Genomic DNA, 57,671 nt, shown 5'->3' with positions numbered 1-57,671 from the left:
GATGCGTGCATCAGCGCCAGCGCCAGCCAGCGCCCGGCGGGCGTGCGCGGCGTCACATCGCCATAGCCGGTCGAGGTCGCGGTCGTGCCCGCCCAGTAAAGGCTGGTCTGGAAATCATGCCCCTCGATCATCATGAAGGCGAGCGCGCCAAGGCCGAGCAGCAGCAGGTAGAGCGCGGCCAGTTCCTTGAGCGTGTCGGTCATTGCCTGGATGCGTGTCATCTGCCCCTCCCGCTCCGGGTTTCTGTTGTGGCGCGTTGTCCGGGCAGCCTGGCAAGCTCACCTGACAGAAAACCGCTCTAGCCGCTGATGATGTGCGGCACGAACCGGGCCGTATTGCCGGTGATCAGCCCGTCCTCGCGAATGCCCATGCCCGCCGCCTCGCCGCCCACGACCCAGCAGCCGAGCACCGGATAGCCGCGACCGAAATCGCGCAGCCGGTAAAGCTGCTGGTAGATGCACGGCCCGTCATAGCCGCCGCCCGCCTGCGCGCGGAGGCGGCCGCCCTCGACCAGCGCGATGTTCGCCCCCTCGCGCGCGAGGCAGGGTTTGATCACATGGTCCGGCCCGGCATCGGCGGCAGTAAAGCCGGCGGGCAGCAGATTGGGATGGCCGGGAAACATCTCCCACAGCACCGGCAGGATCGCCTTGTTGCTCCAGATCATCTTCCAGATCGGCTCGATCCACAAAGTGTCGGGCAGATGGCGGACGATGTCGCGCCCGAACGGTTCGGCGACGATCCATTCCCAGGGATAAAGCTTGAAGATCGCGCTGATCAGCCGGTCATCGCCATCGACGATCCGCCCGGCGGCATCGAGGCCGATATCGTCGATCACCACACCCAGCGTCTCGATCCCCGCCGTCTCGGCCAGTTCGCGCAGATAGGTTGTGGTGATCGTGTCCTCATGCGCCTCGTCGGCGACATGGCCGAACCACAGCCGCCCGCCCGGCAGAGCGCCGGCCACCCGCCGCCACGCGTCGATCAGCCTTTCGTGCAGGCTGTTGAACTGGTCATGGCCGGGAAACACATCCTCTTTCCAGTTCCACTGGATCACCGCCGTTTCCAGCAGGGCGGTCGGCGTGTCGCAGTTGAACTCGAACAGCGCCGGGGCGCTGATGCCGTCATAGCCGAAATCGAACCGGCCATGGTCGAGCGCGGGCGGCCTGTCGTGCCAGGACGCGGCGACCGCATCCATGCACCAGTCGGGAATGCCGAAGCGCGCCATCAGCGCGCGGTCGCCCGCGATCCGCTCCCCCGCCGCCAGAAACAGGCGGTAGACATCCTCGGTCGCCGCCTCGATCATCTCGATCTCGGCCAGGGTGAAGCGATAACAGCCGCTTTCGTCCCAATAGGGGCGGTCCGCCTCGCTGTGCCAGATCAGCCCCTGATCCGCGACCGTTTGCGGCCAGCCGGGGCGCGGAGCGATGGCGATCCGGTCCACCGGGTCAGCCGCGGCCGCTGCCGAAGCGGCGGCTGCTGAGGCCGAGGCCGCCGCGCCTGATCGCCTGGCTGCGGGTGATCCGCGTCTCGACCGGTGCCTCGGCATAGCGCGTGCCGGCCATCGGCACGAAGCTGCCCGCGACCGCGCGGCGGCGGTCATGGATGCTGTCGCCATAATAGGGAATGGCCGACCGGCGGCCGAGATAATACCAGAGGAAGCCGGAGTTGGAGTTGCCGTAGAAGCGCGCCCCGCCGGTGCGGCCATTGGCGCACAGATCGTCATCCACCCGTTCGCCCGCTTCGTTGACGCAGATCGCCGTGTCGCGGTCGGCCACCATCGGTTCGCCCCAGTCGTCGCGCGGCGAGCAGGCGGGCAGGGCGGCGATGGCGGCGGCCATGGCGGCGGTCATCGGCAGCTGTTTCTTCATCGCCGGGCGCTCAGGGGATCATGCACGCGGCCTGGAGGATGCCGATCCCCAGCCCGATCCCGCCGACGAAAATGCCCGAGGCCGTGCAGCCTTCGGCGATGCGCGCGGAAATGCCGGCAAACACCAGCCGCGCGATGACGAGGAAGACGAGCAGCTGCACCATGGCCGCCACCGCGCCCCACAGCATCATGTCGGGGATGCTGACCGAATGGGCGATGACGGTCGCGACCGGGATCGCAAAGCCCAGAAACGTGCCGCTCAGCTGGGTCGCCGCCGCGCTGTTGCCGTCGCGGATCAGCGCCAGCTCGCGGTGCGGGGTCAGCCGCACATAGACGAACAGGAACAGCGCCGCGAGCGTGACCGCGGCCGCGAAATAGGCGAGGAAATCCGGCAGCGCGCCGATGAAATATCCGAACATGGTCCCCCTTCCGGCAACCGGGTGCGATCCGGCCGCCGCATTCTCATGCGCGCCGGTCTATCAGCGCGCGCACGTGGCTGGAAGGGCGCACCGGTGCCGCCCCTCAGCCGGCGATCAGCGCCTGATAAAAGGCGATGGCGCGCATATACTGGTCCACGGCCAGCCGCTCGTCATTGCCGTGAAACCGGGCAAGGTCGCCCGGCGTCATGACGATCGGCATGAACCGCAGCACGCTGCGCGCCAGCCCCTCATAGGCGCGGCCGTCGGTCGCGCCCAGCACCAGCCCCGGGGCGACCACGGCGTTGGGGAAATGGACGCGCACCAGCCCTTTCAGCCGGGCGAAATCGGGACCGGCGGGGTCGGCCGGGCGGCTCGGCTCATGGCCGCCGGGCAACGCGCGCAGCCGCACGCCCGGATCATCGGCCATTGCCCGGTCATGCGCCAGCACCCCGGCGCGGCTGTCACCGGGCAGGATGCGGTGGTTGATCACCGCCCGCGCGGTCTGGGGCAGGACATTGTCCTTGGTGCCGGCGGCAAGGATGGTCGGGGCCGTCGTCGTGCGCAGCAGCGCCGCCGTGTCGGGCCGGGCGAGAAAGGCGCGGCGAATGAGCGGGGCGGTCAGCCAGCGATTGGCGAGCACCGCGCGCATCGGCCAGTCGGCATAAGGCGCGACATGATCGATCAGCGCGCCCGCGGGGCCGTCCAGCCGCGCCGGCAGCTGATCGTCGAAGATATGCGCCACCGCGCGCGACAGGCGGGCAGCGGCATTGTCGCCGCCGGGCATCGAGCTGTGGCCGCCGGTGCCGCGCGCGATCAGCTCGACCGACACATAGCCTTTTTCCGCCGTGCCGATCACCGCGACCGGCGCGCGCACGAATGACAGCACGCCGTCGAGCACCGCATAGCCTTCGTCGAGCGCCAGGCCGATCCGCGCCCCACGCTGCCTGAGCAGCGCCGCGACCGCGCGTGCGCCGCTGCCGCCGCGTTCCTCGTCATGCCCGAAGGCGAGATAGACGGTCTGGCGCGGGCGCACGCCGCGCGCCGCCAGCCGCTCCGCCGCCTCGAGGATCGCCATCAGCGATGCCTTGTCGTCAATCGCCCCGCGGCCCCAGACATGGCCGTCGGCGACCGTCCCGGCAAAAGGCGGGTGCGTCCAGCGTTCGGCGCTGCCGGGGTCGATCGGCACCACGTCCTGATGCGCGGCGAGCAGCAGCGCGGGTGCCGCCGGATCGCGCCCCGGCCAGGTGTAGAGAAGCGTGCCGCCGGCCAGCACCTCGCGCCTGAGCGTCTGGTGCACGCGGGGAAAGCTCGCCTCCAGATGGGCGTGAAAGGCCGCGAGCATCGGCGCGGGCGGCGGCGCGCCCGCAGTCGAGACGGTCGGGATGCGGAGCGCTTCCGCCAGCCGCGCGACGGCGGCCCGGTCGACCGGCGGGGCGGGGGGCAGGGCGGCGGCGAGCGGTTCGGGGCGCAGGCGCCAGGCGTTGACGGCCATCGCCGCCGCCAGCCCGGCGATCAGCAGGCCGGTGAGCGCCAGCATGGTGCGCCATTTGCGGCCCCGTCGCGGCTGTTCCCATCCCGGCGGTGCGCGCCTTGCCATTCGGCCATCCCCCTTATTCTGCCCCCGGCACTGGACCGGAAGCGGGGCGGGCGGTCAAGCCGCAGGCGGACTCAGAAATCGACCTTGTCGTAATGCGGCGGCGGGGTGATCACCTCCATGCGTTCCGACAAAAGCGGGCGGAAGCTCGGCCGGCTTTTGAGCGCCGCATACCAGCGCTGCGTCTGGGCATGGCCGCGCCAGTCGATGCCGCCCAGATAATCGGCGACCGAGATGTGCGCGGCCGCGGTCAGATCGGCAAGGCTCATCGTCGCGCCGCCCAGCCAGTTGCGATGGTCGAGCAGATAATCGACATAATCGAGATGATTGACCGCGAGCTTCATCGCGTCGCGCAGCACCCGCGCATCGGGGCTGGCGCGGTCGATCAGCCGCTTTTTCATGCGTTCGTGCATCAGCGGGGCCACGACATCGGCATGAAATTGCTCGTCGAACCACGCCACCAGCCGGCGGATCTCGGCCCGGTTGACCGAGGTGCCGTTGATCATCGGTGCCTGTTCGACGGTTTCCTCGAAATATTCGCAGATCGCCCAGCTGTCGATCAGCGTCAGGCCCTTGGCCGCCTCGACCATCACCGGGGTGCGCCCGGCGGGGTTCATGTCCAGAAACTCGTCGCGCCGCTCCCAGGGGGATTCGCGCACCAGATCATAGCCGATGCCCTTTTCACCCAGCAGCAGGCGGACCTTGCGCGAAAAGGGGCAGAGCGGGAACTGATAAAGCTGCCACATGGACCCGGCTGTTAGGCCGTTCGGCGCGGCGGCGAAAGATGCCATGACGGCAAAATGCCGCCCGGATCATCTCCGGCTCCCGATCACTCCATTCCGGGATAACGGGCATGGACGGGCAGGGCGTCGATCCCGGTCATCCAGCCCAGCCGCTCGGCAATCTGGATCTGATCGGTCGGCGGCACCGCGCCGGGATCGTCGAGCGTGGCCGACTGGACGTCGATCAGCCCGGGCAGCATCGTGTCGTTGGTGTAGAACAGCCCGGTCCCGCAGGCGGCGCAGAAATGGCGGCGGGCATGTTCCGACGAGGCATAGATTTGCGGGCTGCCCTGCAGCAGCGCGACACCCTCGCGCGCCATCATGATCCAGCCGACCATCGGCGCGCCGGACGCGCGGCGGCAGTCGCTGCAATGGCAAAGCGTGTGGTTGGCGAAATCGCCCGCCAGCCGGTAGCGGATCGCGCCGCAGTGACAGCCGCCGTCCATGATCCTTCTCCCATGCCCATGTTCCGCCTTTGTTCTATCGCCGGGCGATGGGCGGTGCAAGAGGAGCGCCGCCCTTATTCGGCGGCCACCGCCTCGGGCGCGTCGTCGAGCGGGTGGGGCAGGCGGCTGAGCATTTCGCGGGGCACGACCTGCCAGATCATGTCGCGCGTCCGGTCCCAGTCCTCGATCAGGCCGCGCGCCCATTTGCTGTCGGTCGACTGCGCATGTTCGGCGATCAGGCCGCGCACATGCTCTTCCCAGTGCGCCGCGCCCAGCCGCCGCCAGATGATCGATTCGGGATTGGCGCGTTCGGCAAAGCGCCCGTCCGTGTCGAGCACGAACGCCATGCCCCCGGTCATGCCCGCCCCGAAGTTCGCGCCGACCGCACCCAGGATCACCGCCGTGCCGCCGGTCATATATTCGCAGCCATTGGCACCGCAGCCCTCGACCACCACGGTCGCGCCCGAGTTGCGCACCGCGAACCGTTCGCCCGCGCGCCCGGCGGCGAACAGCCGGCCCGAGGTTGCGCCATAGAGCACGGTGTTGCCGACGATCACATTGTCCTGGCTCATCAGCGGGGAGCTGACCATCGGCCGGACGATGATGATGCCGCCCGACAGCCCCTTGCCGACATAGTCGTTGGCGTCGCCGAACACCTCAAGCGTGATGCCCTTGCACAGGAACGCGCCCAATGACTGGCCCGCCGATCCGCGCAGCCGCACCTGGACATGATGGTCGGCCAGCGCCGACATGCCGAAACGCTGCGTGACCTCCGCCGACAGCCGCGTCCCGACCGCGCGGTGGGTGTTGCGGACATTGTAGGTCAGCTGCATCCGCTCGCCCCGGTCGAACACGGCGCGCGCATCGGCGATCATCTGCGCATCAAGGCTTGGCGGCACTTCGTTGCGGAAGGTGGGCAGGCTGAAACGGCGCTCATGGTCCGCCGCATCGACCTTGGCGAGGATCGGATTGAGATCGAGATCGTCCAGATGCTCGGCGCCGCGGCTGACCTGGCGCAGCAGCTCGGTGCGCCCGATCACCTCGTCGAGCGACCGGCAGCCCAGCCGGCTCAATATCTCGCGCACCTCTTCGGCGATGAAGGTCATCAGGTTGATGACCTTTTCCGGGCTGCCGGTGAAGCGGGCGCGCAGCTTTTCGTCTTGCGTGCACACGCCGACCGGGCAGGTGTTGGAATGGCATTGCCTGACCATGATGCAGCCCATCGCAACCAGGCTGAGCGTGCCGATGCCATATTCCTCCGCGCCCAGGATCGCGGCGATGACGATGTCGCGCCCGGTCTTCAGCCCGCCATCGGTCCGAAGCTTCACCCGGCCGCGCAGGCCGTTCAGCGTCAGCGTCTGGTTGACTTCCGACAGGCCCATTTCCCACGGGGTGCCGGCATATTTGATGCTGGTGTGCGGGCTGGCGCCGGTGCCGCCATTATGGCCCGAGACGAGAATGACGTCGGCATGCGCCTTGGCCACGCCCGCCGCGACCGTGCCGATGCCCGCCGACGAGACAAGCTTCACGCACACCCGCGCGCGCGGGTTGATCATCTTCAGATCATAGATCAGCTGCGCCAGATCCTCGATCGAATAGATGTCGTGATGGGGCGGGGGGCTGATCAGCGTGACGCCCGGCGTCGAATGGCGCAGCCGGGCGATCATGTCGGTGACCTTGAAGCCCGGCAGCTGGCCGCCCTCGCCGGGCTTGGCCCCCTGCGCGACCTTGATCTCGATCTCCTCGCACGCGCCCAGATATTCGGCGGTGACGCCGAACCGGCCCGAGGCGATCTGCTTGATGACCGAGTTGGCATTGTCGCCATTGGCATAGGGGGCAAAGCGCGCCGGATCCTCGCCGCCTTCGCCCGACACCGCCTTGGCACCGATGCGGTTCATCGCGATCGCCAGCGTCTCATGCGCCTCGGGCGACAGCGCGCCCAGGCTCATGCCCGGCGTGACGAAGCGCTTGCGGATCTCGGTGATCGCCTCGACCTGGTCGAGCGGCACCGCCTCGCGCGCATGGTTGAACTCCAGCAGGTCGCGCAGATAGACGGGCGGCAGATCGCGCACCCCGCGCGAAAAGGCGAGATAGGTCGAATAGCTGTCGGTCGCGACCGCCGTCTGCAGCAGATGCATCAGCTGCGCCGAATAGGCATGGACCTCGCCGTCATGGCGCTGGCGGTAGAAGCCGCCGATCGGCAGCCGCGCCACCCCCGCATCCCATGCCGCCTCGTGGCGCAGCCGGGCGTTCAGATGGATCGAGGCATAGCCTTCGCCCGAAATCTTGGCCGGCATGCCGGGGAACAGGTCGTTGACCAGCGCCCGGCTGAGGCCCACCGCCTCGAAGTTGTAGCCGCCGCGATAGCTGGAGATCACCGAGATCCCCATTTTCGACATGATCTTGAGCAGCCCGTCGCCGATCGCCCGGCGATAATTGTCGATCGCCTGGTCAAGCGTCATGGTGCCGAACAGGCCCCGCGCATGGCGGTCGGCGATCGAGGCTTCGGCCAGCCAGGCGTTGACGGTGGTGGCGCCCACGCCGATCAGCACGGCGAAATAATGGGTGTCGAGACATTCCGACGCGCGGACGTTGATCGAGGCATAGCTGCGCAGGCCCTGACGGACGAGATGGGTGTGGACGGCGGCCGCCGCCAGCACCATCTGCACGGCCATGCGCGCCTCGCCGACGCCCTCGTCGGTCAGGAACAGTTCGGTCCGGCCTTCGCGCACCGCGCGTTCGGCCTCGATGCGGATGCGGGCGATGGCGGCGCGCAGCCGCTCCGGTCCGCCATCGGCCACATAGGTGCAGTCGATTTCCGCCGCCTGATCGCCGAACGAGGCCTTGAGCCGCGTCCAGTCGGCACAGCTGAGCACCGGCGTGTCGAGCACGAGGACGTTCGAGCTTTGCGCCTCGACGTCGAGGATGTTGGCCAGATTGCCGAACCGCGTCTTCAGCGACATCACATGACGTTCGCGCAGCGAATCGATCGGCGGGTTGGTGACCTGGCTGAAATTCTGGCGGAAAAACTGGGCGATGTTGCGCGGCTTGTCGGAAATCACGGCAAGCGGCGTGTCGTCGCCCATCGAGCCCACCGCTTCCTTGCCGTCCTCCGCCATCGGCGACAGGATCAGTTCCATGTCCTCAAGCGTCAGCCCGGCCGCCACCTGCCGCCGGGTCAGCGCCGCGCGGTCAAGCGCGGGCATGGTTTCACCTGCGGCCGGGGGCAGGTCCGCCAAAGTGCGGAAACCGCCGACCATCGCCTCATAGGGATGCTCGCCCGCCAGCCGCGCCTTGATCTCGGCATCGAACAGCAGCCCGCCCTGATCCAGATCGACGGCGATCATCTCGCCGGGGCCGAGCCGCCCCTTGGCGGTCACCATCGTCTCGGGTACCACCACCATGCCCGTTTCCGATCCGACGATCAGCAGCCCGTCGCCGGTCAGCGTGTAGCGCAGCGGGCGCAGCGCATTGCGGTCCATGCCCGCGACCGCCCAGCGCCCGTCGGTCATCGCCAGCGCCGCCGGGCCGTCCCATGGCTCCATCACGCTCGCCAGATATTCGTACATGGCGCGCTTGGCTGGATCCATGCCTGGCTCGTTCTGCCAGGCTTCGGGGACCAGCATCAGCTTGGCGGTCGGCGCATCGCGGCCCGAGCGGCAGATCGCCTCGAACACCGCATCGAGCGCCGCCGTGTCCGACGCGCCGGCGGGGATCAGCGGCTTGATGTCCTCGCTATGCTCGCCAAAGGCGAGGCTTGCCATCTTGATCTCATGGCTTTTCATCCAGTTCTTGTTGCCGCGGATCGTGTTGATCTCGCCATTGTGCGCAAGACACCGGAAGGGCTGGGCCAGCCACCATTGCGGGAAGGTGTTGGTCGAATAACGCTGGTGAAAGATCGCCAGCCGGCTTTCGAACCGTTCGTCCTGAAGGTCGGGATAAAAGAGGCTGAGCGATTCCGCGAGGAACAGCCCCTTGTAGATGATCGACTGGCAGCTGAGCGAGCAGATGTAGAAGCCCGCGATCTGCGCGGCGATCACCTTCTTCTCGATCCGGCGGCGGACGAGATAGAGATTCTTCTCGAACTCCGCCGCCGACTGTTCGTCGGGCAGCGGCCCGGCGATCATGATCTGCTCGATCTCCGGCCGGGTTTCCTGCGCCTTGCGCCCGATCACCGACACATCGACCGGCACCTGCCGCCAGCCATAGATGGTGTAGCCGGCATCGATCACTTCGGATTCGACGATCGTTCGGCACGTTTCCTGCGCGGCCAGATCGGTGCGCGGCAGGAAGATCATGCCGACCGCCAGCCGGTTGGGCAGCGGCCGGTGGCCGCTGTCGGCGATCGCATCGTCGAAGAAACGCGCCGGCAGATCGACATGCAGCCCCGCCCCGTCGCCGGTCATGCCATCGGCATCGACCGCGCCGCGATGCCACACCGCCTTCAGCGCATCGATCGCCGCCGCGACCACGCGGCGCGACGCCCGCCCGTCGGTGGCCGCGACCAGCCCGACGCCACAGGCATCGCTCTCGAACTCGGGGCGATACATGCCCTCCCGGGCAAGGCGTTCGCGTTGGGCGGTGCTGTCGATCATGGTGTCAGGCCTTGTCGGGGGCGGTGCGAACTCACTCGCCACTTGTTTTCTTCATCCGGGTCAGGAACTCGATCAACATGTCGAGCCCGAGATCGTTCAGTCTCTCGACCAGCGCCTGGTCGACCGCGGGCTGGCGTGCCGCGAGCGTCCTCCCGACCTCGGTTGAGTAAAAGGATGTGAGCTGCTCGAGTTCGACCGTTGAAAATTGGGATGCATAGGCTTCGGCGACCGCCTCCAACTGCTTTCGCCGCATCTCGGGAGCAAGCGAAGCAAGAACCGGCTCAGCTTGGCGCTCGAACTGCAAGCTGTCGGCGATGCAGTCGCGCCTTTCTCGCTCTGGCAACTTCGGGTCGTCATTCCGCGCCGCGCACGCGTCCACCATGCGGCTCGTTACGCGCGATAGAGATGTGGCAGTCAGATCGGGCAGCCGGGCTCCATAATCCATGGCAGAGACGAGCGACCGGGCAGCAGCCATTCTGGCCGCGTCCGTCGCGGGTTCGCTGGCCACCAGCAGGAGCCCGGCGAGTAACACCCCGCTCACGTCGCCACCTTTTCGCTCGTCATTGCCTTCACTTGCGCCTTGCCCTTCAGCCAGACGTGCATCCTGTCGACGACGTCGCGACCGTCGCGGATCGCCCACACGACCAGGCTCGCGCCGCGCACGATGTCGCCGGCTGCGATCGAGGCACCGCGATGCCACACCGCCTTCAGCGCATCGATCGCCGCCGCGACCAGCCCGACGCCACAGGCATCGCTCTCGAACTCGGGGCGATACATGCCCTCCCGGGCAAGGCGTTCGCGTTGGGCGGAGCGGTCTCTCGCACCCGGCAGCGGGGCGTCCGGCATCATCATTTCACTCCCAGATGCTGGCGCGTGGCGGCCTGCAACCGCTCCATCAGGCGCGGCAGGCTGGCTTCGATCGCCTTGTTGGTGTCGGCCATGATGACGGGGCCAAGCTCGTTCTGCAGAGCGGCAATCTTCGGCGTCGCGCTGTTCCGGGCCATGGCCGCCAGCAACGGAACGTCTTCCGGCCTGACCGCCTGCATCGCGGCGGCGAGGGCCGCATTGTTGACCGCGCTGACGTCGCTGGCATCTATCCGGGTCCGCTTCTCCGCCATCGCCTGCGCGACCGCCTCGCCGCCCTTGGCCATGCCGGCCTGCCGTGTCTGTTCGATCAGGCGCTGGCCGGTCGGCGACCGGTAGAAGCTGAGCAGATCGTCCATCTCCTTCGCCGTCAGCCGGGACTCGATGGCCCCCACATAGCGGTCACGCATCTTCACCAGCAGCCCGGCCATGACGGTCTGCAGCTCCGCATCGACGGCCTTGGCCACCGCGTCGAACAGCCCCGGGCGCTGTTTGTCCAGGCTGACCGCATTGGGGTCGCTGCGCAGCATGGACATCAGCTGGTCGAGCGACTGTTTGCGGGTCGCCGCCAGTGTCTTCTCGGGCTCTATCATGATCTCGACCAGCTGCGCGGCGGCCGACGGCGTCGCTGCCGTGGCCAGCGGTGCCGGGGATGCAGGCTGCGCGACCGCCATCGCCGATGGGGCGATGGCCGCCGCGATCACCATCGCTGCCGCCAGCCGGGATGCCTTGAAATGTCCGTCGAAAATGCTCACGCCGCCACCTGTTCCTTGTTTTCCGTTCTGGCCTTCGCCTTGCCCTTCAGCCAGGCATGCATCCTGTCGGCGACGTCGCGGCCGTCGCGGATCGCCCATACGACCAGGCTCGCGCCGCGCACGATGTCGCCGGCGGCGAACACGCCGTCCAGGCTGGTCATCATCGTCTTGTGGTCGATCCGCACGGTGCCCCAGCGGGTCACGCCCAGTTCGGGGGTGGCGAACAGGCGCGGCAGCTCTTCCGCCTCGAACCCCAGCGCCTTGATCACCAGATCCGCCTCCAGCCGGAACTGCGCGTCGGGATCGGGTTCGGGTGCGCGGCGGCCGCTGGCGTCCGGCGCGCCCAGCCGCATGCCGGTCGCGCGCACCGCCGTCACCCGGCCTTCGCCGTCAGCCTCAAAGGCCTCGGGCGCGGACAGCCAGACAAACTCGACGCCTTCCTCCTCGGCATTGGCGACTTCGCGCTGCGATCCGGGCATGTTCGCGCGGTCGCGGCGATACAGGCATTTGACCGACGCCGCGCCCTGACGGACAGCGGTGCGGACACAGTCCATCGCCGTGTCGCCGCCGCCGATCACCACGACATGGCGGCCGGCGGCGTTGAGCGCGCCGCTGTCGAACGCGGGCACCGCATCGCCAAACCCCTTGCGGTTGGACGCGATCAGATAATCGAGCGCATCGACGATCCCGTCACTGCCGACCCCCGGTGCCTTGATCGCGCGCGGGCGATAGACGCCGGTCGCGATCAGCACCGCATCGTGTCGCGCGCGCAGCTCGGCAAAGGGCAGGGCGCCGCCCACATCGGCCCCTGATGAAACACGATGCCGCCATCCTCCAGCCGGGCGATGCGGCGCATCACCACATGCTTTTCAAGCTTGAAGCCCGGAATGCCATAGGTCAGCAGCCCGCCCGCCCGGTCATGCCGGTCATAGACATGGACGTCATAGCCCAGCCCGCGCAGATATTCGGCCGCGCTCAGCCCCGCCGGCCCCGCGCCGATCACGCCGACCGACTGGCCGCGCGCCGGGCCGGGCACCAGTGGCTCGACCCAGCCCTGATCCCAGGCGGTGTCGGTGATGAACTTTTCGACCGAGCCGATGGTGACCGCGCCATGGCCGGAAAACTCGATCACGCAATTGCCCTCGCACAGCCGGTCCTGCGGGCAGATACGGCCGCAAATCTCCGGCATGGTCGAGGTCGCGTTCGACAGCTCATAGGCCTCGCGCAGCCGCCCTTCGGCGGTCAGGCGCAGCCAGTCGGGGATGTGGTTGTGCAGCGGGCAGTGCACCGAACAATAAGGCACGCCGCATTGCGAGCAGCGCCCGGCCTGCGCCTCGGCATCGGGCGCGGCATAGCGGTCGGCAATCTCGCGGAAATCCTCCGCGCGGAGCGGTGCCGTGCGCTTGGCCGGATAGGCCTGCTCCCGGTCGACGAATTTCAGCATTGGTGTATCGGCCATGGCCGCGCTCCTTTTCGCGACCATATTGCAAAGCTGCGCGGCCAAGTCACGCAATGAATCGAATGAAGGTCAGTTAGCCTGACCTGATATTTTCATGCCATCCGGCAAGTCCGTGTTTTTCAATCTCCGGGCGGGAAGAAAAAGACCGGATCGGACCTATCTTGCCAGCAGCCAGACCAGGGCGATGCTGCCCGCGACGATCCGGTACCAGGCAAAGGGGGCAAAGCCGCGCCGCGACACCAGCCCGACAAACCATTTGATGACGACCAGCGCGACGATGAACGACACGACAAAGCCGATCCCGATCAGCCCCCAATCGACATTGGCCGCCGCCAGATCGTCGCCATGCTTGATCAGCGACAGGGTGGTCGCGCCCAGCATCGTCGGCACGGCGAGAAAAAAGCTGAACTCGGCTGCGGTGCGCCGTTCGACGCCCATCGCCAGCGCGCCCATGATCGTCGCGCCCGACCGGCTGACGCCCGGAACCATCGCCAGACACTGGATCAGCCCGACACCCAGCGCGCGGCCATAGGGCAGGGACGCAATGCCCGGCGGCAGTGTCGACCCGCGCGCCAGCGCCTCGATCACCAGAATCGCGATGCCGCCCAGCACCAGCGCGATGGCGACGACGATGGCATTGCCAAGCAGCCCTTCGATCGCATCGATGAACAGCAGGCCGAGCACGACCGAGGGCGCAAAGGCGATCAGCAGGTTGAGCGCGAATCGCCACGACGTCCCATCGCGCCCGAACAGGCCCAGCGCCACCGCCCAGAAGGTGCGCCAATAGAGCACGATCACCGCCAGGATCGCGCCCAGCTGGATGACCACGTTGAACGTCGCCCATTGCTCCGCCCGGTAGCCGAGCAGTTCGGAGGCGAGAATCAGATGCCCGGTCGACGACACGGGCAGAAACTCGGTCAGTCCCTCGACAATGCCGAGCAGGATGGCGGTGAGGATCAAAGGCATGGCGCAGGTCCCGGCCGGTAAAGCCGGCCCCGGCGCGGCGGGCCGGGGCGGGCGGATGAACAGGCCGCCCATCGGGGGAGGGGCGGGAAAGCCGTCAGGGATCGGGCGCGGCGGCTGCGCCCGTTCCGGCTCAGGGGCGGTCGGTCTTCACCCCGTCGAACCGGCCCTGGCGGCGATACTGGACCAGCCAGGACGGCGCGACCGCGGCGAGCGGCGTCGGCTGGATGCCAAATGCCTCCAGCCCGGCTACGCCCGGGGCCACGACATTGTCGGTTTGCAGCATCAGCCACTGGTCCCAGGTGATCGGCGCGCCCGGCGCCCAGCCGACGAGGCGGGCGAGCGCCGCGGTCGCGGCATCGGGCAGATCGATGAACAGCGGGCTGCGCCCCGTCCATTCGGCCAGATTGCGCATCAGCTCTGCCATCGACACCGTTTCCGGCCCGCCAATGTCATAGGTGCGCCCGCCATGCAGATCGGGCCGGGCGACCGATTCGGCGATCGCGCGCGCCAGATCGGCGACGAACACCGGCTGGAACCGGGTCGCGCCGCGCACGACGGGGACGACCGGCAGCATGCGGATCAGCTGGGCGAAGCGGTTGGTGAACCCGTCCTCGCGCCCGAACACGATTGACGGACGCAGGATGGTCGCGCCCGGAAACGCGGCGCGCACCGCCGCCTCGCCTTCGCCCTTGGACCGGCCATAGCGCGATGCCGAGGCCGGATCGGCGCCGATCGCCGAGACATGGACAAGGCTGCGCACGCCCGCCTTCGCCGCCGCTTCGGCGACGTTGCGCGCGCCCGCGACATGGAAGGCGTCGAAATCCCCGGCCAGCACGCCGACAAGGTTCACGACCGCATCGGCACCTTCCACCGCGCGCGCCACGCTGTCGGGGCGGCGAATATCGGCGGCTGCGAACTGGGTCTGCCCCAGCCCGCCCATCGGGCGCAGGAACCAGGCCGATTTGGGATCGCGCTGGGCGATGCGCACCCGGTCCCCCCGGCCGCTGTCGAGCAGATCCTGCACCACATAGCGTCCGATGAACCCGCCGCCGCCAAAGACCGTCACCACGCTTGTCTTCATGAAAATGCGCTCCTTGCCTTGGCTCGCGCCTTTGGCCCGCCAAGAACGTGTTGACAAGGCCATAGAACCGCCGCTAAGCGCGCCGCCTACCCCGTGCCCAGATGGCGGAATTGGTAGACGCACCAGCTTCAGGTGCTGGCGATCGCAAGGTCGTGGAGGTTCGAGTCCTCTTCTGGGCACCATTTTCCTGACAATCGTTGGAAACCTCCGCGCCGGGCACTGCCCGGCGCGTCGGGGCTTGCCGCAACCGCCGCTCCGGCCCAGCATCGTGTTCTTTCGGGGAGGCGAGCGGCGCGTGATGGGCGGTGCGGGAGAAAATGATCTCGGAATCGGCGAAGCGTCTGATCGCGCGGGTGATTCGGGCGCGTCGGCGACAGGCGGGTTGCGCCGGGCCGGGGCGGCGGACTGGCGGACGCTCGGGCGGCTGGTTGGTCAGGCCTTTGCCGACGATCCGGTATCGCGCTGGACGCTGGGGCCGCCAGAGACGATCGAGGCGGTGTTCACCGCGCTTGGCCGCCATGTCTATCTGCCGCGCGGCATCTGCATGATCGCCGATCAGGGCGGCGGGACGATGTGGCTCGGCCCCGGCGGATCAAAGGCGATGCCGATCCTGCCCCAGCTGGCGCTGGTCGCCCGGCTGATCGGCGCGGGCGGGCCGGGGGCGGTCGGGCGGGCGCTGGCCGTCGACCGGGCGATGCGCCGCCGCCGGCCGGCCGAACCGCATTTCTATCTGTTCGCAGTCGGCGTGGCGGCGGAGGCGCGCGGCGCGGGGCTGGGCCGGCGGCTGATCGCCGCGACGCTCGAACAGGCCGACCGTGCGGGGCTGCCGGCCTGGCTTGAAAACAGCAATCCGCGCAATGAGAGCCTGTATCGCGGCCTTGGCTTTGTGCCGGTTGAAACCTTCGCGCCCGCGCCCGGCGCGCCGCCGCTGACGACGATGCAGCGGCCTGTGCCCCGGCCGGTTGTCCCCCACCGGTGATTGCGTGTCCCGCCCGGGCCGGTTAGGCGATCCGGGTACCGCGTCCGGCCGCGCGCCGGCGCCAATGACAGATTGAACCACCGCAAAGGGGAGAAGCAGATGCGCCGATTGATCCTTGCCACCCTGCTCGGCACCGCCGCCAGCGCGGCCATGGCCGAGGAAGGCATGTGGCTGCCCGGCCAGACGCCGGCGATTGCCGAGCAGCTGAAACAGGCGGGCCTCGCGCTCGATGCGCGGACGCTTGGCGATCTCAACCGCCCGCCGCTCACCGCCATCGCCTCGCTTGGCGGCTGTTCGGCCGCGTTCCTGTCGCCCCAGGGGCTGGTCGCGACCAACCATCACTGCGTCTATGGTTCGATCCAGTATAACTCCAAGCCCGGCCAGGATTATCTGACCGACGGCTTTCTGGCCAAGACGCTGGGCGACGAGCTGCCGGCGGCGCCGGGCAGCCGCATCTATGTGATCGAGGATCTGCGCGACGTCACCGCCGCGATGGTCAAGGGGGCTGAAAAGCTGACGGGCCGGGCGCGCTATGACCGGCTGGAGGCCAATCGCAAGGCGCTGATTGCGGCATGCGAGCAGCAGCCGTCGCGCCGCTGCGACGTTCGCCCCTATTTTGGCGGCCAGACCTATTTCCTCCAGCAGCAGCTGGAGATCCAGGACGTCCGCCTCGTCTATGCCCCGGCGGGCGGCGTCGGCAATTTCGGTGGCGAGACCGACAATTGGATGTGGCCGCGTCACACCGGCGATTTCGGCTTCTATCGCGCCTATGTCGCGCCGAACGGCGCGTCCGCGCCCTATGCCAAGGAAAATGTGCCCTTCCGGCCCAAGGCGTTCCTGAAGATCGCCGACAAGGGGGTCGAGGAAGGCGATTTCGTGATGGTCGCGGGCTTTCCGGGCGTCACCTTCCGCCACCGCACCGCGGCTGAGGCGCGGTTCGCGTTCGAAACGCTGACCCCGCTGCAGCAGCGGCTGCTCAACGATTATTCCGACCGCATCCAGAGCGCGGTTGCCGGCAATCAGGCGGCGACGATCAAATATGCGTCGATCCTGAAGGGCGCCGACAACTACAAGAAAAAATATATCGGCGAGCTGGCCGGGGCCGAGGCGATGGGCCTTGTCGCCAAGAAGGAAGCCGATGAAGCGGCGTTCCGCGCCTGGGTGAAGGCCGATCCGAAGCGCGACGCGGCCTTTGGCGCGGCGATCGCCGATATGGACCGGCTGGTTGCCGAGCAGAATGCCGCCGAGCTGGCTGATGCGCGGCGCGGCCTGCTCAACCGTGCGCAGCTGTTCGGGGCCGCGCGGCTTGCCTATCGCTGGGCCAAGGAGCGCGAAAAGCCCGACGCCGCGCGTGAACCGGGCTTTCAGGACCGCGACCGTGCCTTCACCGTGCAGCGGCTGACCGCGATCGAGCGCCGCTATGATGCCGGTGTCGACCGGGCGATCCTCGACCATGCGCTTGCCGAATATCGCAAGCTGCCGGCGGAGGAGCGCCACAAGAGCTTCGACGCCGCCTATCCGGCGGTCGCCGACAGGCTCTATGCCGAGACCGGCCTTGCCGACACCAAGACCCGGCTCGGCTGGCTCGACCAGCCGGCCTCGGCGTTTGAGGCGTCGAACGATCCGTTCATCCGCCTTGCGGTGGCGACCTATGCCGAAGACCGTGCGGGCGAGGACAAGGCCAAGGCCCGCGCCGGCGACATGCAGAAGGCGCGCGCGACCTATATGGCCGGGCGGCTTGCCTATGCCGCTGCCCAAGGGCGGACGCTTTATCCCGACGCCAATGGCTCGCTGCGCTTCACCTATGGCAAGGTGAGCGGCAAGGCGCGCGACGGGCTGGCCTGGACGGCCTTCACCACCGCCGAGGGGCTGGCCGCCAAGCACACCGGCAAGGGCGAGTTCGACGCCCCCGACCGGATGCTGGAGCTGATCCGCGCCAAGGATTATGGCCGCTATGCCGCCCCGTCGCTCGGCACGCTGCCGGTCGATTACCTGTCGACCGTGGACATCACCAACGGCAATTCGGGGTCCTCGACGCTCAATGCGCGGGGCGAGTTTGTCGGCCTGGCGTTTGACGGCACGCTCGACGGCGTGGTGGCGGACTGGATGTTCAACCCGGTGGTCAACCGCACCATCCATGTCGACAGCCGCTTCATGCTGTGGACGATGGACAAGGTCGATGGCGCGACCCGCCTGCTCGACGAAATGGGCGTGGCGCGCTGATCCGGTCGGGAACGGGCTGACGGAAACAGGGGGGGCATCCGCCGGGTGCCCCCTTTTTTCATGTGGCCGCGCGGTCAGGCGCGCCGGCGGCCCTTCCACCACGCATAGCCGGCACCCGCCGCCGCGCCGAACAGCGGCCCGACGAACGGCACCGGGATCGCGATCACCGCGCCGATCGCGGCGGCGACCGCCATCTTGCGGCCCAGCGCCTTGTCGTCATCGGTCATGATCGCTCTCCTCATCTTTTGCCCGCCAGCCGCTGCAGCCGGGGGCGGATGCGCAGAAATGCGCGGTATGCGGCCTCGAGCAGCGCCAGCACCAGCCGGTTGCGCGCGGCAAGGCCAAGCGGGCGCAGCAGCGGGATCGCCCGCCACATCGCAGCGAACGCTGCCGCGCCAGAAAGGATGCGGCCATTTTCGGCGGCGTGGAACCGCGCGAGCAGATCTGCCCGGTCGATCGGGCAGCCGGGATCGGCATCCGCCGCGACATCGATGAAGCTGATCGCCCCGCGCCGGTCCAGCCGCCGCATCGCCGCGATCTCGCGCTGGCACAGCGGACAGGCCCCGTCGAACCAGACGGTGACTGCTGTGGCGGGCGCGGAAGGGGCGGGGTGCAGCGGCGTCATGCTCACAGGCTCCTGAGCGCGCGGGCCGGGCGCACCGACATCAGCGGCAGCGAGCCGGCAAGGCCGATGCCGAGCGTGAGGACCGCCCCGCCCATCAGCGTGGCGAGCACGACCGTCCAGTCGGGGACGAAGCTGAAATCGAACACCCGGGTCATGACATACCAGCCCGCCCCCAGCCCGAGCGCCAGCGCCAGCGCCGCCAGCAGCAGCGCGAGCAGCCCATATTCCGCCGCCTGCGCGGCAAGGATCTGGCCGCGCGTGCCGCCCAGCGTCTTCAGGATGACGGCATCATAGCTGCGCGCCTGACGGGCGGCGGCGATCGCCCCGACCAGCACGGCGATCCCGGCCATGATCGTCACGCTCGCTGCAATCAGGATCGCGGTCGCCATCTGGTCGAGCAGGGTGCGCACCTGGCCGATCACCTCGCCGGTTTCGATCACCGAGGCGGAGGGAAAGGCATCCAGCACCGCGCGCGTCACCCGCGCAGTCGCGTCGGGCGCGGCGCGGGCGCGGTCGATCTCGACGGTCGCGGTCAGGCTGTGCGGCGCGGCGGCGAGCGTATTGGGTGAAAACACCATGATATAGTTGAAGCCGAGCGTGTCCCAGTTGACCTTGCGCAGCGAGGCGATGCGCGCCGGGATCTCGCGGCCGAGCACGCTGACCGTCAGCGTGTCGCCGACCTTGAGGCCAAGGATCCGCGCCGCCTCCGCATCGAGCGAGACGAGCGGCGGCCCGGCATAGCCCGCCGGCCACCAGCGCCCGGCCACCAGGTCGGACCCTTCGGGCAAGGCGGCGCTGTAGGTGACGCCGCGTTCGCCGCGCAGGAACCACGCCCCGTCGGGCAGCGATTTGAGGTTCGCGACCCGGGTTTGGCCATAGCCGGTGATCGTGCCGCGCAGCGCCGGCACGATGTTCAGCTCTGCCCCCGGCGCGGCGGCGGTCGCCGCGGCGCGGAAGCGTGCGGCCTCGCCCGATGGAATGTCGAGCACGAACAGCGCGGGCGCGCGCGCCGGCACCGTGCGGCGGATCTCCGCATCAAGGCTGGTCTGGATCGCGGCCAGCGTCACGAACAGGGTGAGCGCAAGGCCGAGGGCGACGACCAGAGCCGCCGTCTGCGCGCCGGGGCGGTGCAGATTGGCGACTGCCAGCCGCCACAGCGGCCGGCGCGGCCGGGGCAGCGCGCGGGCGGTGCGCCGGATCGCCACCCCCAGCCCGGCGAGCAGCAGCAGCACGGCGGCGACCGCGCCCAGCACGATCCCGGCGAACAGCGGGTCGCGCGCCTGGACAAGCGCGATCAGCAGCACCAGCAGTGCCGCCCCCGCGACCAGCAGCAGCGTGCGCCGGTCGATCCGGCCCGGCGCGCCGACCAGCGCGCGGAACAGGGCGGCGGCAGGCAGGCTGCGCGCGCGGGCGAGCGGCGGCAGCGCAAAGGCAAGCGCGATCAGCAGCCCGTAAGCGGCGGCGGTCGCCAGCGGAGCCCAGTAAAGGCGAAAGCCCGGCGCGACCGGCAGCACATCGCCCGCCAGCTGCACGATCAGCGGCGGCAGCAGCGCGCCCAGCACCAGCCCGGCGGCAATCGCGCCCAGCGCCACCATGCCGATCTGCATCAGATAGATGCGCGCAATATCGACCGAGCTTGCGCCCAGCACCTTCAGCGTCGCGATCCCGGCGCGCTTCGACGCCAGATAGGATCCGACGCCGTTGCTGACCCCGATGCCCGCGATGACCAGCGCGGCAAGGCCGATCAGCGACAGGAACTGGCCCATGCGCGCGATGAACCGGTTGGCCCCGGGAGCGGCATTGTCGCGGTCCTTGAGCGTCCAGCTGGCGGCGGGGAATTGCGCCTGCAGCCGCTTGACGACGGGGGCCGGGGCGCCGCCTGCCATGCGCACCCGGTATTTGGCGGTGTAGAGCGCACCCGGCTGCAACAGGCCGGTGCGGTCGATCCCGGCCAGCGAGGCGAGGGCGACCGGGCCGAGGGTGAAGCCTTCGCCGACCCGGTCCGGTTCCTCGGTCATGACCGCGCGGATGCGGAAATCAGCGGTGCCGTAGCGGACGACATCGCCCGGCCCGACCCCCAGCCGCCCGGCAAAGGCGCGGTCGACGACCAGCTCGTCCGCCGCCAGCCCGGCAAGCGTGGCGCCCGTCACCCGGCCGTAAAGCGGATAGGCGCTGTCCACGCCCTTGAGCTCGGTCAGCACCGCCCGGTCGCCGCGCCGCGCCATCGCGCGGGTGCGCACCGTTTCGCTGACCCGGCCGGTCGCGGCGATGGCCGCGCGTTCGGCGGCGGTCGCGCGCCGCTGGCTGATCGCGACTTCGTAATCGCCGCCCAGGATCGTCTGGCCGCGCGCCGCCAGTTCGCCGGTGATCGCGGCGGTCAGGCTGCCGATCGCCGCCAGCGTCGTGACGCCGAGGACCAGGCAGATGGCGAGCAGCCTGAGGCCGCGCAGCCGGCCGAGCAGATCGCGCCGCGCGAGCGCGAGTAGCGTGCGCCAGCCGGCCCCGCCCGGCGGGATCGCCGTCCCCGTCATGCCGCCGGCCGCCGTTCGGCGGGCCGGTCGCTCGCGATCAGCCCGTCGCGCATCTCGACGACGCGGTCGCAGCGCTCGGCCAGCGCGCGGTCATGGGTGATCATCACCAATGTCGCCCCGGCCGCGCGGCGGCGGGTGAACAGCAGATCGACGATCGCATCGCTGGTGCGGCCATCCAGATTGCCGGTCGGTTCGTCGGCGAACAGGATGCGCGGGCCGGGGGCCACGGCGCGCGCAATGGCGACGCGCTGCTGCTCGCCGCCCGACAGCTGGGCCGGATAATGGTCGATCCGGTGACCCAGCCCCACCGCCTCCAGCTCCTCGGCCGCGCGGGCAAAGGCGTCGGCGCGGCCCGCCAGTTCCAGCGGGGTCGCGACATTTTCCAGTGCGGTCATCGTCGGCAGCAGGTGAAAGCTCTGCAGCACGATGCCGATCCGCCCGCGCCGCGCCCGTGCCAGCCCGTCTTCATCGAGCGCGGAGAAATCGACGCCCGCCACGCGCACCTCGCCCGAACTCGCGCGCTCCAGCCCCGACAGGATCGCCATCAGCGAGGATTTGCCCGATCCCGACGGGCCGAGGATCGCCAGGCTCTGCCCGTCGGGCACATCAAGGGTGACGCCGCGCAGGATCTCCGTCCGGCCAAGGGTGAGGGTGACATTGCGCGCGGTGATTGCGATATGTTCGGTCATGAAGGCTTCCCGTCTCGCGCGATGCACGCGCCTGTCCCTTAATGGGGGTTCGCTGGCGATCCTCCAATGGCTCGCCGCCTGTTCGGCTGCACCGGGTGACGGCGCGCAGCCTGGCAATGCGGCTGTTGCCGCCGAAGCGCCCGCGCCGCAGGCGGGGGCGGGGGGCGCGGTCGCGCCGGTGGCCGCCGATGCCCGGCTGGTCGTCGCGTTCGGCGACAGCCTTTATGCCGGTTACGGCGTCACCCAGACCGAAAGCTTCCCCGCCCGGCTGCAGGCGGCGCTGGCCGAGGCCGGGGTCAAGGCCGTGGTCCACAATGCCGGGGTGTCGGGCGACACCAGCGCCGCCGGGCGGCAGCGGCTGGGCTTTGTGCTCGACGGGCTGCCGCGCCGGCCCGATCTGGTCATTGTCGGGCTGGGCGGCAACGACATGTTGCGCGGCCTCAGCCCCGATGAGACGCGCGCCAACCTGACCGCGATCCTTGACGAACTGAAGCAGCGGGGCATTCCCGCGATGCTGACCGGTATGGTCGCCGCCCCCAATATGGGGCCGGATTATGTCGCGGCGTTCAACCCCATCTATCCGCAGCTGGCCCGCCAATATGGCGTGCCGCTCTATCCGTTTTTTCTGGACGGCGTCGTGACCGACGAAAAGCTGATGCAGGCGGACCGCATCCATCCGACCGCCGCCGGCATCGACCGGGTCACCGCGCGCATCGCCCCGCTGGTCAGGCAGGCGCTCGCCCGCTGATCGCGCTTTGGTGCGGTCAGTGCGATGCATAGCCATACCAGATGATCAGCAGGATCAGCCGCGGGGCGAAGGCTGAACGGCTGATCATCGCCATCCCGGTCGCGGCCACCGCCATGGCCGCCGCCAGCGCGACGCCGATGATCAGCCGGGCAGGGTCGGCGGCGGCCAGCGCAGCCGGGGCGAGCACCGCCGCCATCAGCGCGCCGGAAGCCGCCACCAGCGCGATCCGCCGCGCCCAGCGCCCGGCCGGGGCGGTGACGATCAGCGGCGCAAGGCCGCGCGCCTCCATCCGCCCGGCCTGGGCCGAAACGCCGAAGATCAGCAGCAGCAGCGCCGCCCGTTCGGCAAGCGGGGCCATGCCGGTCAGCAGCCCGCCGACCGCGATGGCCAGGGCGAGCGGCGCGAAGACGGGCGCGGCGGCGATCAGCCGGGTCTCGCTGAAAATGTGCGCCAGCGGCATCATGCGCGCCGGGGAGGCTGGCCGTTCGGGCAGGGCGGCCGGCAGCGGCCGGGTGCCGATCCGCGCCGCAATGCGCGTGCCAAGGCCGGGGCGGCGGGCGCGGCCGGGCCGTTCGACCAGTCCCGCAAGCAGCGCGACGAGCAGCGCGATGCCCGCCCATGCGCCGCGCGCGGCGGCATAGCCGGGGACATCAGCCCGGCCACAGCATCGACCGGGCGGCGGCCCGGCTCGACCGTTGCGGCACCGATCTGAAGATCGATGCGGCCGGGGTCGGTGCCGTGCAGCAACGGGCGGGTAAAGCCCGGAAAGTCATAGATGGCGGCGGCAAAACCGCGCTTGTCGCTCGCCGCGACCGGCAGCACGAGGCTTGCCATCCACAGGATGAAAAAGGCGATATCCCCGCCTGCGCCGCGCAGCACCGGCACCGCCGCCCAGAGCGCGCGGATCGCCGCCAGGCCAGCGAGCGCGGGGGCGACGATCAGCCACAGGGCAAGGCTCAGTTGTGCGGCCCCCGCCAGACCACCCCCCGCCAGCCCGCCCAGCCCGCCGGGCAGAATGATCTGCGCCAGGAACAGCCCCGCGGCATTGAGCACCGCGAGCAGCAGCGCCAGCACGGCAAGGTCCGCGCCGAACCGGCCGAGCGTCCGCGCGACCCGCGATCCCGGCGTCACGTCCAGAAGCTGCCAGGGCTGGCGGCGATTGGTGTTGGACCGCAGATAGATATAGGCCAGCGGCAGCAGCAGCGTCGACACGGTGATGCCCAGGCACACGCCGATCACCGGCGCGGTCAGCACCGGCAACTGCTTGCCGATGGCGATGGTGATGCTGCTGGGATCGCCGGTCGGGATCATGAAGCGCGCGCCGATGGGCGCGATCAGCATCAGGATCCACAGCCCGGGGCTGCGGGCATAGCGGGCAAGCGCTGCACTACAGGCGGCCCATGCCGCCTGCGCGCGCGGATGGGTGGCCGGGCCCGCCGGGGCCATCGCGGCGGGGGACGCAGCGCGGGGCGGATCCTTGGCGAGGGTGCCGGGGGCGATCATGCGGCCATCACGCGGGCCGGGGTCACGGCGCCGCCCTCGACGCGCAGCGTGGCGGCGGCATCGGCGGCCAGTTCGGCGGCCAGATGGGTGGTCATGATGATGGTCGCGTGCGCGGCCCGTTCGCGGATCAGCGCGGCGACGCGCCCGGCGCTGTCCGCGTCCAGCTCCGCCGTCGGTTCATCGAGCGCGATCACGCGCGGCGCGCCGAGCAGTGCCTGCACGAACACCAGCCGCCGGCGCATCCCGCCCGAATAGGTGGCGATCAGCCGGCCGGCATCGGCATGGAGCCCGACCGCATCGGCGAGCGCGAGGAACTGCGCGTCCGCAGCGCGCCGGTCGAGCCCCTTTTGCGCGGCGATGAAGCCGATAAAGGCGCGCGCGGTCAGGTCTTCGGGCAGGTCGACCGCCTGCGGCGCATAGCCAAGCGTGCCGCGATAGTCGCGCAGCGCCGTTCGCGGCAGAATGCCGCCCCCAAGCCGTGCGCCCTGCCAGCTGACCTGCCCCGGCTGGGGCGTTCGGCGGTGGCGATCAGCCGCAACAGCGTCGATTTGCCCGCGCCGCTCGGCCCGGTCAGCAGCGTCAGGCCCGGCGCGAAACGGTGGCTCACACCGTCAAGAACGACACGCCGGCCATAGCTTTTGCCGAGTTCGTGCAGCGCCAGCCCCATCTCCGGTGCGGTCATCCCTGCGTCCTTTTGAAAATCGTCTTTTGATTGTCGTGCTATATTCGGTTTTTGCGCCGTGCCCCGGCGTGCGTCGAGGGGCGTTCCGACCGGTCAGATCGTGAGGCCGGCGGGGTGGCCGGGCCGACAGCGGCGATCAGCGTCAGCGTGGCGATGGCGAGCGCAGCGGCAAGGGCGGCGGCGCGGTTGGCAAGGTCGGAGGTGAAGGTCATCGGTCTGGTCCTTGTTCGGGGCGGGGGGGGGCAGGTTTGGCGCGCGTCAGATCGTGAGGCCGGCGGGGGTCGCCGGGCCGACGGCGGCGATCAGCGTCAGCGTGGCGATGGCGAGCGCGGCGGCAAGGGCGGCAACGCGGTTGGCAAGGTCGGTGGTGAAGGTCATCGGTCTGGTCCCTGGTCTGGCTGCCGGCGGCTAATCCGCCGGCTTGCCAAACATTCAGCAAGGGCCGTGCCAAAATCCGAAAAGCGCTGAAATCAGCGGAATAAGCCAATCAGGCACCGATCATGGCCGGGGATGATCGGCAGATGATGCCAAGCATTGGCGGAAAATTCGCCAACTTCGCGGCGGACCCGCGCGGTGGCGCTCACTCGCCCTTCAGCACCCGCCCCGCGCGCATGACGAAACCGACCGCCTTCAGCCGCTTCACATCGGCCACCGGATCGCCATCCACGGCGATCAGGTCCGCGCTCTTGCCCGGTTCGATGGTGCCGATTTCGGCCGACAGGCCAAGCAGATCGGCGGCATTGACGGTCGCCGCCTCGATCGCCGCCATCGGCGTCATGCCGTGCTTGACCATCAGCTCGAACTCATCGGCGTTGCGGCCATGCTTGGATACGCCGGCATCGGTGCCGAACGCGATCCTGACCCCGGCGGGCACCGCCTTTTCCAGCGACTTGCCGGTGATGCCGATCCGCCATTCGATCTTGGCGCGCACTTCGGGCGAATAGGCCCCCGGATTGGCGGCCAGACGCTCGATATAGCCGTTCACTGTCGACAGGGTCGGCACATAATAGGCTCCGGTCTTGCGCATCAGCGCGACGGTCTGATCGTCGAGCATCGTGCCATGTTCGATCGAATCCGCGCCGTGGCGCAGCGCGAGCAGGATGCCGTCATTGCCATGGGCATGGACGGCGACCTTCTTGCCATACATGTGCGCGGTGTCGATGAGCGCCTTGACCTCGTCGTCGAACAGCTGCGCGCCGAGGCCCGCGCCGATGCGGCTGTTGACGCCGCCGGTGGTGGCGATCTTGATCACGTCGGCGCCGCGCCCGACCTGCTGGCGCACCGCGCGGCGGCAATCCTCCGCCCCGTCGCACAGATGGCCATGCGGCATATGCTCGGCAAACTCGTCGCGCACGCCCAGCCGGTCGTCCATATGACCGGCGGTGGCCGAGATTGACGCCCCGGCATCGACGATGCGTGGCCCGTCCACCCAGCCGCGGGCAATCGCCTCGCGCAGGGCAAGCGTCGCGCCGGCATCGCCCAGGTTGCGCACGGTGGTGAAGCCGGCGGCGACCGTCTTGCGCGCATTCCAATAGGCCTCGAGCGCGGCCAGCTCGCGATTTTCGGTAAAGCCCGCCAGCAGCCCTTCATTGCCCGCCCGGTCGGAGCCGAGATGGACATGGCTGTCGATCAGCCCCGGCAGGACATGGCGGGTGGACAGGTCGATCAGCTGCACACCTGGCGGCGGGGGAATGAGCCCGTCCAGGACCGCAGCGATCCGCCCGGCGCGGACGATGATCGTCGATGCGCCGCGCGCCGCGCGGCCCGGCCGGTCGAGCAGCGCGCCGGCATGGATCACCGTATCGCCCGCAGCGATCGCCGCCGGTGCCGGTGCGGCGGCCGCAGCGGTTGCCGGCAGCGCCGGGAGGGCCAGGATCGACATGCACATCAGGCTCGACAGGCGCATCATATTGTCCCCCGGTTTCCGTTCATTGCGCAGGCGGCGTGCCCTGCTTGTCATTTGCTGCGGTCTAGCGGTGTTTCGGGGGCGCGCGCAAAGCATTTGGCAATCTCCTTGCGCTAGGGATCATCGGCGATGGTGCAGCAAACTCCCCTGTTGGCCAGTGATGAGCCGTCCGCGCCCGGTGCGCCGGGGCTGCGTCCGCGCGATCCGCGCAGCAACGCCATGCTGTCCGCCGTCCTCCATTATGGCGACAAACGGTTCGACGTGTTCATCCGCGACGTGTCGAGCACCGGGGCGATGGTCGAGGGCAAGGTGCTGCCGCCGCGCGATGCCGAGCTGGTGCTGATGCGCGGCGACATCGAGGTCGGCGGGGTGGTGATCTGGCAGATCGGCCACCGCGCGGGCATCAAGTTCGACGGCCGGGTGCTGGTGGCCGACATGATGCGCCGGGTGACGAACACGGCCAGCCACCAGGCGCGGATCGACTCGATCCAGCGCGGCCTGAGAGCGGGTGGCGCGGAGGGCGCGCGCCTGGCGATGGCCGCCGCCCAGCCGACAGAGCGGCGCGAGCGGCCGCGCGACCTGTCGGTCGAGTTCGGCTATGCGATCCGCATCGTCGAGGCGCTGGGCGACGAGCTGACCGGCGATGCCTATATCCTCAGCCGCTACGGCACCACGCTGCAAAAGCTCGACGAGCTGGCGCAGCTGATCAAGCGCATCGAGGGGCAGGCCGAACGCGCGATCGCGGCCGCGCGCGGCAGCGCGGGCTGAACCGGGCGCGGCCTGCCGGGCCTGACTCCGGCGGGCTTGATGCTGGCGGGGTTGACTCTGGCGGGGTTTTTGGGTCTAGGCGCGCACTTCGGCTGCGCCATGTCGGCGCTGCCCGGCTTGGGGTACCTCGCACGGCCCCCTGACAAACGGAGTGTGACATGCGCCATCGCGTTGGCGGCCGCAAGCTTCAGCGGACCGCATCCCATCGTACCGCCCTGTTCCGCAACCAGTCCGCCGCGCTGATCAAGCACGAGCAGATCATCACCACTGTCGCCAAGGCGAAGGAACTTCGCCCCTATGTCGAAAAGCTGGTGACGCTGGCCAAGAAGGGCGGCCTCGCCAATCGGCGTCTCGCCCATGCCCGGCTGCTCGACGACACCCAGCTGAAGAAGCTGTTTGACGTGCTGGCGCCGCGCTATGCGGACCGCAACGGCGGCTATACCCGCATCGTCAAGGCCGGCATCCGCGCGTCGGACGCCGCCCCGATGGCGATCATCGAGTTCGTCGACCGCGACGTGTCGGCCAAGGGCCAGGATTCCGGTCCGGTCCAGGGCGGCGATCTGGAAGACGAAGCGGCCTGAGCCGCGTCGTTCCGGTGAACTTCTGGGAAGGCCGCCTTCGGGCGGCCTTTCTTTTTGGCGATTCTGTGCAGCGTGGCGCGTGCCGCCTGCGCGCGCCGGCCGGCAGGGCTTGCGTCAGCGCGGCTTTGGTCAGCGGGATTTGGCCCTGGCCAATGCCGCCGGTGCGAGCGGCAGGGCGGCGTCGATCGCGCGGGAGGCGGCGGTAAAGCGCGCGCTTTCGGTCGATCCGAAGCGGGCGAGAAACTGCGCCTCGGTCAGCCCTTCGGGCGCGCGGGTAAGCGCGGCGGGCAGCAGCAGCTCATCATCCGCGCGCGCCAGCAAGGCTTCGGCCTGTGCCGCCCGCGCCGGATCGGCAAGCGCCTCGGCGGCATGCATGCCCGACCGGTCGGCGGCCAGATCGACAAAGCTGAAGCCCGAACCGCTCGGCAGGCTGTCCGACAGTTCCTTCCACTGGCCGATCGCCCGCGCGGCATCGCGGCCAAAGGCGGCGGTCAGCGCCGCCGACAGCGCCCAATGCTTGGCCAGATCGGTCCGCCCGCCCAGCACCGGATCGGCCAACACCGATCCGTTCTGGCCCGCAGGACAGGCTTTGCGTGCGGCGGCAGCCAGTTCGGGCAGCAGATCGTCGCCGCGCTCGGGCACCGCGCGCAGCGCCAGCGCCGCCAGCCGCGCCCGGTGCGTATCGGGCGTCGCCGGCGGTTCGGCGAACAGCAGCCGGATCTGGTCGGCAAGCCGGGGCGGCGCGCCGGCCCCGACCGCGCGGTCGGCGGTGACGAGCGCGCAATAGCCGCGCACCGCCTGAGCGGTGTCGAACCCCGTGCCCCCGGCCTTGAGCGCGGTGTCGATCAGCCCGGTGCGCGACGGCAGGCTGACCTGCGCGACCAGAATGCCGTCGCCGATCTCGACCCGCTGCACCAGCCGGTCGAGCGGCGGCAGGTCTGCGCCCCGGCTCCGGCCCAGCCACAGCGCAGCCCGGATCGCCGCCCGGCTGACCATGCGCGGCAGCGGCAGCCGCCCGATCCATGCCTCGACCGGCGGAAAGCCGCGCGCGCTGGGCAGCGCGGATGCGTGCACATTGACCCACAGGCCCAAGGGCAGTGGCAGGCTGGCCACGCCTTCCACCCGCCCGTTCGCGATCCTCAGATCGACATGGCGGCGGCCGCTGGCGTCGCCGGCCAGTGCGGCGATGCCGGCGAGCATGGCGTTGTCGATGGTCACCCGGCCCTGATCCGCGCCGCGCACCGCCTTCAGCGCCGCAATCGCCGCGCGGCCGGCAGCGACGTCCTGTGGCGAGGGCGCGGCGCGGCCAGGGGCGGCGGGAGCGGTCGACAGCAGCAGCCAGCACGCAAGCAGCAGCGCGGCGGTGGCGATTGCCAGCCGCCGCGACAGCCGCTTGCGGAACAATGGGTCAGTGATCGCCGCCGTCCTTTCCCGAACCGGTCATCAGGCGTCTGCCCCCCAACCTCATGTTCCCGGACCTTGCGCGGGCCGGGGCCGTGCGCAAGGCCGGGGGATGAAGCGGGCGGGCGTCGCGGTCAGCGGCCGAGCAGCACCCGTGCCTGGCCCGCAATCTGGGCGAGCATGGCGGCGTTGGGCGCGGCCGTCGCGCGGGCGCGGCGGACCAGTTCGCGGAACTGGGTGACGCGCTGCGCCTGCTGGTCGAGCCAGGCCGCGACCCGCGCCTGCGGATCGCCCGCCGGGGCGCGGGCGAGGAAATCCAGCCGCATCTGCTGGAAATCGCGCGCAAGGCCCGAGGCGAGCAGCCTTTCCCACGGGTCGGTCGGGCTGAGCCGGTTGGCCGTCGCCTGCGCCCAGTCAAGGCCGAGCGCTTCGCCCAGATGGGTGAAGGCGCGGGTCAGCACGATCTCGTCGGTGCCGGTGGCGGAGCCGAGCGCGGCGAGGCCGATCGCCCCGTCCATGTCGTGCAGCCGGGCGACGCGGCGGACGATTTCGACCGGCGCGCCGGTCGCGGTCAGCCGGTTGACGAGCGTCTGCGATGCCGCCTGCGCTTCTTCTTCCAGCAGCGCTTCGACATCGGCGCCCAGCCGGGCGATGCCGGGCTGGAGCCGCGCGACCAGCGCCCCGGGCTGCGCCCCCGGATCATGGGCGCGCAGCAGATCGGCCATTTGCAGCCTGACGCCGCCGGCCACCGCGTCGAGCAGCGCGAGGCGGCTGGCCTCGGTCATCGGCGCGGCGTCGATATCGGCCCAGAGCGCCGGCAGGCCGAACAGCCGTTCGGCGGCCACAAAGGCGGCGGCAATGTCGCCCAGCGCGGCACCTTCCTCCTCGGCCAGTTCGAACGGATGGATCATGCCCAGCCGGTTGACGATGCGGTTGGCGATCTTGGTCGCCAGGATCTCGCGGCGCAGCTGGTGCTGGCCGATCGCCGCCGGGAAGCGCTCGCGCATTTCCGCCGGGAACGCGGCGAGCAGATCGCTGTCGAGGCTCGGATCCTGGCCAAGCGCGGTGTGCTCGATCGCATCCTGCAGCGCGAGCTTCGCCGTCGACAGCAGCACCGCCAGTTCGGGCCGGGTCAGGCCCCGGCCTTCCTGCGCGCGGCGCAGCAGCTCGTCATTGGCGGCCAGCCCCTCGACCGCGCGGTCGAGCCGCCCGGTCGCCTCGAACGTCTCGATCAGCCGGATATAGGAGGGCAGCCGGTCCGCCCCGCCCGTTTCCGCGATCGACAGGGCAAGCGTCTGCTGGCGATTGTCGTTGAGCACCAGCTCGGCAACATCGTCGGTCATCCGCGCGAGCAGCGCGTTGCGGTCGTCGAACGACAGCCGCCCCTCGGTCATCTCGCGGTTGAGCGCGATCTTGATATTGACCTCATTGTCCGAACAATCGACCCCGGCCGAGTTGTCGATGAAGTCGGTGTTGATCCGCCCGCCCAGCGCCGAAAAGGCGATGCGTGCCGCCTGGGTCACGCCCAGATTGGCCCCTTCGCCGATCACGCGCGCGCGCACCTCCTCGGCATTGACGCGCAGTGCATCATTGCCCGGATCGCCGACCTCGCTGTTCGATTCCGAACGCGCCTTCAAATAGGTGCCGATGCCGCCGAACCAGATCAGGTCGACCGGGCTCTTGAGGATGGCGGAGATCAGCGCCGCCGGCTCCCACTGCGCCTCGGTCACGCCCAGCGCCGCCTGCGCCTCGGCCGACAGGGTGATCGTCTTGGCCGCGCGCGGGAACACGCCGCCGCCCTTCGAGATCAGCTTTTCGTCATAATCGGCCCAGCTCGACCGGGGCAGGGCGAACAGCCGCTCGCGTTCCGCCCAGCTTGCCGCCGGATCGGGATCGGGATCGATGAAGATGTGGCGATGGTCGAACGCCGCGACCAGCTTGATCGCCTTTGACAGCAGCATGCCGTTGCCGAACACGTCGCCCGACATGTCGCCGCAGCCGGCGACGCGGATGCTCTGCGTCTGCACATCGACGCCCATTTCGGCAAAATGCCGCTGCACCGACACCCAGCCGCCCTTGGCGGTGATGCCCATCGCCTTGTGGTCATAGCCCTGCGACCCGCCCGAGGCGAAGGCATCGCCCAGCCAGAAGCCGCGTTCGAGCGCGATGGCGTTGGCGACGTCGGAAAATGTCGCCGTGCCCTTGTCGGCGGCGACCACGAAATAGGGGTCGGCACCGTCGCGGGGAACAACCGCATCGGGGTGACGCACCGCGCCCTGCACGATGTTGTCGGTGATCGACAGCAGGGTGCGGATGAAGATGCGGTAGCTTTCGGTGCCTTCCGCCAGCCAGGCATCGCGGTTGGACGGGGCCGGCAGCTGCTTGGGGAAAAAGCCGCCCTTGGCCCCGGTCGGCACGATCACCGCATTCTTCACCCGCTGCGCCTTCATCAGGCCCAGAATCTCGGTGCGGAAATCGTCGCGCCGGTCGGACCAGCGCAGCCCGCCGCGCGCGACCGGGCCGGCGCGCAGATGGATGCCCTCGACACGCGGCGAATAGACCCAGATTTCGCGCCACGGGCGCGGCGCGGGCAGGCCCGGCACCTGCGCGGAATCAAGCTTGAACGCCAGCGCCTCGGCCGCGGCCGGGGCAAAGGCGTTGGTGCGCAGCGTTGCGGCCACCACGCCGCGCAGATGGCGCAGGATGCGGTCGTCATCGGCCGCCGCCACCTTGGCCAGCCCGGCCTCGATCGCCGCCGATGCGGCCTCTGCCGCCGCATCCGCCGCCGCGGCATCGCCCTGGCGGGCAGGATCGTGGCGGGCATCGAACAGCGCGGTGATGCCTTCGGCGACATCGGGCGCGCGGCGCAGCGCGTCGACGACGGTTGCCAGCCCATAGGACAGGCCGGTCTGGCGCAGATAGCGGAACCAGGCGCGGAACAGCACGACCGCGCGCGGCTCCATGCCGTTCGACACGATCAGCCGGTTGAAGGCGTCGTTTTCCGCCGCGCCCGACAGCACGGCGGCGATGGCCGGTTCGATCTGCGCGGCGCGGGCAAGCAGCGCCTCAGCCGCGCCCTCTTCGACTTCGAGCAGGAAGTCATGCACCCGGCCCAGCCCGTCGTCGAGCGTGGCGGGCAGTTCCTCGATCACCTTGAAGCCGAAATTCTCGAGCGCCGGCACCGCGTCCGACAGCGCGACGCTGCCGCCGACATTGAAGATCTTGAGCCGCAGCTGGCTGTCGCCGTCATGCGCCATCCGGTGCAGGCGCACGTCGCGCGCCTCGCCGGCCAGCGCCGACAGCCGCAGAATGTCGCGTGCCGCCTCGGCCGGGGAATAGCGCGCGCGGTAATGCGGCGGGAAGGCCTGCGCGTAACGCAGCCTGAGCCGCGCCGCCCGGCCGGGATCGCCAAGCTCGGCCAGCACCGCCTCGATCGCCGGAGCCCAGTTGCGCACCATGTCGCTGATCCGCTGGTCGAGCGCATCGACATCGGGCAGCTTGCCGCCGTCACGGATGTCGAGCGTGTAGCGGATGAGCGCCAGGTCGCCGCTTTCCAGCGCCACGCCCCAGTTCAGGATCGTCGCGCGCGATTCCTCGGCCAGCATCCGGCCGATGGCGACGCGCCGCGCGGTCGTCAGATCGTCGCGCGGCAGCCAGACAAAGGCGAAGATGTGCCGCGCCAGCGTGCTGCGGATCATCACCAGCTTGGGGCGCGGCCGGTCGGCCAGCGACATGAAGGTGAGGGCAAGCGTTTCCAGCTCCGCCGGCAGGAAGGCGGTCAGCAGATCGTGCGGCAGCGCGTTGAACGCATGGGCAAGCGCCTTGCCCGCATGGCCGGCGGGATCAAAACCGTGGCGTTCCTGCAGTCGGGCAAGGCGCGCGCGCAGCACCGGGATCTTGCCCGGCGCGCTGGCGAGCGCGCTCGACGTCCACAGCCCGGCATGGATCGACAGGCCGCTGATCCGCCCGTCCTCGCGTTCCGGCACCAGCAGCAGGTCGAGCGGCGCGCGGCGATGGACGGTCGAGATCAGGTTGGACTTGATCAGCAGCGGCGCTTCGCCGCCCTGTTCGAAATGGGCGATGGCCCGCTGGATCGAGCCCTTGGTCAGCAGATCCTGCCGGTCGGAGCGCGACAGGCCGAGCGCGTCATGGCGGGCGAGATCGCGGTCGCGCCGTTCATGGCCGAGCAGCGTGAAATGATCGGCAAGGAACCAGCGCAGCAGTTCCGCACCCTCGCCATCGGGCAGCCGGTCGGCATCGTCCCGCATCGCCTTTTTGAGCAGCGGCCAGTCATCGACGGCGGCGCGGACATTGGCGAGCACGGCGGCCAGTTCATCGAGCAGCGCCCGGCGCTGCTTCGCATCGGCGCGTTCGACCTCCATATAGATGATCGATTCCCGCCGCTCGCCGCTGTCGGCGGTGGGGCGGATTTCGGTCGCGACCCCGTCCGCGTCGCGGCGCACCGCGACGACCGGGTGGAGCAGCCGGTCGACCGCCAGATTATGGGCGCTGACCGTGGCGGCGACCGAATCCACCAGGAACGGCATGTCGTCATTGACGATCGCCAGCCGCATGAAGCGGTGCGGACCGGCAATGGATTCCAGCTCGATCACCGGCTCGCCGGGGCGGCGGCAATCGGCGGCGCGGGCGATGAACGCGGCCGCCGCGCTGCACGCCTCGGCATCGAAGCCGTCGAGCTCGCCGGGCAGGGCACGGCTGAGCAGGGCATGGGAAATCGAATCGATAAGCTGTTGATCCGGCGTGTCCTGCCGGGTGCGCGTGGCCGTCGCCATAGGTCTCCGCCTGCGGTTCGTGCGCCCGTCGGATGCGGGCGCTTGGGTTCGGTCGCTATGCGCGCCTTGGCGGCGCTTCTCAACCCCGGTCGTTACGGAAATCGGGCGCTTAGCCGCTGCTTGCGCTGCTGCTGCGCGTTTCCGCCGTCTTCATGATCGCGCGGTCGACCATCGCGCCATCGGCCAGCGTGCCGACAATGCCCAGCTGGCCGGGGCCGAGCCGCCGGCCGACGAGCAGCACGAACTCCGCCTCGCCGGTTTCCATCGCGACCACGGCGCGCGGGGGGCCTGGCGCAGCGACGCGCGTGCGCGCGACTGGCGGTCGCGGTCGGGGCGACCGGCGCGCAGCGCGCGTTCGGCCGCCACCACGCCCTTCAGCCCGCCGGCAAAGCGCTCAATCCAGGCCGGCAGCTCGCCCGATTGAAGGTCGATGCGCCGGGCATGGGTGAGGACGGCGGCATACTCCGTCAGTCGCGTCTTGTCATAATCCGCGCCGAACACCAGCTTGACCACCGGCGTCATCGGCGCGCGCGCCTGGACGGTCAGCCCCTCTTCGGCCAGCAGCGCCTGATAATCCTCGGGCCGGTCCTCGGCCACCAGCGCGAAATCATAGGCCCGGCCCAGCGCCGCATAGAGCGCGCCATGCGCCCGCGCCTGCGCGCCGCGCGCCTGTTCGGCGCTGTCGCGGGCCGAGGCCAGCCAGTCCCACAGCCCGTCGCCGGCGGCCGGGGCAGCGAGGCCGGCGGCGTTGCCCGCGCCGTCATCAATGCCGGGATCGTCATCGCCGGTCAGGCCGGCAAAGCTTGGTGCCGCATGCGGGCCATCGGCCCAGACCGGGGCCGTGGTCGGCCCGCGCGGCGCGGCCTTCAGCGCGTCATGGATCTCGCGCGACAGCGCCTCGGTCATCGCATCGGCGGCGACATGCTTCCAGTTGATGACGCCATAGACAAAATCGATGCTGTCATTGTCGGACGAAAACGGCATCAAAATGCCGCGATAGAGCGTCTGCAGCCCGTCCTTGTTGACGAACTCCGCCTCGAAGCCGACTGGCGCGCGATTGGCGATGATCTGCAGATAATGGTCGGTCAGCCGCGACAGCAGCGAGCGCGGCGGCACTTCGGCGATCGACCGCACCGTGGCCGCGGCCCCCGATTCCTCGCGCAGGCTGCGGCCCAGCCAGGCGATGCGCGGATTGTCGATGCCGGCGGTGAAATCGAGCAGCACGCTGTTCGGCCCGAAATCCTCGATGCTCGCCGGGTCGAGATCCTCGATCGACGGATAGGCGCGCCCGCCGAGCAGCGACACCCAATAATTGTAAGCGCGCACATGCATGCGCCGCTCATCCCCGCCAATGACCGGGGGAGGGGCGTCGGCAATCTCGTCTTCGAGCAACAGCTCGTCCCGTTCGTCGAAGCCGCGCATCTCGTCCATGACCATCCCCCAGGGCCTTAAGCCCGTCGATTGTGCCGCCACCATGGTAAATGAAGGGTAAAGCGCGCCGGCGGACAACCCCGGTTTCATCCGTGTTCATCCCCGGCTTGCAAGCCCGGCCCGAGGCTGGTAACGGCCTGCCTCCCGCCAAGGGGCGCGCCGCAGTAGCTCAGCTGGTAGAGCACGACATTCGTAATGTTGGGGTCGGGGGTTCGAGTCCCTTCTGCGGCACCATTTCCAGACCATCCCCGTTTTCCGAGCCGCCCCGGCCGGGCCTGCAGGGCGCGGTGCGTTGCCGCTGTTGCCCCTTTCAAGGCTGATCCATCCGGGTGCTGACACAAAAGTGTCGCGGTGCCGACGCTGAACCGTTGCGCAACCGTTTCGGAAGCGTCTTAAATCGCGCCTATCGGCCGTCCCCGACGCCAGAACTGGCAAGGGGGATTCGACATGACCAGCTTCATTTTCCGGCGCGCGCAGCTGCGCGTGCCGTTCAGGGCCATTCTGATAACCGGCGCCGCGCTGGCGCTGCCGGTGGCTGCGCACGCCGCCCCGGCTGAAGATCCGGCTTCGGCCGAGGACGAGGCCGCGACCATCATCGTCACCGGCACCCGGCCGATCGCCGAATCCGAGGCGGCGGCGCTGCTCGTCCAGAAAAACTCCGACTCGCTTGTCTCGGTGGCGGCGGCCGATGCGGTCGGCCGCCTGCCCGACCAGAATATCGCCCAGGCGGCCAGCCGCCTGCCGGGCATCGCGGTCGAGCGCGACCAGGGCCAGGCCCGCTATATCAGCCTGCGCGGCGCGCCCAATTACTGGACCAGCCTGTCGTTCGACGGGATCAACGTCGTCAGCCCGGAAGGCCGCGACGCGCGCTTTGATTCCGTGCCCTCGGCCATCGCCTCGCAGATCATCGTGTCCAAGGCGGTGACCCCGGACATGCCGGGCGAAACCGTGTCGGGCAATGTCAATATCGTCACCCGCTCGGCCTTTGATTACAAGGGCTTGTATGTCGCCGCGCGCGGCGCGGTCGGCCGTGCCGAGCTGGGCAACCGGCCCGAATATGAAGGCTCGCTGGTGCTTGCCGACCGGTTCCGGGCGGGGGCGGGCGAGATCGGCGTCGTCGTGTCGGGCAGCTATTTTGAACGCAACATGGTCACGGATAACTTCGAGACCGACTGGGAACAGGTCAGCCAGGACCGCCGCCCCGGTTTCGAAAGCCGTTTCTGGGCGCGCGAGACCGAGAACAAGCTCTATCGCCTGAAGCGGCGCAATTACTCGCTCACCAGCCGGCTGGACTGGGAGCCGGATGCCGACAACCGCATCTCGTTCCGGTCGATCTACACGGCGTTCACCGACAATGAGGCGCGCGACAATTACATTTTCGATCTCGACGACCGCCAGTCGGACCTGACCGTCAACACCGCCGCCTGCACGACCAGTTCGAACCCGACCCCGACCACGACCGGCTATGCCGATGTCTGCACCGGCAACACGCCGTTTTTCGGGCGGGTTTACGGCATCGACATCAACCAGCGGTCGACGCTGCGCGCGTTCCGCCAGTCGATTTTCACCAACACGGTCGAGGGCAGCCATGCTTTTGGCGACGGGTGGAAGCTCAACTGGCTGGGCAATGTCACCCGCTCGCGCGACGATCGCTCGGTGGTGGGCGAGGCGCGCTGGGACAGCCCGTCGACCCGCACCGCGCGGCCGACGGTCGAATATGATCTGCGCGATCCGCAGCTGGCGCGCGTTTCGCTGTTCACGACGCTGCAGCTTGCCAGCCCGACGCGCTTCCAGGCTGGCGATCCGGTGCGCGCGATTGACAGCTTCACCAAGCCGCTCAGCTCGTTCCGCGTGCTCGATGCGGTCGACACCACCGATGCCTATACGGCGAAGTTCGTCATCGCGCGGAACACCGCGCTGCTCGGGGCCGATGCGACGCTGAAACTGGGTTTCCAGTTCGACCAGCGCACCAAGACCGTCGACGAGAACGAGATTGTGCGCACCAGCGCTGCCGATTTCGCCGCCATCGGCCTGCCGACGAGCTATCAGGCGGCCTCGCTCGACAAGGCGTTTCTCGGCGAAATCCCGCTTGGTTACGATTTCCGCTATTTCAACACCGATCTGGTTCGCAGTGCCAGCCAGGCTGCGCGCCGCACCTTCGCCTTCGCGCCGGTGACGGGCAATATCTATGACGTGCGCGAACAGGTCTATGCGGGCTTTGCCATGGGCACGCTGCGCTATGACTGGGGCTCGATCGTCGGCGGGGTGCGGATCGAGCATCTGCGCAACCGCGGCATCGCCACCGGCCAGATCGGCACCCAGAACCAGACCCTGACCGCGACGAGCAGCCAGACGCTGGCCTTTCCGAGCCTGCATCTGAACTACAATATCGACGATCAGAAAAAGGTCCGGCTGTCGTTCAACAGCGGCGCCGCGCGCGCCGATTATGATCAGCTGCGCCCCAATGTCACGATCAACGATGCCAATCTGACGATCTCCGGGGGCAATCCGGCGGTCAAGCCCGAACGGGCTTACGGCCTTGACGCCTATTTCGAATGGTATGTCCGCCCGCAGGGCTTCCTGATGCTCGGCGCGTTCTACAAGCGGGTCGAGGACGTGCTCTATGTCCAGCGCCAGACCTTCGGCTCCGATGCGCTGAACTTTGGCGGCGTCGACCGCTCCGGCTATGTGTTCAGCGGCATCACCAATGGCGGCAGCGGCCGCATCTTCGGGATCGAGGCGGCGGCGCAGCTGCAGATCGAACCCTGGACGGCCGATCTGGGCCTGCCCGACTGGATGGGCGGCTTTGGCGTGTCGGCCAATCTGACACTCAACAACAGCCGCGTCACCAAGCCTGCCGTTTCGGGCGTGGCGCAGCGCCGCGTCCGCCTGCCGGGCACATCGGACGTTGTCTACAATGTCGGCGCCTATTACGAGAAATATGGCCTGTCGCTGCGCCTCCAGTATCAGCGGCGCAGCAAATGGCTCGATGGCATTGCCGATACCGCCGTTGATGCCGGCGACACCTATTGGGCCGCCGATGACGAGCTGGATTTCTCCGCCCGCTATGCGGTCACCCCGCAGGTCGAACTGTTCGTCGATGCGTCGAACCTGCTCGACAATCCGGGCCGGCGCTTTGCCGATCCGGGCAGCGTGCTGACCGCGTCGGGCATCTCGACCCGGTCGACCGACCGTTACACGATCGAATGGGAACGCTTCGGCCGGCGCTTCACCGGCGGCGTGCGGGTGACCTTCTGATGCGGATGCGCGTCGCGTTGCTCTGCGGCCTGCCTGCCGCGCTGCTGGCCGGCTTTGCCGGGGCGGGGGCGACACCGCCATCGCCCGCACCGGCGACCGTCACCGTGACCGCGCGCGGCGAGACCGAGCCGGTCGGCACGGCGGCGGCCGATGCCGCCGACGATCCGGCGATCTGGCGCAACCGGCGCAACCCGGCCGCCAGCCTGATCGTCGGCACCGATAAAAAGGCCGGTCTGCACGTCTATGGGCTGGACGGGCGGTCGCGGCATTTCCTGCCCGATGGGCGGCTGAACAATGTCGATCTGGTCGATATGGGCCGGGCCGGGGTGATCGTCGTCGCGTCCGACCGCAATGACGAGGCGGCGGCGCGGCTGCGGCTCTACCGGCTCGACATCGGCGCGGCGCGGCTGGTTCCGCTCGGCACCGTGCCCGGGGGGCGGGCGAGGCTTATGGCGTGTGCCTGATGCGCGACCGCGCCAGCCTTTATGCCTTTTCGGTCCTGAAACACGGGGCGGTCCATCAGGTGCGCATCGATCTGGCCGGCACCGCGCCGTCGGGAACGCTGGTGCGCAGCCTGACGCTCCAGACCCAGACCGAGGGCTGTGTCGTCGACCCGCGCAGCCGCACCCTGTTCGTGGGCGAGGAGGATCGCGGCATCTGGGCGTTCGACGCGCGCCCCGACGGGGCGGTTGATGGCCGGCTGGTCGCGCCGGTCGACGGGGTGCAGCTGGTTGCCGATGTCGAGGGGCTGGCGCTTGCCCCGCGCGGGCGGCGCGGCGGCTGGCTGATCGCATCGAGCCAGGGCGACAATGGCTATGCGCTTTACCGTCTGCCCGATCTGCGCCCGGCCGGGCGGTTCCGCATCGCGGCCGGCGCGCTGGGCGCGGTTCAGGAAACCGACGGCATCGCCTTTGCCCCCGGCGGCTTCGGCGCGGGGTTCGGCCAGGGGCTGTTCGTCGCGCAGGACGGCGACAATGCGCCCAGGGCGCAGAACTTCAAGCTGGTGGCGTGGCGCGACGTGATGCGGGCGCTGGCTGGCAAGGCTGGGGCCGGCAGGGCTGGGGCCGGCAGCGCGGGCGGCGGGCGGTAACCCGCGCCGCTTTACCGCCCGACCGCCTGGCGGACGGCCGGTTCGGGCTGGGCGAGCAGCTCGCCCGGCTTGTCCCACAAAAAGCCCTGGCCGAAATCCGCACCGAGCGCGAGCGCCTCGCGCCGGTGCAGTTCGCACTCAATGCCCTCGATCGTCGCCGCCATGCCGTTGGCGTGGCAGAAGGTGACGACCTCGCGCAGCATCGACATGGAGATTTCGCCGGCGCAGGCGCTCCAGAAAATATCCTTGTCGATCTTGATCTCGGCGAGCGGCAGGCGGGTCAGCCGTTCATAGCTGGTCGTGCCGCGCCCGAAATCGTCCAGCGCCATCCGGAAGCCGAGCATCGCCAGCCGGCTGGCCGCGCGCGCCAGCTGGTGCGCCTGTTCAAGCGAGGCATGTTCGGTCAGCTCGACGAGCAGCATCGACGGCGGCAGCCCGGCATCGCGCACCAGCGCCTCGACCATGTCGAGAAACGCCGGATGGCACAAAGTCTGCGGGTTGCAGTTGACCGAAATCGGCACCGGCGCACCGGCGTCGTTCAGCCGCTGCCATGCGGCGATGCTTTCCAGAAACACCTTGCGCGTCATTTGCAGCTGCAGGTCAAGCGGCACCGCCGGGCCGAACATCAGTTCGGGGCTGACAAAGCGTTCGCCGGTCAGCCGGGCCAGCGCTTCATAGCCGGTGATGGTGCCGCGCTTCAGATCGCGCTTGGACTGGAAGACGACGTGCAGCCGCTCGACCAGCGTGCCGTCCGCGATCGCGGCCTGGATCAGCCCGGCATCATCGGCATTGGGGTCCGGCCCGCCCGGCACGAACCGGTCGAGCACGTCGACCAGTTCCCGACCGGTATAGGGCTTTTCGAGCGCGCCCAGCACGGCGATGCCCGCCGCCTTCGCACAGGCGACGGCGGCGGCGATGATCTTTTCGCTCTGCCCGCTGGCGATGATCAGCTGGGCATGGCGGCGCGACCGGGCGATGTCGTCGATAGTGGTGAAGCCGTCATGGCCGGGCATGTTCAGGTCAAGGACGATCACCTCGGCCTGGTCGTCGCGCCGCTCGGCCTCGGCCAGCGACGGCCGCCAGACCGCCGGATAGCCGCGCAGCACAAGCGTCATCTGCAGCGTTTCGCCGACCGCCTCGTCATCGTCGATCACCAGGATGCGCGGCCGGGTCATGCGGCGTGCCCGATCTCGGCCTTGCGCCGGCGCAGGATCGTTTCTGGCAAGCGGACCGTCAGCACTGCGCCTCCCCGTTCACCGTCGCGGATCGTGACCGACCCCCCGACCTCCAGCATGATCTGACGCGAAATGTACAGACCAAGCCCGGTGCCTTTCCCTGCCGCCTTGGTGGTGAAGAAAGGGTCAAAGGCGGCGTGCGCGGCATCCTTGCCCAGGCCGATGCCGCTGTCATGGACCGAAATGTCGATCCCGCCATCACCCTCGGCCACCAGGATGTCGATCCGGTCGGCGCTGCTGCGGGCAGGGCCGTGTTCGCGCCGGCTGGCGATCGCATCAAGGCTGTTCTGGATGGCGTTCACGATGATCTGTTCCAGCGCCACGCGCGGCATGGTGGCGAGCACCGGGGTCGGCAGCGCCGACCCGATCCTGAGGCGCACATCCTGCGCGACGAGCAGCGGGCGCATGAAGTTGGTCGCCGCCGTCACCGCCTCGACCAGTTCGAATGGTTCGCCATCGCCCGAATCGATGCGGCCATAGCGCGAGATGCGGTCGATGATCGCGCGGGCCCGGCCGACCTGCTCCTCGATCCGGCGCAGCTTGCGGGCGACATCCGGGCCGGCGGGATGGTCGTGCGCCTCAAGCTGCATCAGCCCGTTTTCGGCGGCGAGCGCGATGGTGAACAGCGGCTGGCGCAGCTCGTGGCTGAGCGCTGATGCCATGCCGCCCAGATCGGTCAGCCGCGCCTGATGCATCATCATGTCCTCGGCAACCTTGGCCTGGCGCAGGCGCAGGAAGCAGCCGCCGCTCCAGCGGCCATAGCCCTGATTGTCGCGCAGCACCGCCAGGAACCAGTCGGTCGGCGGCCGGTCCTTCACGCGCAGCTCGACGATCGCCTCGCTCTGCGCGCAGATGTTGGTGAAGCTCTGCTGGTCGGCGTCATGCACCGAGATTGCGATCGTCTGCCGCCCGGTTTCACGGTCGAGCGAGACGAAGCGCAGCACGCCGGCCGCCACGTCATAGGAAATGTCGGCGACGAGGATGAGGTCGATGCCCTGTTTGAGCTTGGCGATCGCCTTGGAGATCGCGTCGCGTTCGGCAAGCGCCTCGGTGAAGCTGTTGTTCTTCTCGATGAACAGCGACACCGGCCGCTGGAACTCGGCAAAGGGCATCGGCCTCTGGGGCTTCAGGCCCGGTTCGCCGAAATGGCTGAGCATATTGTCCCAGGTATCGAGCGACCGGTCGAGCCGGCGCTTGAGCCACAGGTTGATGGCAATGCCGATGGCGACGACGATGCTGAAGCCGAGCAGATCGATCAGCAGCCGGGTGTAGGCGGCAAGCGCGAACGGACGCAGCGACGAGGCATAGGAGACGGTCATGCCGGTGCCCGGAACCTCTACGGTCCGCACATGGCAGGCGGTGACCCAATAGGCGAAGGTCGACTGATCATTGACCGCGGGCTGGTCGCGATCGTCGAAGTTCTTGCAGCCCAGCAGCCGCTTCAGATCGTCGGTCGCCGGCAGACGCGCCCGGTCTGGCACGATCAGCAGCCGCGCAGAGACATTTTCCGACCGGAAGTCGTGCATCCCCCACAGGGTCTTCGGATTGTGATGCTGTGCGGTGACGAGCAGCGCGACGTGCCGGCCGATATCCTGCCGCGTCGATTCAAAGCTGGTGGCGAACCGCCGCACTTCGCCGACGAACAGCATCGTGGTCGCCGCCGCCCGAACATCAGCGAGGTGACATAGATTGCCGAACTCAGGCTGACCGTCCGGCGGCGGCGCAGCGCCAGCGTCACCGGATCGACGATGAAGCACAGGGCCAGCATGTCGGCGATGGTTGCAAACAGCGTGTCGTTGATGACCTTGCGGATCACGACGACGCCGGCCAGCGATGGCGGCGCGCCATATTGCAGCCACAGAAAACCAAATCCGATGGCCGTGCCGACGGTGATCGTGAACAGCCCCGTCGCCTCTGCCATTGTTCGGTTGCGGCGCACGAACCGGTCGACCACCACGACATGCAGGACCGCGATCAGGATCGAAACCGGATGGCCCCACCAGCCCCAGCTGGGGATCATGAACACGGTGGCCGCCAGCAGCCCGGCGCGCAGACCCCAGATCCGATAGGCGAGCAGATAGAAAAGCGGCGCGAGATAAAGCTCGAAGCCCGGCCCGATCACGATCCGCCAGCTGCTCGCCGCGGTCGCGGCAGCAGCCAGCGCGAACATCAGCAAGATGCGCGACGGCGGTGTCCGCGACACCCCGGCCGTATCCGCGGGTGTGATCAAGGCAGCCGGCGACTGGGTCATGCCGCGCGGGGTGCCTGAAGCAGGCCGAGCAGCCGGCCAAGGTCGATGGGCTTGGCGAGCAGCACGGCATCAAGCTCGGCAATCTCGTCGCGCGCATGGTCGGTGAGGTCGGTCTGGCCGGTCATCAGCGCGAAGTGCAGATGCCGTCCGGCAAGCGCCGGATCGCGTCGCGCGCGACGGACAAGATCAAGTCCGCTGGCACTGCCCAGACGGATATCGGTCAGCACCGTCTCGATCCCGTGCAGGACCCGCAACACGCCCAGCGCGCCCTCCACGTCTCCGGCCATGACCGCCGGCAGACCACGCAGCGCCAGCCACTCGCACAGCTCCTCGCGCAGATCGGGTTCGTCATCGACGACCAGAATACGGGGCGGGGGAGACGAGGAAGGCGGGTGTTTCAACATACGTAGTCCCGTCGCGGCAAACGTCCCCTCAGCGAGCATCGCATGTGCCGGTTAAGACGGAGTAAATGAAACCCGGCACGCTGCGGCGCTTCGCCCGATCCCGGACGCAACTGGATTCGCGTGGCGACCGGGATGGTCTGCCGGCGAGGCGGCTGCAACTCAGGGATTGCCGCGATGGCCGACACCGGTTCCCGGTCATTGCAAGGCCGGGGCGCATGCCCATATCGCGGCCTCAGCCGGTGCGTGCGCCAGTCCGGCGCGACGGGAAAGGGGCAGGGCATGGCCGGCGACAGCGACAGCAGGGCGGGTGAACAGGGGCGGGCGGGCAATGGGCGTGCAGCGGATGCCGCCCGATCGCCATCACCGTCCCCCCCGCCATCCCGGGCCGAACGCGGCGCGCCGGTGCCGACCGGGCGGATCAGCCGCCTTGCCCGGTTTGGCGGACTGGCGGCGGGCGTGGCCGGCAACATGATCCTGGGCGGCGCGCGCGAGATGGCGCGCGGCCGCCGCCCCAGCCTGCCCGATCTGCTGCTGACCCCGGCCAATGCGCTGCGCGTCGCCGACAGCCTCGCCAATCTGCGCGGCGCGGCGATGAAGCTTGGCCAGCTGATGTCGATGGATGCCGGCGATCTGCTGCCGCCTGAACTGACCGCCATCCTCGCCCGGCTGCGCGCCGATGCCCGGCCGATGCCGCGCGGGCAGGTGCAGGCGGTGCTCGACCGGCATTGGGGACCGGGCTGGGGGGCGCGGTTTGCCGATTTCGGCTGGACGCCGATCGCCGCCGCCTCGATCGGCCAGGTCCACCGGGCGCGGCTGACCTGCGGCCGCGATGTCGCGATCAAGATCCAGTATCCGGGCGTGCGGCTGAGCATCGACAGCGATGTCGACAATGTCGCCACGCTGCTCGCAATGTCGCGGCTGGTGCCCGAGGGGCTGGATCTGGGGCCGCTGCTGGCCGAGGCGAAGCGCCAGCTGCGCGACGAGGCCGATTATCTGCGCGAGGCCGATTGCCTGACGCGCTACCGCGCGGCACTGGCCGGCGACGCGGATTTCATCGTCCCTGGCCTCGTCGAGGATCTCGCCCGTCCGGCGGTGCTGGTGATGGACTATGTCGCCGGGCTGCCGATCGAGGCGGCCGAAACCGCCCCCCAGGCCGAGCGCGACCGGCTGGCGACCGCGCTCATCCGGCTGGTGCTCGACGAGCTGTTCCGCTTCGGCCTGATGCAGACCGACCCCAATCTGGCGAACTTCCTCTATGATCCGTCAAGCGGGCGGGTGATCCTGCTCGATTTCGGGGCGACGCGGACCATCGATCCGGCCATGACCGAGGGCTATCGCACCCTTGGCCGGGCGGGGCTGGGCGGCGACCAGGCGGCGGTGTGGGCGGCGGCAGAGGCGCTGGGCCTTGTCCATCCGCGCGTGCCGGCCGAGCGCAAGGCCGAAATTCTGGCCATGGCCGACATGGCGATGGCGCCGCTGCGCGCCGGCGGGCGGTTCGATTTCGCCGATCGCGGCTTTGCCGAACGGATGCGCGATCAGGGGCTGGCGATGGCGAAGCGGCGCGAGCTGTGGCACGTCCCCCCGGCCGAGGCGTTGTTCGTCCAGCGCAAGCTGGGTGGCGTCTATCTGATCGCCAGCCGGCTGGGCGCGGTCGTCGATATGGGCGCGCTCGTCGCGCCGCACCTCTGACCGGGAGAGCACAGCGATGCGGCGCTGGCTGTGGCACGGGGCGGGGCTGATCTCGGTCGCGCTGGGCGTGATCGGCATGGCGCTGCCCATCGTGCCGACGGTGCCGTTCATGCTGCTCGCCGCCTTCTGCTTTGCGCGGGGCAATCCGGCGCTCGAGGCGCGGATCCTGGCCGATCCGCGCTTCGGCCCGCCGATCCGCGCCTGGCGCGAGCGCCGTGCCATCGGCCGCAAGGCCAAGATCGCTGCCACGCTTGGCCTTGGCGGCAGCGCGGTGATCGGGCTGGTCGCGCTGCCTTTGCCCTGGGCGGCGGTGCCGCTGATCGTGGCGCTCGTCTGCGGCGGGTTCATCCTTACCCGGCCCGACGCCTGACGGGCGCTTTTTTGTGCATCGCCGTCGCCGGGCGGCATGATAGGGCGCGGCCGTGACCGATGCAGTTTCCAGATATGATGCCATCATCCTCGGGGCCGGGGCGGCCGGGCTGATGTGCGCGGCGACCGCCGGCCAGGCCGGGCGGCGTGTGCTGCTGATCGACCATGCCGATGAACCGGGGCGCAAGATCCTGATTTCGGGCGGCGGGCGCTGCAACTTCACCAACATCCACACCGCGCCCGACCGGTTCCTGTCGGCCAATCCGCATTTCGCCCGTTCTGCGCTCAGCCGCTATGGCGCGCAGGATTTCATCGCGCTGGTCGACCGGCATGGCATTGCCTGGCACGAAAAGACGCTGGGCCAGCTGTTCTGCGACGGATCGGCGCGCCAGATCGTCGCCATGCTGGTCGAGGAATGCCGGATGGGCGGGGTCGAGCTCAGCTGCGGCGCGCCGGTGACGGCGGTCGAGCATGGCGACGGGCTGTTCCGCATCGGGCACGGTGATCGCACCGCCGCTGCACCCGCGCTGGTGATTGCAACCGGCGGGCCGTCGATCCCGAAGATCGGCGCGACGGGCTTTGCCTATGAGCTGGCCCGCCGGTTCGGGCTGAAGCTGGTCGAGCCGCGCCCGGCGCTCGTGCCCCTGACCCTGTCGGGCGAGGAGGCGCTGTTCCGCGAGCTGTCGGGCGTGTCCGCCCCGTCGTCGCGCGCGCCGGGCAGGGGGCGTTTGCCGAGGCGGCGCTGTTCACCCATCGCGGCCTGTCCGGCCCGGCGATCCTGCAGGTGTCCTCCTATTGGCGGCCGCGCGAGGCGGTGACGATCGATTTCCTGCCCGGGCGCGATGCCGACTGGCTGGTCACGGCCAAGCGCGAACGCCCGCGCCTGCACCTTGCCCGGCTGCTGCGCGAGGCGCTGCCCGAACGGCTGGCCGACCGGCTGGCCGCCGGCATCGCCGCCGACCTCGGGCTGACGGCGGAGCTTGGCAACGCGCCCGACCGGCTGCTGCGCGCCGCCGCCGCGCGGCTGGGCGGCTGGGCCTTTCACCCGACCGGGACCGAAGGCTTCGCCAAGGCCGAGGTGACGGCGGGCGGGATCAGCACCGCCGAGCTGTCGTCCAAGACGATGGCGGCGCGGCGCGTGCCCGGCCTTTATGCGATTGGCGAGGCGGTGGATGTGACCGGCTGGCTCGGCGGATATAATTTCCAATGGGCCTGGGCGAGCGGGCGGGCGGCGGGGCTTGCGCTTGCCGAGGAACCGGTCACGTAGTTTTCCGCCTTGTGCCGGGCGGCCTCCTCGCCCATGGGGAGCGGCTCATGACGTTTCCTGATCTTCCGGCCTCGCTTGGCGAGGCGCTTGTCGCGCGCGGCTATGCCGCCCCACTGCGGTCCAGGCCGCCGTTCTCGAACCCGAGGCCGCCGGCCGCGACCTGCTGGTGTCCGCCCAGACCGGGTCGGGCAAGACAGTCGCCTTCGGGCTTGCCATGGCTGCCGATCTGCTCGGCGATGCCGCGCGGCTGCCCCAGGCCGGCGCACCGCTGGCGCTGGTGATCGCACCGACGCGCGAACTGGCGCTCCAGGTCGCGCGCGAGCTGGAATGGCTGTACGGCCAGGCCGGGGCGCGCATCGCGCCGTGCGTCGGCGGCATGGATCCGTCGCGTGAGCGCCGCGCGCTTTACGGCGGGGCGCATATCGTCGTCGGCACGCCGGGGCGGCTGCGCGACCATCTCGAACGCGGGTCGCTCGACCTGTCGGCGCTGCGCGTCGCCGTGCTCGACGAAGCGGACGAGATGCTCGACATGGGCTTTCGCGAGGATCTGGAAGAGATTCTCGACGCGACGCCCGAGGGGCGGCGGACCCTGCTGTTCTCCGCCACCATGCCGCGACCGATTGCAGCACTTGCCAAGCGCTATCAGCGCGATGCGCTGCGCATCTCGACCGTGGGCGAGGCGCGCGGGCATGGCGATATCGATCATCAGGCGATCGCCGTCGCGCCGTCCGACATCGAACATGCGGTCATCAACCTGCTCAGGTTCCACGATCCGGATACCGCGATGCTGTTCTGCGCGACGCGCGATGCCGTGCGCCATCTGCATGCCAGCCTCGTCGAGCGCGGCTTTGCCGCCGTTGCCCTGTCGGGCGAACACAGCCAGGCGGAACGCAACCGCGCGCTGCAGGCGCTGCGCGACCGCCGGGCGCGGGTGTGCGTGGCGACCGACGTTGCCGCGCGCGGGATCGACCTGCCGAGCCTCAGCCTTGTCATCCATGTCGAACTGCCGCGCGATGCCGAGACGCTGCAGCACCGTTCCGGCCGCACCGGGCGCGCGGGCCGCAAGGGCACTGCGGTGCTGATCGTTCCCTATCCGCGCCGCCGCCGGGTGGACATGATGCTGCGCGGCGCGCGCATCCCCGTGACCTGGGCCGCCTGCCCGGGGCCGGAGGAGATCCGCCTGCGCGACCGCGAGCGGCTGGCCGAGCGGCTGATCGCCCCGGTCGAGCTGGACGAGGAGGATGAAGCGATCGCGGCCATGCTGCTGGCCGAGCGTTCGCCCGCCGAACTGGCCGGCGCGCTGGTCCGCATGCACCGCGCGGCGCTGCCCCAGCCCGAAGAACTGGTCGATTCCGGCCCGGCCGAGCAGGAACGCGGGCCCCGGCCCGACCGACAGGGCGGCGTCGATGCCGTCTGGTTCCGCCTCAATGTCGGGCGGCGGCATCAGGCCGATCCGCGCTGGATCGTCCCGTTGCTGTGCCGGCGCGGCCATGTCGCCAAGGCGCAGATCGGCGCGATCCGCATCCTGCCCGATGAAACGCTGTTCGAGGTGCCGCGCGCCATTGCCCCGGCCTTTGCCGCCGCCTTTGCCCGCACGGCCGGGCCGGACGATGGCGATGATGTGCGGATCATGCCGCATGACGGCCCGCCGCCCGCCCGCGCGGACGCGGCGGCCCCCGGCCACCCTTCCGCCAGGGCCGGCCCGGGCCGCGCCCCGGAGGCCCGCGCCGACCGCGCTAACCTGCGGCATTTGGGGCCGTCGGCCAGCCGGGCGGATCAGCTTTCTGTTTTACCGCGTTTTCCGAGTCGCCGGGTGAGTCCACCCGGCTTGAAAACGCTCTAGCGCGCCCGGCGCACCGGCACCGGAATGTTGCAGATATCAGCCCCGCCGGCGGGCAGGTTGAAGAATGCGTCCCGCCGGTTCGCCCGCGCTTCGGCATAGCGGAGGAAGGCGGCGCTGTCGGTCGACAGATATTCAAGCCGCGGCCGTTCGGCGGCGGGCAGGGCGCTCGCCAGCCGCACCTGCCGGATCGCCACCCGCTCCGCCGGGTCGGCATAAAAGCCGAGCGGCCCGGTGCCGCGCGGCAGGCTCGACAGATGCTCGATGCCCTCGACCACCCGCCCGACCAGCGCGATGTTGCGATCCAGATGGCGCGGCGCATGGCCGATCACCGCATAAAGCTCGGCCCCGGTGCCGCGATCGGGGGCAAGATTGCGCCCGACGCCCACCATGCCATAGCAATGCACCGGCCAGCGCGCGGCATGATCGGGCGTGCCTTCCGCCGCGACCGGCCAGCCGGCCTCGAACGCCGTATAGCCAGCGGGGGTGCCGCGCGGGATGGTCAGCCCGGCAAAGCGTTGCCAGCCCGGCGCATCGCCGCGCAGCTGATAGGGCGCATCGCTGGTCGGCCGCAGTGCCGGGGGCAGCGGCCTGGCCCGGGCCGGGGTCTCGCCATCGGGATCGCCCCATTGCGCGACATAATTGTCCTGCACGCGCACCACGCTCAGCCCGTCCCACCAATGCGCGGCGGCAAGCGTGCGGATATTCGCCACCCACGGCACGGCGAATGGCGGCGGCATCAGCTGAATGACCACGCGCCGCGCCTGCCCGCGCGCGCCGGGCGCCAGATCCATCACCAGCAGATCATCGGCGGCAATCGCGATCCAGTCCGCCGCCGGTGCCTGGGCCGCGATCTCGCCCGGCGACAGCACGGGCGCGGGGGCCGGTGCTTCGGCACGGGGCGGGGGCAGCACCGCCCCGCTGGCCTGCCGGGCATCCGGCCCGGCGACGGCCGCAGCCGCCAGAGAGGTGAGCGCGGCGGCACCGGCCGCCAGCATTGCAAAGCGCGTCATGCCCAAGCGATGCCATGCGCGGCCAGCCGAGGGAAGGGCGCTTGTCTCCGCCGCCGCACAAGGCTAGGGACACCGACTTCCAGCGCATGCGGAGCGGTGGCCGAGTGGTCGAAGGCGCTCGCCTGGAAAGTGAGTATACGGCAAAACCGTATCGAGGGTTCGAATCCCTCCCGCTCCGCCACAATCCCGTCCATCGACGTCCACGGCGTTATCTAAACATCAAGAAAACTGCGCTTTTCTGCGAAGGTGCTGTCCAGCGCCTTCCGGCTGCGTGTGCCCAAATCCACGCTCCCGAAGGGGTATCCTGGGGGTATGGAAAGATGGAGTTGGGGGTATGCTGACCGACCTCGAAATCCGGAAAGCCAAGCCGCGCGACAAGGCGTACAAGCTTGCCGACAGCGGCGGGCTGTATCTCTTCGTGACCCCCAGCGGCCACAGATCATGGCGACTCAAATATCGCTTTGCCGGCAAGGAGAAGGCGCTGGTGCTTGGCACCTACCCCCAGCTCAGTCTGGCCGAAGCCCGGCTGCGCAGGGAAGCGGCCAAGAAGCAGCTGCGCGAGCACATCGATCCGGGCGTCGAGGCGAAGGTCGCGAAGCTGGTGGCAGCGACAGGGCATGAGCAGACATTCGAGGCGGTTGCGCGTGACTGGTATGCGACCCAGCTTGATCGCTGGAAGCCCGTGCACGCCCGTGACGTGATCACGAGCCTTGAGCGCGACGTGTTTCCGCATATCGGCAAGCTGCCGATGGCGCGGGTGGACGAGCAAGTCGTCCTCGCCGTGCTCGCCAAGGTCGAGAAACGCGGCGCGATCGAGACCGCCCGTCGCCTCCTCCAGCGGATCCGGGCGGTGTCCTCTTATGCCAGAGGCAGGGGGATGGTCAGCCAGCCGCTCTCGGCCGACCTCGTCAGAAGCCTGAAGCCCGTGCCGCGCGCCAAGCTGCGCCCGGCGCTGACCTCGGCCGACAAGCTCCGGCGGCTGATCGCCGATGTCGATCAGGCTGGGGCGCATCCGGTCACCAAGCTGGCATCGCGGTTCATGGCGCTGACCGCCCAGCGCCCCGGCATGATCCGGACCGCGCCGTGGAGCGAGTTCTTCAACATGGACGGCTTTGCCCGCGACGATCGGTTTGACGGGCCGATCTGGATCATCCCGGCCGACCGGATGAAGCAGGACGCAGACCTGAGGGGAGACGAAAGCTTCGCGCACCGCGTGCCCCTTTCTCCCCACGCCGTTGAAGTGCTGCAGGCGGTGCGCCAGCTGACAGGCCGAGGCCCGCTGCCCTTCTGCTCGAACCGCTCGTCGCACGTGCCGATGAGCGAGAATGCAGTGGGGTATCTGTACAACCGGCTCGGCTATCAGGGGCTCCATGTTCCCCATGGCTGGCGGGCCGCGTTCGCAACCTATTGGAACGAGCGCATCAGTGCGCTGCCGATCGACGAGGTCGGGCGGCAGACCGAACGCATGGTCGTCGACCTGATGCTCGCCCATATCCCGCAGGGGCTGTCGCCGTCAGAACTGCGCTACAATCGCGCCGCCTACATGCCGCGCCGCCTCGAGCTTGCGACCGAGTGGGCCGAGCATCTGATGAAGGGCCAGAAGAGCGCGTTCGATCTCCTCACCGGGCCGCGGCGTTAGGGCCGGAAGCGCGGTTTGGGCGGCGGTTTCTGCTCGGGTGACCGGCAGGAGATCGATGCATGCGGGAATGGCTTTAGTTTGATGTTCGGTTTGGGGCATCACCTTGGCCAACCGCCCGATATGCGTCGGCAACGGCGGCAAGACAGAGCTAGGCCACTGGTCGACGAGCTGCGCGGCACCATCGACGATGCCTTGCGTCGCCTCTCGCCCAAGTCGGCGATGGCCAAGGCGCTCGCCTATGGCCGCAAGAACTGGCTCTTCGCGGGATCGAAGGCAGGAGGCGAGCGCCCCGCCGCCATCTATTCGGTTATCGAAACGGCAAAGCTCAACGGCATCGAACCGCAGGCCTACATCGCTGACGTCATTGAGAAGATCGCCAGCGGTCGGCCAGCCTCGCGCTGGGATGAACTCATGCCGTGGAATTGGGCTGCCACCGAGCAGCCGCTTATTGCTGAGGCCGCATAACCCGCCGCCTTCAGGCCACGCTTACGAACCGACATGCGCGAATGGCAGATCAAACTGCGCGAACGCACGCGGCAACTGATCGAACTGGGCGGTCTGGTCGTGAAGGCTGGGCTGGTCGAACTTGCGGACGATGATCGCGCCACGCTCTACGGCGCGTTTCTCACGGTTGCGGCCAAGCTGCGCGGCGAGGAGCGGGAACAAGCGCTGGTGCTGTGGAAGCGGGCGTTTGAAGCGGAACGCGGCTAAGCCTTGGCATCGCTCAGCCTTAGCAATCTGTGTGCTCCGTGGCCTGCTCATTACCCACAAGAATCAATTCGGCGATAGAGTCAAGCTCCCGTTTCGCGGCCTCCCAGCCCGGCATCTGCTTGGTGAGCAAATCAAAGAATCTCTTGCTGTGGTTGTGTTCGACCAGATGGCAGAGTTCGTGGAGAATGACGTATTCAATGCAATGGCGGGGAGCCCTTATGAGCGCGGGGTTCAGGTAAATCATTCCGCCCGGCGAACAGCTACCCCATTGCGTTTTCATGCGCATAAGCTTGACCGGCGGACGCGCCTCGATCCAACTCAACCGGTCTGCGATTTCCGAAAATTTGTCGCGCAGATATTCGTTAGCTCGCGCTTCATACCATCGACCGAGTCTTCGTCTGACGGCAGCTCTGTCGGCAACTGGCAGGGTTACTTCTAGCTTGCCGCGCAAGAGCTTAACTTCGGAAGGCTGCGCATTGCTCTCGTGGACAATGAGCTTGTGCCGCCGCCCAAGATAGAAATGCGTTTCGCCGCTCACATATTCACGCGGTAGCGCCATTTTTCGCGCTGCGATTGCGGCGGTTCGATGCTGGAATATCCACCTTGCACGTCGCTGGGCCGCCGTTCTGATCTGGTCGGCGTCCTTATTCTCAGGTGCTTCAATTTCAACGTCGCCATTGGGGTAAACGTGGATGCGGATGCGACCAGTGACGGTTGCGGTCTGTCGCACCAGGCACGATACTTCTTGATCACCGTATCGGACAATCATGCCTTCACGCCATTCCCACGAGCAAGCCCGACACGGGTGACCTCGACGACCTTGTCGGTAATGACTTTGGCTTTGTCCAAGCCGGTCAATCCGAAAAGACGCGGCAATATGGCCTTGCGGATGGCCGCTTCAATGTTTGCTGGATTCAGTGAATTTTCCGCGATGGCGCTTTCGACGAATCTCTCCATATCCAGCGCCGCCCGGATAAACTCCTCCTGCTCATTTCCGTTTGCGACCGCGTCGCTCATCTCCAGCCGGATGATCCCGAAATAGGCACTGGCGTGGCGGTGACCTTCGAGGCCTTTGGGCAGATCGTCGACCGTCTTGGCCGCGAGCTTTTCCTCCAAATCCTTGAACAGGACATACTGCTTGTAGGGGTGATCGAACAGCGCGGAAGCCTCCGCAATGGCCCGTCTGAGAAGGTCGGAGAAAAACAGCTGCGCGTAGGGATCGTCGGCCAATTCCTGCTCGATCGTCTTGCGCACTCTGGATCGGATAATATCCGTTTCGTTGCGCGTTTTCTCGGCTGACCAGGTTTCAGCAGCTTGCTGATTGCCAAGCTCATTAACGATCAAAACCCCGTCAACATTCTCGACATCCTCGCCCACGACATAGCGATCGATCAGTCTCCTGATCTGATCCTCGTACGCGCCGTAATCGACGGTTTCCTGCGCATCCTGCTTTACGATTTTGCGCAGGTTGGCGAAGAATTTGAGGTCGCGCTTGTATTCCGCAATCTGTGCTTCGGTGATCGACGTTTCCTCGAAGAATGAACGCGATCCTAGCGCGATCTTGATGCACATGCCGTAGGCTGTTAGGGCCTCGTAGAAATCTTCCCTGATCTTCTGGTTCAGGTCGATAGATGTTCCGTCCTCGCTCTCACGGGTCTGTGGCACCAATAGCTGCCGGTACTGCTCGATATCGGCCCTGTTCTTGACTGGCTTGAATATCCTCCAAAGCTCGGCGTGGAGGGAGGGCAATCGTTTATACTCGGTGCTGACATCCGCATAGAGTTCGTCAATGTCGTCGAGATCGAAACCACCCTGCGTGCGTTCTGCCAGGTCCTGATATTCGGTCAGCGCTGTATCCAGTGCCTTCAGAATGCCCCGATAATCGATGAGCAAACCATATTTCTTCCGCTCATGCAGCCGGTTCACGCGGGCAATGGCCTGGATCAGATTGTGCTGTTCGAGCTTCTTGTCGATGTAGAGGACGGCGTTGCGCGGCTCATCGAATCCGGTGAGCAGCTTGTCGACCACGATCAGGATGTCGGGTCGGCCCTCGGTCGAGAAATCCTCGATCACTTGGCGCTCGTAATCCTCGGCATCCCCTCTGACGTTTTCCTTCCACCATTGCAGCACCTCGGGCAGTTCTGCCTCATCGACTTCCGAATGGCCTTCGCGCGTGTCTGGGGGGGAAATGACGATGGCGCTGCTGACTAGGCCGGTTGCATCCAATGCCTTCTTGTAGCGGATGGCTGAGCGCTTGGAATCGGTCGCCAGCTGACCCTTCAGGCCGAGATCGAGATCCTTGAAGTTTTCCTTGAAGTGGGTTGCGATATCGAGTGCGATCAGATTGATCCGGTCGCCAGAGCCATAGACCGCGCCCTTCGTCCCGAACTTCTTCTTTAGGTCGCCCTTCTGCTCATCGGAGAGGCCAGCGGTGACCTTCTCAAACCAGTTGTCGATCGCCCGCTCGTTCACGTCGAGGATCGGCTTGCGCTCCTCGTAGAGCAGTGGCGTCACTGTACCGTCCGAAACGGCGTCCTTCATCGTGTAGGCGTGGACGATCCGCCCGAACTTGTTGGCCGTCTTGTCGTCCTTCAGGAGCGGCGTGCCGGTGAACGCAACATAGGCGGCGTTTGGCAGCGCCTTGCGCATCCGTTCATGGTTCTCGCCGCCCTGGCTGCGGTGCCCTTCATCGACCAGCACGATCATGTCAGCACTGTCGTTCCGGCATTCCGGGTAGCGCGCCGCGCTGCCGAACTTGTTGATGATCGTGAAGATGATCCGCTCGGTTCCCTGGCCGATGCGCTTTGCAAGGTCGCGGCCCGATTGCGCCTTGGCCCTCCCCGCATCCTTGGAGCCGATGTCCGAGCCGAAAGCGCCGCCGGTCAGGAAGTTGCCTGCCAGTTGCTTCTCTAAGTCGCGCCGGTCAGTTACGACGACCAGGCGGCACGCCTTAAGCTTCTCGTGCAGCAGCAGCGCCTTGCACAGCATCACCATCGTGAAGCTCTTGCCTGATCCGGTAGTGTGCCAAATTACCCCGCCTTCGCGCGCGCCACCGGGTTTGACCCGACTGATCTGGTCAAGCAGTGCGCGGATGCCGAAAAACTGCTGGTGGCGGGCGACGATCTTGTCGATCTTGCGGTCAAACAGGACGTAGGAACGCACGAATTCCAGCAGGCGCTCCGGCTTGCAAAGGCCGATCAGAAGACGGTCCTGCGCGGTCACCTCCTGCTCGTCGCTCCACAGGTGCTGGAAGTGATCCCAAACCTCGCGGACATGGTTTTTCAGGATCGCCGCGCGCGGATCGGTCTCTTTCGCCGCGTTCTTGATCTGGCGGAAGTGGTCCTCGGAAAACTCCTCCTCGCGCCATTGCGCCCAGAATTTGCGCGGGGTCCTAGTGGTTCCATAGCGGCCATCGGTCATGCCGATAGACATCAGGAGTTGGGCGTAAGCGAACAGGTGCGGAATTTCCTCCTGCCCCTGGTTGCGGATCGTCTGGCTGATCCCTTCGTCGACCATCGACTTGTTGGGATTGCCACTGTCAGGCCGCTTGGCTTCGATCACCAGCAGCGGGATGCCGTTGACGAAGCCAACGATATCAGGGCGCCGCGTGTGGGTGCCCGGCACGGTGAGCACCTCCATCTCATCACTGACAACAAAGCTGTTCGCCAGCGGGTGCGCCCAATCAATGATCGGCACGGTCACGCTGTGTTTCTTGCCATCGACGAATTCGGTGACCGTGATACCCAGCGTGATGGCGTTGTAGAGCTTCTCGTTGGCGGTGATCAGCCCTTCGTTAAGCGCGGGCGAAGTCAGCTCGCGGACGATCTGGTCGATCGCATTGGTCGAAAGCGGGTAGGTCCGCCCTTTGTAGTCGAAGGTCCGCCGCCGAAGCTGCTCGACCAGCACATCGCGCAGCACCACCCCTGATTGCCGCCGCGCGCGGCGAGACAATCCTCTGGCGAGAGGTAATCCCAGCCCAGCGAAACCAGCGTAGCAAGCGCTGGAATGTGGGAACTGTAGAGCTCGGCGGTGTTGGGGGTGATGCTCATGGTCAGAGCTTGTCGAACACCGAACCGATCCGGGGTGCGAATAGCCGTTCATATGTCCTCAGAAGGTAGGTGTCCGTCATCCCGGCGACGTAGTCGCAAATGTCCCGCAAAGGATCGTCGCTTCGCTTATATTTGCTGTAGATATCGGGTGGAAGGAAGCTTTTTGGATCAGACTTCAGGACCTCGAATACAGAAATGACCATCATCTGACCCTTGAATTCCAGATGCTGGACACTCGGGCTAAAGATAACTTCCTCGCGAATGAAATCCTTCACTGCCTCGACAAACCGCGCCACCAGCTCTGGCAGTCGAGCGCGATATCGCAGACGCGGTTCCTCGAACTCAGCTAAATCTTCAATCTCAACGCTGGTGATAACGAAATTCAGAATTCGATTGATCTGATGTTTCCGCTCGGCGCCGTCCGCGAAAAGTCGTTCAACCAATCCACTGTATACATCGTTGCCGTACTTCCCGGCATAGTTGCTGTTCAGATAATCCAGCAGTCCCTCGCACTTCTTTGGAGTGACGTGCCGCCGAAACCCATCTTGGTCGACGAGGCGAAGCGCCAAGGCGTCTTCCATGTCATGGATGCCGAAGCTGATATCGTCGGCAAGGTCCATAATGCTGCAAGCAAAGGATTTGTGTCGGGCCTTGGCATGCTTGCCCTCCTTCAATTCGAAAGACTGAAACGTCTCTCTGTCAGTCCCTGAGAGAGGTTGAAGCAGCCATTCAACCACATCTTTTTCGGTATCCATGTAGCACTTTGGCGGCTTTGAAGCCTCGCGATCCAGCAGCGGGGTACCGCTGGTTTCGGGCAGCATTCGTGGAGCCTTGGCCGGATTGGCGACATCACTAAATGCGACCGGATACTTCAGCACACCAAGCAGGGCCTCACGGCAGAGATCGGCACCATCTGCTTCAGAGAACTTCTCCAGCTTCGAGAGGATGCGGAGTGTCTGCCCATTGCCTTCAAAGCCACCGGCTTCACGCATGCAGTAGTTAAGCGCGACCTCTCCTCCATGACCAAATGGTGGATGCCCAAGATCGTGGGTGCAGGCGATCGCTTGCAGCATGCTACGTTCGGGTATGAACTTGATAGCGTCATGGTCCGGGAAGCTTTGACGAAGTTGGGCACCAAGACCACCAGCGATCTGCGCCACTTCAAGTG

Annotated in this window: 43 protein-coding genes, 3 tRNA genes and 6 pseudogenes (2 of these 52 cut by a window edge); 18 read left to right on the top strand and 34 right to left on the bottom strand. The window is 68.2% G+C overall.

Going from position 1 to position 57,671, the window contains the following annotated elements; genetic code table 11:
• The 14 genes and pseudogenes from GVO57_RS13855 to GVO57_RS13790 all read right to left on the bottom strand — a co-directional run.
• On the bottom strand, positions 1-221 hold the 5' portion of the coding sequence (locus GVO57_RS13855) for a potassium channel family protein (RefSeq protein ID WP_160593718.1). The gene continues 211 nt to the left of window position 1, outside the view; only the first 221 of its 432 coding nucleotides appear in the window; it begins with the start codon at positions 219-221; its stop codon lies off the left edge, out of view.
• 77 nt (positions 222-298) lie between these two features.
• On the bottom strand, positions 299-1,441 hold the full coding sequence (locus tag GVO57_RS13850; protein WP_233281395.1) for a glutathionylspermidine synthase family protein: 1,143 nt from the start codon (positions 1,439-1,441) through the stop codon (positions 299-301).
• Between the two features lie 4 nt (positions 1,442-1,445).
• The gene (locus GVO57_RS13845) at positions 1,446-1,868 is read right to left on the bottom strand and encodes a hypothetical protein (RefSeq protein WP_160593716.1); all 423 of its coding nucleotides are present in this window, start codon (positions 1,866-1,868) and stop codon (positions 1,446-1,448) included.
• A gap of 10 nt (positions 1,869-1,878) precedes the next feature.
• Positions 1,879-2,286 carry a DUF350 domain-containing protein gene (locus GVO57_RS13840; RefSeq protein WP_160593715.1) on the bottom strand — a complete coding sequence of 136 codons (408 nt, stop codon included), beginning with the start codon at positions 2,284-2,286 and terminating at the stop codon, positions 1,879-1,881.
• Positions 2,287-2,389: 103 nt separating this feature from the next.
• Positions 2,390-3,823, bottom strand: a complete 1,434-nt coding sequence (locus tag GVO57_RS13835) for a M20 family peptidase (protein ID WP_160593714.1) — start codon at positions 3,821-3,823, stop codon at positions 2,390-2,392.
• 131 nt (positions 3,824-3,954) lie between these two features.
• On the bottom strand, positions 3,955-4,626 hold the full coding sequence (locus GVO57_RS13830; protein ID WP_160593713.1) for a glutathione S-transferase family protein: 672 nt from the start codon (positions 4,624-4,626) through the stop codon (positions 3,955-3,957).
• Between the two features lie 83 nt (positions 4,627-4,709).
• Positions 4,710-5,108, bottom strand: coding sequence for a GFA family protein (locus GVO57_RS13825; protein ID WP_160593712.1), 399 nt, complete (start codon positions 5,106-5,108; stop codon positions 4,710-4,712).
• A 74-nt stretch (positions 5,109-5,182) separates the two neighbouring features.
• Complete coding sequence (gltB, locus tag GVO57_RS13820; protein WP_160593711.1) at positions 5,183-9,703, bottom strand: glutamate synthase large subunit; 4,521 nt, start codon at positions 9,701-9,703, stop codon at positions 5,183-5,185.
• A 31-nt stretch (positions 9,704-9,734) separates the two neighbouring features.
• The gene (locus GVO57_RS13815) at positions 9,735-10,244 is read right to left on the bottom strand and encodes a DUF2059 domain-containing protein (protein ID WP_160593710.1); all 510 of its coding nucleotides are present in this window, start codon (positions 10,242-10,244) and stop codon (positions 9,735-9,737) included.
• 98 nt (positions 10,245-10,342) lie between these two features.
• Positions 10,343-10,555: pseudogene (locus tag GVO57_RS13810) on the bottom strand (hypothetical protein); the annotation flags it as partial.
• Entirely contained in the window at positions 10,552-11,274 is a 723-nt protein-coding gene (locus GVO57_RS13805) for a DUF2059 domain-containing protein (protein ID WP_160593708.1), read from the bottom strand. The pseudogene GVO57_RS13810 and the gene GVO57_RS13805, both read right to left, overlap by 4 nt.
• A gap of 44 nt (positions 11,275-11,318) precedes the next feature.
• Positions 11,319-12,781: pseudogene (locus GVO57_RS13800) on the bottom strand (NAD(P)-dependent oxidoreductase).
• A gap of 156 nt (positions 12,782-12,937) precedes the next feature.
• Entirely contained in the window at positions 12,938-13,747 is an 810-nt protein-coding gene (locus GVO57_RS13795) for an undecaprenyl-diphosphate phosphatase (protein ID WP_160593707.1), read from the bottom strand.
• Between the two features lie 130 nt (positions 13,748-13,877).
• Complete coding sequence (locus tag GVO57_RS13790; RefSeq protein ID WP_160593706.1) at positions 13,878-14,828, bottom strand: complex I NDUFA9 subunit family protein; 951 nt, start codon at positions 14,826-14,828, stop codon at positions 13,878-13,880.
• A gap of 95 nt (positions 14,829-14,923) precedes the next feature.
• Between GVO57_RS13790 and GVO57_RS13785 the strand changes: the two genes are divergently transcribed.
• From GVO57_RS13785 to GVO57_RS13775, 3 genes are all read left to right on the top strand, one after another.
• A tRNA-Leu gene (locus GVO57_RS13785) sits at positions 14,924-15,010 on the top strand.
• 86 nt (positions 15,011-15,096) lie between these two features.
• Complete coding sequence (locus GVO57_RS13780) at positions 15,097-15,807, top strand: GNAT family N-acetyltransferase (protein ID WP_160593705.1); 711 nt, start codon at positions 15,097-15,099, stop codon at positions 15,805-15,807.
• Between the two features lie 99 nt (positions 15,808-15,906).
• A complete protein-coding gene (locus tag GVO57_RS13775) occupies positions 15,907-18,030 on the top strand; it encodes a S46 family peptidase (RefSeq protein WP_160593704.1) in 2,124 nt (707 codons plus the stop codon).
• A 74-nt stretch (positions 18,031-18,104) separates the two neighbouring features.
• Here the strand turns inward: GVO57_RS13775 and GVO57_RS14675 are convergent, their stop codons facing one another.
• From GVO57_RS14675 to GVO57_RS13760, 4 genes are read right to left on the bottom strand one after another with little or no spacing between them, the layout of a single operon-like run.
• Entirely contained in the window at positions 18,105-18,257 is a 153-nt protein-coding gene (locus GVO57_RS14675; protein WP_201752757.1) for a hypothetical protein, read from the bottom strand.
• A gap of 11 nt (positions 18,258-18,268) precedes the next feature.
• Positions 18,269-18,655: a thiol-disulfide oxidoreductase DCC family protein gene (locus tag GVO57_RS13770; protein WP_160593703.1), complete on the bottom strand. Its 387-nt coding sequence runs from the start codon at positions 18,653-18,655 to the stop codon at positions 18,269-18,271.
• Between the two features lie 2 nt (positions 18,656-18,657).
• Positions 18,658-21,186, bottom strand: a complete 2,529-nt coding sequence (locus tag GVO57_RS13765; RefSeq protein WP_160593702.1) for an ABC transporter permease — start codon at positions 21,184-21,186, stop codon at positions 18,658-18,660.
• Positions 21,183-21,875 (bottom strand): ABC transporter ATP-binding protein, encoded by a 693-nt coding sequence (locus tag GVO57_RS13760; RefSeq protein ID WP_160593701.1) that lies wholly within the window; start codon positions 21,873-21,875, stop codon positions 21,183-21,185. The genes GVO57_RS13765 and GVO57_RS13760 overlap by 4 nt, the downstream gene beginning before the upstream one ends.
• Between GVO57_RS13760 and GVO57_RS13755 the strand changes: the two genes are divergently transcribed.
• Complete coding sequence (locus GVO57_RS13755; protein WP_160593700.1) at positions 21,874-22,623, top strand: arylesterase; 750 nt, start codon at positions 21,874-21,876, stop codon at positions 22,621-22,623. The two genes, GVO57_RS13760 and GVO57_RS13755, sit on opposite strands and share 2 nt — an antisense overlap.
• A 16-nt stretch (positions 22,624-22,639) precedes the next feature.
• Here GVO57_RS13755 and GVO57_RS13750 read toward each other — a convergent pair whose 3' ends face one another.
• The 5 genes and pseudogenes from GVO57_RS13750 to GVO57_RS13725 form a co-directional block, all read right to left on the bottom strand.
• Positions 22,640-23,086, bottom strand: coding sequence for a hypothetical protein (locus GVO57_RS13750; RefSeq protein ID WP_160593699.1), 447 nt, complete (start codon positions 23,084-23,086; stop codon positions 22,640-22,642).
• Positions 23,083-24,126 (bottom strand): hypothetical protein, encoded by a 1,044-nt coding sequence (locus tag GVO57_RS13745; protein ID WP_160593698.1) that lies wholly within the window; start codon positions 24,124-24,126, stop codon positions 23,083-23,085. Before GVO57_RS13745 ends, GVO57_RS13750 begins: the two co-directional genes overlap by 4 nt.
• A pseudogene (locus tag GVO57_RS13740) lies at positions 24,123-24,793 on the bottom strand (ATP-binding cassette domain-containing protein). Before GVO57_RS13740 ends, GVO57_RS13745 begins: the two are co-directional and overlap by 4 nt.
• Positions 24,794-24,846: 53 nt before the next feature.
• Complete coding sequence (locus GVO57_RS13730) at positions 24,847-25,020, bottom strand: hypothetical protein (protein ID WP_160593696.1); 174 nt, start codon at positions 25,018-25,020, stop codon at positions 24,847-24,849.
• A gap of 368 nt (positions 25,021-25,388) precedes the next feature.
• Complete coding sequence (locus tag GVO57_RS13725; protein ID WP_233281394.1) at positions 25,389-26,717, bottom strand: metal-dependent hydrolase family protein; 1,329 nt, start codon at positions 26,715-26,717, stop codon at positions 25,389-25,391.
• Positions 26,718-26,864: 147 nt separating this feature from the next.
• Here GVO57_RS13725 and GVO57_RS13720 point away from each other — a divergent pair, with 147 nt between their 5' ends.
• Positions 26,865-27,482, top strand: coding sequence for a PilZ domain-containing protein (locus GVO57_RS13720; RefSeq protein WP_160593695.1), 618 nt, complete (start codon positions 26,865-26,867; stop codon positions 27,480-27,482).
• Between the two features lie 158 nt (positions 27,483-27,640).
• Complete coding sequence (rplQ, locus tag GVO57_RS13715) at positions 27,641-28,063, top strand: 50S ribosomal protein L17 (RefSeq protein ID WP_160593694.1); 423 nt, start codon at positions 27,641-27,643, stop codon at positions 28,061-28,063.
• Positions 28,064-28,192: 129 nt separating this feature from the next.
• Here the strand turns inward: rplQ and GVO57_RS13710 are convergent, their stop codons facing one another.
• The 3 genes from GVO57_RS13710 to GVO57_RS13700 all read right to left on the bottom strand — a co-directional run bounded on the left by GVO57_RS13710 (position 28,193) and on the right by GVO57_RS13700 (position 35,688).
• On the bottom strand, positions 28,193-29,467 hold the full coding sequence (locus GVO57_RS13710; protein WP_160593693.1) for a hypothetical protein: 1,275 nt from the start codon (positions 29,465-29,467) through the stop codon (positions 28,193-28,195).
• A gap of 131 nt (positions 29,468-29,598) precedes the next feature.
• Entirely contained in the window at positions 29,599-34,257 is a 4,659-nt protein-coding gene (locus tag GVO57_RS13705; RefSeq protein WP_160593692.1) for an NAD-glutamate dehydrogenase, read from the bottom strand.
• A gap of 150 nt (positions 34,258-34,407) precedes the next feature.
• Entirely contained in the window at positions 34,408-35,688 is a 1,281-nt protein-coding gene (locus tag GVO57_RS13700; protein WP_201752656.1) for a PAS domain-containing protein, read from the bottom strand.
• Between the two features lie 158 nt (positions 35,689-35,846).
• Here GVO57_RS13700 and GVO57_RS13695 point away from each other — a divergent pair.
• The 4 genes from GVO57_RS13695 to GVO57_RS15310 all read left to right on the top strand — a co-directional run bounded on the left by GVO57_RS13695 (position 35,847) and on the right by GVO57_RS15310 (position 40,036).
• A tRNA-Thr gene (locus GVO57_RS13695) sits at positions 35,847-35,922 on the top strand.
• A gap of 213 nt (positions 35,923-36,135) precedes the next feature.
• On the top strand, positions 36,136-38,946 hold the full coding sequence (locus GVO57_RS13690) for a TonB-dependent receptor (protein WP_160593691.1): 2,811 nt from the start codon (positions 36,136-36,138) through the stop codon (positions 38,944-38,946).
• A gap of 5 nt (positions 38,947-38,951) precedes the next feature.
• Positions 38,952-39,410, top strand: a complete 459-nt coding sequence (locus GVO57_RS15315; protein ID WP_268830437.1) for a phytase — start codon at positions 38,952-38,954, stop codon at positions 39,408-39,410.
• Positions 39,410-40,036 carry a phytase gene (locus GVO57_RS15310; protein ID WP_268830436.1) on the top strand — a complete coding sequence of 209 codons (627 nt, stop codon included), beginning with the start codon at positions 39,410-39,412 and terminating at the stop codon, positions 40,034-40,036. Before GVO57_RS15315 ends, GVO57_RS15310 begins: the two co-directional genes overlap by 1 nt.
• 11 nt (positions 40,037-40,047) lie before the next feature.
• On the opposite strand, the gene GVO57_RS13680 is transcribed toward GVO57_RS15310, so the two are convergent.
• From GVO57_RS13680 to GVO57_RS13670, 4 genes are all read right to left on the bottom strand, one after another.
• Positions 40,048-41,211 carry an EAL domain-containing response regulator gene (locus tag GVO57_RS13680; RefSeq protein WP_160593690.1) on the bottom strand — a complete coding sequence of 388 codons (1,164 nt, stop codon included), beginning with the start codon at positions 41,209-41,211 and terminating at the stop codon, positions 40,048-40,050.
• Entirely contained in the window at positions 41,208-41,933 is a 726-nt protein-coding gene (locus GVO57_RS15130; RefSeq protein ID WP_233281584.1) for a sensor histidine kinase, read from the bottom strand. The genes GVO57_RS13680 and GVO57_RS15130 overlap by 4 nt, the downstream gene beginning before the upstream one ends.
• Positions 41,934-42,754: 821 nt before the next feature.
• Positions 42,755-43,474, bottom strand: a complete 720-nt coding sequence (locus GVO57_RS15125; RefSeq protein WP_233281393.1) for a hypothetical protein — start codon at positions 43,472-43,474, stop codon at positions 42,755-42,757.
• 44 nt (positions 43,475-43,518) lie between these two features.
• Positions 43,519-43,926 carry a response regulator gene (locus GVO57_RS13670; RefSeq protein WP_160593688.1) on the bottom strand — a complete coding sequence of 136 codons (408 nt, stop codon included), beginning with the start codon at positions 43,924-43,926 and terminating at the stop codon, positions 43,519-43,521.
• Positions 43,927-44,205: 279 nt separating this feature from the next.
• Between GVO57_RS13670 and GVO57_RS13665 the strand changes: the two genes are divergently transcribed.
• From GVO57_RS13665 to GVO57_RS13650, 4 genes and pseudogenes are all read left to right on the top strand, one after another.
• Positions 44,206-45,615, top strand: a complete 1,410-nt coding sequence (locus tag GVO57_RS13665; RefSeq protein ID WP_160593687.1) for an ABC1 kinase family protein — start codon at positions 44,206-44,208, stop codon at positions 45,613-45,615.
• 16 nt (positions 45,616-45,631) lie between these two features.
• Complete coding sequence (locus tag GVO57_RS13660; protein WP_160593686.1) at positions 45,632-45,985, top strand: YbaN family protein; 354 nt, start codon at positions 45,632-45,634, stop codon at positions 45,983-45,985.
• 112 nt (positions 45,986-46,097) lie between these two features.
• A pseudogene (locus GVO57_RS13655) lies at positions 46,098-47,251 on the top strand (NAD(P)/FAD-dependent oxidoreductase).
• 47 nt (positions 47,252-47,298) lie between these two features.
• Positions 47,299-48,991: pseudogene (locus GVO57_RS13650) on the top strand (DEAD/DEAH box helicase).
• Between the two features lie 99 nt (positions 48,992-49,090).
• Here GVO57_RS13650 and GVO57_RS13645 read toward each other — a convergent pair.
• Positions 49,091-50,104 (bottom strand): peptidylprolyl isomerase, encoded by a 1,014-nt coding sequence (locus GVO57_RS13645; protein ID WP_160593685.1) that lies wholly within the window; start codon positions 50,102-50,104, stop codon positions 49,091-49,093.
• A gap of 90 nt (positions 50,105-50,194) precedes the next feature.
• On the opposite strand from GVO57_RS13645, the gene GVO57_RS13640 reads away from it, so the two are divergent.
• The 4 genes and pseudogenes from GVO57_RS13640 to GVO57_RS13625 all read left to right on the top strand — a co-directional run bounded on the left by GVO57_RS13640 (position 50,195) and on the right by GVO57_RS13625 (position 52,454).
• Positions 50,195-50,285: transfer RNA gene (locus tag GVO57_RS13640), tRNA-Ser, on the top strand.
• Between the two features lie 153 nt (positions 50,286-50,438).
• Positions 50,439-51,743, top strand: a complete 1,305-nt coding sequence (locus GVO57_RS13635; RefSeq protein ID WP_160593684.1) for a tyrosine-type recombinase/integrase — start codon at positions 50,439-50,441, stop codon at positions 51,741-51,743.
• A 105-nt stretch (positions 51,744-51,848) separates the two neighbouring features.
• A pseudogene (locus tag GVO57_RS13630) lies at positions 51,849-52,208 on the top strand (transposase domain-containing protein); the annotation flags it as partial.
• 33 nt (positions 52,209-52,241) lie between these two features.
• Positions 52,242-52,454, top strand: coding sequence for a conjugal transfer protein TraD (locus tag GVO57_RS13625; protein ID WP_160593683.1), 213 nt, complete (start codon positions 52,242-52,244; stop codon positions 52,452-52,454).
• Positions 52,455-52,473: 19 nt separating this feature from the next.
• On the opposite strand, the gene GVO57_RS13620 is transcribed toward GVO57_RS13625, so the two are convergent.
• The 3 genes from GVO57_RS13620 to GVO57_RS13610 all read right to left on the bottom strand — a co-directional run.
• Positions 52,474-53,184, bottom strand: coding sequence for a M48 family metallopeptidase (locus GVO57_RS13620; protein ID WP_201752655.1), 711 nt, complete (start codon positions 53,182-53,184; stop codon positions 52,474-52,476).
• Positions 53,185-53,219: 35 nt separating this feature from the next.
• Complete coding sequence (locus GVO57_RS13615) at positions 53,220-56,405, bottom strand: type I restriction endonuclease subunit R (RefSeq protein WP_201752654.1); 3,186 nt, start codon at positions 56,403-56,405, stop codon at positions 53,220-53,222.
• 100 nt (positions 56,406-56,505) lie between these two features.
• A protein-coding gene (locus tag GVO57_RS13610; RefSeq protein ID WP_160593681.1) for an anti-phage deoxyguanosine triphosphatase crosses the window boundary here: on the bottom strand, positions 56,506-57,671 show its 3' portion. 175 nt of this gene lie beyond the right edge of the window; only the last 1,166 of its 1,341 coding nucleotides appear in the window; its start codon lies off the right edge, out of view; the stop codon is at positions 56,506-56,508.

This window comes from Sphingomonas changnyeongensis (assembly GCF_009913435.1).
Taxonomy (GTDB): domain Bacteria; phylum Pseudomonadota; class Alphaproteobacteria; order Sphingomonadales; family Sphingomonadaceae; genus Sphingomonas_B; species Sphingomonas_B changnyeongensis.
Note: the sequence above shows the minus strand (reverse complement) of the source record. Positions and strands in the feature narration are given on the sequence as shown.

What these genes read in the sequence shown, in the direction of transcription:
- GVO57_RS13845 (WP_160593716.1), bottom strand. Translation starts at nt 1,868, where the DNA reads ATGAAGAAACAGCTGCCGATGACCGCCGCCATGGCCGCCGCCATCGCC.
- GVO57_RS13840 (WP_160593715.1), bottom strand. Translation starts at nt 2,286, where the DNA reads ATGTTCGGATATTTCATCGGCGCGCTGCCGGATTTCCTCGCCTATTTC.
- GVO57_RS13835 (WP_160593714.1), bottom strand. Translation starts at nt 3,823, where the DNA reads ATGCTGGCGCTCACCGGCCTGCTGATCGCCGGGCTGGCGGCGGCGATG.
- GVO57_RS13830 (WP_160593713.1), bottom strand. Translation starts at nt 4,626, where the DNA reads ATGTGGCAGCTTTATCAGTTCCCGCTCTGCCCCTTTTCGCGCAAGGTC.
- GVO57_RS13825 (WP_160593712.1), bottom strand. Translation starts at nt 5,108, where the DNA reads ATGGACGGCGGCTGTCACTGCGGCGCGATCCGCTACCGGCTGGCGGGC.
- gltB (WP_160593711.1), bottom strand. Translation starts at nt 9,703, where the DNA reads ATGATCGACAGCACCGCCCAACGCGAACGCCTTGCCCGGGAGGGCATG.
- GVO57_RS13805 (WP_160593708.1), bottom strand. Translation starts at nt 11,274, where the DNA reads ATGGTGATCGCGGCGGCCATCGCCCCATCGGCGATGGCGGTCGCGCAG.
- GVO57_RS13795 (WP_160593707.1), bottom strand. Translation starts at nt 13,747, where the DNA reads ATGCCTTTGATCCTCACCGCCATCCTGCTCGGCATTGTCGAGGGACTG.
- GVO57_RS13790 (WP_160593706.1), bottom strand. Translation starts at nt 14,828, where the DNA reads ATGAAGACAAGCGTGGTGACGGTCTTTGGCGGCGGCGGGTTCATCGGA.
- GVO57_RS13775 (WP_160593704.1), top strand. Translation starts at nt 15,907, where the DNA reads ATGCGCCGATTGATCCTTGCCACCCTGCTCGGCACCGCCGCCAGCGCG.
- GVO57_RS14675 (WP_201752757.1), bottom strand. Translation starts at nt 18,257, where the DNA reads ATGACCGATGACGACAAGGCGCTGGGCCGCAAGATGGCGGTCGCCGCC.
- GVO57_RS13770 (WP_160593703.1), bottom strand. Translation starts at nt 18,655, where the DNA reads ATGACGCCGCTGCACCCCGCCCCTTCCGCGCCCGCCACAGCAGTCACC.
- GVO57_RS13765 (WP_160593702.1), bottom strand. Translation starts at nt 21,186, where the DNA reads ATGACGGGGACGGCGATCCCGCCGGGCGGGGCCGGCTGGCGCACGCTA.
- GVO57_RS13755 (WP_160593700.1), top strand. Translation starts at nt 21,874, where the DNA reads ATGAAGGCTTCCCGTCTCGCGCGATGCACGCGCCTGTCCCTTAATGGG.
- GVO57_RS13760 (WP_160593701.1), bottom strand. Translation starts at nt 21,875, where the DNA reads ATGACCGAACATATCGCAATCACCGCGCGCAATGTCACCCTCACCCTT.
- GVO57_RS13750 (WP_160593699.1), bottom strand. Translation starts at nt 23,086, where the DNA reads ATGATGCCGCTGGCGCACATTTTCAGCGAGACCCGGCTGATCGCCGCC.
- GVO57_RS13745 (WP_160593698.1), bottom strand. Translation starts at nt 24,126, where the DNA reads ATGATCGCCCCCGGCACCCTCGCCAAGGATCCGCCCCGCGCTGCGTCC.
- GVO57_RS13730 (WP_160593696.1), bottom strand. Translation starts at nt 25,020, where the DNA reads ATGACCTTCACCTCCGACCTTGCCAACCGCGCCGCCGCCCTTGCCGCT.
- GVO57_RS13725 (WP_233281394.1), bottom strand. Translation starts at nt 26,717, where the DNA reads ATGATGCGCCTGTCGAGCCTGATGTGCATGTCGATCCTGGCCCTCCCG.
- rplQ (WP_160593694.1), top strand. Translation starts at nt 27,641, where the DNA reads ATGCGCCATCGCGTTGGCGGCCGCAAGCTTCAGCGGACCGCATCCCAT.
- GVO57_RS13705 (WP_160593692.1), bottom strand. Translation starts at nt 34,257, where the DNA reads ATGGCGACGGCCACGCGCACCCGGCAGGACACGCCGGATCAACAGCTT.
- GVO57_RS13700 (WP_201752656.1), bottom strand. Translation starts at nt 35,688, where the DNA reads ATGGACGAGATGCGCGGCTTCGACGAACGGGACGAGCTGTTGCTCGAA.
- GVO57_RS13690 (WP_160593691.1), top strand. Translation starts at nt 36,136, where the DNA reads ATGACCAGCTTCATTTTCCGGCGCGCGCAGCTGCGCGTGCCGTTCAGG.
- GVO57_RS15315 (WP_268830437.1), top strand. Translation starts at nt 38,952, where the DNA reads ATGCGCGTCGCGTTGCTCTGCGGCCTGCCTGCCGCGCTGCTGGCCGGC.
- GVO57_RS15310 (WP_268830436.1), top strand. Translation starts at nt 39,410, where the DNA reads ATGCGCGACCGCGCCAGCCTTTATGCCTTTTCGGTCCTGAAACACGGG.
- GVO57_RS13680 (WP_160593690.1), bottom strand. Translation starts at nt 41,211, where the DNA reads ATGACCCGGCCGCGCATCCTGGTGATCGACGATGACGAGGCGGTCGGC.
- GVO57_RS15130 (WP_233281584.1), bottom strand. Translation starts at nt 41,933, where the DNA reads ATGGCATCAGCGCTCAGCCACGAGCTGCGCCAGCCGCTGTTCACCATC.
- GVO57_RS13670 (WP_160593688.1), bottom strand. Translation starts at nt 43,926, where the DNA reads ATGTTGAAACACCCGCCTTCCTCGTCTCCCCCGCCCCGTATTCTGGTC.
- GVO57_RS13665 (WP_160593687.1), top strand. Translation starts at nt 44,206, where the DNA reads ATGGCCGGCGACAGCGACAGCAGGGCGGGTGAACAGGGGCGGGCGGGC.
- GVO57_RS13660 (WP_160593686.1), top strand. Translation starts at nt 45,632, where the DNA reads ATGCGGCGCTGGCTGTGGCACGGGGCGGGGCTGATCTCGGTCGCGCTG.
- GVO57_RS13645 (WP_160593685.1), bottom strand. Translation starts at nt 50,104, where the DNA reads ATGACGCGCTTTGCAATGCTGGCGGCCGGTGCCGCCGCGCTCACCTCT.
- GVO57_RS13635 (WP_160593684.1), top strand. Translation starts at nt 50,439, where the DNA reads ATGCTGACCGACCTCGAAATCCGGAAAGCCAAGCCGCGCGACAAGGCG.
- GVO57_RS13625 (WP_160593683.1), top strand. Translation starts at nt 52,242, where the DNA reads ATGCGCGAATGGCAGATCAAACTGCGCGAACGCACGCGGCAACTGATC.